Origin of the sequence: Gardnerella vaginalis, assembly GCF_001563665.1 — a bacterium.
Taxonomy (GTDB): Bacteria; Actinomycetota; Actinomycetes; order Actinomycetales; family Bifidobacteriaceae; genus Bifidobacterium; species Bifidobacterium vaginale_A.
In genome coordinates this window covers 1-57,671 of the sequence record NZ_KQ961872.1, presented here as the reverse complement: position 1 = coordinate 57,671, position 57,671 = coordinate 1, and the positions used below count along the sequence as shown (strand labels likewise).

Sequence of the window (57,671 nt, the reverse complement as noted above, 5' to 3'; positions counted from 1 at the left end):
TTAACTTGCGGCAATCCTGGGAAAAGGGATGCCATATGAGCGTCAGGCCCCATGCCTAACACAGCTAAATCAAAAACAGGTTTTTCTCCTAATAAGCCAACAATCTCATCTTCGTATTCTCGTGATGCAGAATCTAAAATAGCGTTATTTTCAGCATCACTTGCATTCGAGATCTCTTCCGCACTACGTTCATCTGAAGGCATCTCGTGAATATGAGATTCCGCTAAAGCTTTGTTAGAAGTAAGCAAGTTAAGAAGCGTTTCGCGAGCTTTGAGCGCGTTTCGATCTTCGCTATCGTAAGCTACAAAGCGTTCATCTGCCCACCAAATATGAACTAAATTCCAATTGATTGCAGGAAGAAGAGGATTGCTTGCTAACATGCGGAACATGCGAATAGTGTCAGTTCCGCCTGTAAGAAGTAAATGGAATAGTTTATTAAGATTTTGCACATTATTTTGTGAATCCATAATAATCGTAACTAATCGTTGTGCTGCAACAGCTGCAAGGATTTCACGATTATCATATCCATATACGATTGCATTATGAGAGAATTTAACATCGTCTGTCATGGTTTGCCTTGTTTACTTTATATTGTTTTTCTTTATGTTTATTGATTTATTTATTTATCTATCGATCGGTTTATCTATCTAGATTTATCTAGATCTATCTATTGCAGTCTGCTTTAACAATTTGAGCATAAATTTCATCTGGGTCGATTCTTCGTAATTCTTCACTTAGGCAATCATCTAAAGTGCGAATAGGAAGAGCAATTGGTTGTGCTGCTTGTCCTGGCAAGCTAATCATTGCTTGATCGCTTCCGTCTGGTCGAATCAGTGACAATACTCCATCTTCCCGCTCTAGTGTTACAGAAATGATTGCTTTTGCGTCTTGTGTTTCTATGCTTTCAACAGGAACATTCAAAGTAATCTTTAGCCACATCTTAAGCAAATGCAAAGGAACATAGTGATTAGGTCCTGTTACGGTTGCTTTCAAAATAGGCAAGTGAGGTGGCTGATCTAGCATAGAAGCCAACATTGCTCGCCATAAAGTAAGGCGTGTCCAAGAAAGATCTACATCGTTTGCTGACCAGTTTTTGCGCAAATTTTGCACAGTTTTAATAGTGTCTTCAGAGTATTGTGCGTCAGTAATTCGACTACTAGCCATAGCTCCAAGTAAATCATGTGCAGGATCTTCTGGCGCATTGGTTGGCCACCAAGCAACAATCGGAGCGTCTGGAACAAGCAAAGGTATAACAAGAGTATCTGGGTGTCTAACTAAACCATTATGAGGGTATAAGATAATTATTTCTCCAGCTCCAGCATCTGCGCCGAAACGTACTTGAGCATCAAGATTTGGTATAATTTCTCCTCGCTCATCAGCGTGTTCACTAGACCAATCGCGAACTATTGCAATAACTCTGCAAGGATGTTCTCTGCTTGCTGCGTTTGCTGCACCTAAAGCGTGTTCTAGTTCTTTAAGTGATGTGTCAATTAGTAAAGTGAGCACACGTCCAGTTGCAGATTCTCCTCGCTCTTCGTGAAGTTCGTCTATTTTAGACGCAATTTTGCTTGTATTTGTATCTGGAAGATCAATAATCATGGCAATCTCCAATGTCGATTATCTCGAGCAAGCATATCATCTGCTTGTTTAGGTCCCCAAGTTCCAGCTCGATATGGTTGAGGCTGTGTTCCAAGAGTGCTCCAGAATTCTTCAATAGGATCGAGAATTTTCCAGCTCAATCCAACTTCTTTAGTTGTTGGGAAAAGCGGTGGTTCTCCAAGAAGTACATCAAGAATTAGGCGTTCATAAGCTTCAGGGGAGCTTTCAGTAAATGAACGACCATAGCTAAAGTCCATAGACACATCGCGTACTTCCATAGCTGTTCCGCCTGGTACCTTTGCTCCAAATCTCATAGTTACGCCTTCGTCTGGCTGAACGCGAATCACAATTGCATTACTTCCAAGTTCACGTACAGCAGTAGATTCAAAAGGCAAATGTGGTGCTCTTTTGAAAATTACAGCAATTTCTGTAACTCTTTTACCTAAGCGTTTGCCTGTGCGCAAGTAGAATGGAACTCCAGCCCATCTGCGAGTGTCAACATCTAATCGCACTGCTGCATATGTTTCAGTAGTGCTTTTAGGATCTATTCCTTGTTCTTCTAAATATCCAACAGCTTTATATGATCCTTGCCATCCTGCAGAGTATTGTCCGCGAGCTGTATTTGTAGCTAAATCTTGTGGAAGTCGAATTGCGGATAATATTTTCGTTTTTTCTGCAGTTAAATCTCCTGCACGGAAACTAACTGGTTCTTCCATAGCTGTTAATGCCATTAGTTGGAGTAAATGATTTTGTATTACATCTCTAGCAGCGCCAATACCATCGTAGTATCCAGCTCTGCCACCTATGCCGATATCTTCAGCCATTGTTATTTGCACGTGATCAACGTAATTTGCATTCCAAATTGGTTCATACATTGAGTTTGCAAAACGAAATGCAAGAAGATTTTGTACAGTTTCTTTTCCTAAATAATGGTCGATTCTGAACACGGAATTAGAATCGAAAACTTCCGATACAACGCGATCTAATTCTTTAGCGCTTGCTAAATCATGCCCGAATGGTTTTTCGATTATCACTCTTCTCCATGCATGATTAGAAGAATGAGAGAGTCCGGAAGCTGCTAGTTGTTTTGCAACTACTGGGAAGCTAGATGGTGGAACAGACATATAGAATGCATGATTTCCGCGAGTTCCACGATCTCTATCTAATTCGCTTACTGTTTTACTTAAACGTTCAAAAGCTTGTGAATCATCAAAAGTTCCGCGTACAAATCGTATTCCCTTCGCAAGATTTGTCCACGTAGATTCGCGGAATGGTGTGCGACAATGTTCTTGAATATTTTCGCGTACAAAATTTACGAAATGTTCATCAGTCCAATCGCGTCTAGCGAAACCAGTAAGTCCGAATCCTGGCGGTAAAAGTCCGCGATTAGCTAAATCGTATACTGCTGGCATAAGTTTTTTGCGCGCTAAATCGCCTGTAATGCCAAAAATTACTAAACTGCATGGGCCTGCGATGCGAGCTAATCGCAAATCTCTAGGATCTCGCAATGGGTTATGCCATGTTAATGCTTTATCTACGGAATCGTTATTAGATTCTGTATTGTTGCATTGTGTCCTCAACTCAGTCATATTCACTATCGTAATGTTGTGATGATATTTTTCACACGCGCTTTAGGATTTTGCTCAAAACTTAGCTTGTAGTTTGTTTGCGCAATCATCCTCCGCATATTGCAAGACGAATCATGCGAGCGTAATGTGGACCTCCAACTGGAGTTAAGTGTACGCCATCATCTGTTAGATATTCTGAATGGCCATTGCTTAACCCATGCCAATCGATAATTCCAACATTAGGATTACGTGAAGCAAAATCACGCAATCTGGAATTCGTAGCGTCTTGCCATGGTTGTGGAACTCTAGTTGTTACAAAGTAGATTGGCTTACCTTTGGCTACGTCTACCATATGCTGGAGCACTGAGTCGTTTCTTGGCAATCCGTTTGTACCAAGAGCGTAAATAACTACATCTCCTTTATGCCCATCTGATGCATCTTTTTCATAAGTGTCTGCGCCGTGATAGATTTGTCGGCTAACTTTTCCATCTATGAATGCGTTAGGCAATTCTTTGAGAAGATAAGGTTTTGCTCCTTCAGTAATTGAATCTCCAACCATTGTTAGCTTTGCAGAGCAAGTTCCTTTTTTCTTATCTATTTCCATATTGGAAGTATTCAGATTTTCTGGCACTTTTTCTGCAATAGGATTAAGGACTTTATGTTTAGCTGGATGAGGTAATCCAGAAATCTTTTTAATATTTTCAATCTTTCCTTTGAAAATTGTGTTGCTATGTCGATTATTCAAATTTTTAGATTGTGAATTGCTTCTCTCTTTGTTTGAATCATTAGATTTTTCGTTATTTTGTATATTGCTTATGTTTGCAGATAGTTCAGGTCTTAATTGCAAAGATCTTTCTTTTGCAATATTTTTCCAATTAAGTGGCAATATAATTAGCGCAACTGTAATTGCTGCGCAAACTACTATGAAAACATCTCGAATAGCGAACGTTACTTTATTTGTGCTCATAGTTGAGTCTATTGAGCCTAATGTATTAGCTTCTTTCAGAGAGAATTTGTGCTTAATTAGCGGCATTTCAAATATGCGATAGAATACTTCGCAAATTGCAATTGCTAATAAGAATTGTAGTATCTGTTCCCACCATGATGCCAAGCTTGTGCGCGTTGCAGGATTAAGAATCTCAAAAAGAGGGAAATGAACTAAATATAGTGCGAAAGAGCGTTTTCCAAGGTATTCAAATGGTTCGAATCCAAGAATTTTGTAACATAAATTATCTTTTTGCAAGCATGCCCACAGCATTATTGCGCATAGCAATGCTACTAGTGTGTATCCTCCGTAAGGAAGCCATGGAGTTGTGCCATCTTCCATAACATATGCGCAAATTAATATAACTACAGCGCATATTCCTATGATTGAACGAATCCACGATGCTAGTGGAGCGTAAGTGTGTATACGCGGTTTTGAACTGAAAACGTTTTTTGGTAACTCTTTAATATCAATATCTGAGTTTTGTTCTTCATGTTGTTCGCAAAGATCTATTTGTAGACCAGCACGTAAATCTTGAGGAATATTGTTTTCTAAGTCGTAATTGTACGTTTTGTAGCTTAATTCGCTATTATCGTCAATTGATTCGTTTGTAAATTTCTCAGTTGATTCGTTTGCGGATTCTCTTTCTAAATCGTTTCCTGATTTAGATGAATATTGACCTTCGTTATAAACACTTTCTTGAGCGTCAATAAGTGCTTTTCTGCGTTCTTTATTTGAGAAAATAAACGTGAAGGAATCTGCAATAAATCCTCTTATAGAGCCTTTAGAGAACCACGTAGAATACATGGCAAATAATGCGCCAATTAAGAATTCAGATCCTCTTGTATCCAAAGAGTAGTAAACGCGTGCAATTGTCATTCCATCGCCATAAATAAAGCTGATAATTGCAGTTGTGACAGTTGAAGCAAGTGTTAAAAGAATTGTTAAATTTATGCGAATAAATGCTGAACGTACAAACTTAATAAGCGCTAGTAATATAACTGGCCATATTACGAATGCTTGCATTACAAGACCAAGATACCATAAATGTTTAATAGGAGAAGGTAATCCAGCTTGATCAAAGTAAGAAACATGACGTAGAACATACATCATATTGCTAAAGAATCCTGCGCCGCCAAGCGCGTCTGATTGCAATTTTGGCAATAAGCTTGGCGAAAATAGCCATAAGAATGGTGCGCTTAATGCAATAATTCCTAAAGTTGAAGGCCAAATTCTCTTAATTCGATTCCATAAATATTTGAAATAATGTATGTGTAAATCTTTGTTATATAAGTGCAATAGCGTTATTGTGCTGAAATATCCTGCAAGCACGAGAAATAGCGTGACTCCTAAGAATCCGCCTTGTAACATTGCTGGTCTTAGGTGGAATGCAACTATTCCTATGATTGCTAAAGCGCGCAATCCATCAATTGCTGGATTTCTTTTTGAAGAATTGTGAGTTTGCGTGTTGTTATCTGAGCTGCTTTTTGACCCATTTTTTGAGTTGATATTCGAGTTACTGTTCAAGTTGTTTGATGTGTTTATTGAATAGTTATGAGCGTCATCAATGGAATTATTAAGTTTATTATTGCGAGCAGTGAATACGTTGGCTTCTGAAAGTCTGCCTTCTTTTTCAGTTGCATTGTTTTGTTTTAAAACGGCGATATCTGTATTAGGAATAACAGGATTCATGCCTGTTTTTTCTTTTGCCATCATGCCTGCAATTCGATTCGTTGTACTTCTTATTAAAGTAGTATTTTTGATAAAATCAGAATGATAATAACTACGTATTAAGACACTGTTGAGAGTTAAGCGTGTCTTAATTTTATGTACGAATATTGTATGTAATAATGCCGAAATTATGCGTTATATTTGTTTATTTTTCGCAAAATTTTTCTATAGTAATTTATGAGATTTTATCTATTTTAGTGCAAGTAATTTTCATATTTATTTTGTGCTCTTTAGCGCGCGGTAAAGTAGGAAGGAAAATATTATTGCCAGCGCTAAAGGAGGAAAAATGGCTGAAACATTTAACGTTGTTGTGGAAATTCCACGTGGCTCTAAGAATAAATATGAAGTAGATCATGAAACTGGTCGCGTATTCTTGGATCGTACTCTTTTCACTTCTATGGGGTATCCAGATGATTACGGTTACATCGATGGAACTTTAGGTGAAGACGGTGACCCACTTGACGCTCTTGTTATGATTCCAAATTCTGTGTTCCCAGGTTGTGTAGTAGAGTGCCGCGCAGTTGGCTTGTATCACATGGTTGATGAAGCTGGCGGAGATGACAAAGTTTTGTGCGTGCCTGCAGACGTTCGTTTTGATGATATTAAAGATATTGATGATGTAAGTGAGTATCATAAAGCTGAAATTAAGCATTTCTTTGAGCAGTACAAGGCTTTGGAGCCAGGTAAGGAAGTACTTCCTGGAGATTTCTGGGCTGGTGTAGAACAGGCTGAAAAAGAAATCGTTGAAGCTCGTAAGCGTCTTGAAGCAAGCGAAAAGTAAGTATATCAAGTATCTTCATTTTAATTTAAGATTATAAGTCAAAGGCTTATAGTCTTAAATTTTTTTTAAGTTGATTTAGTGAGTTGCTTTTATATTTGATTTTATATTTGCTTTTTGTTTCATCACTTATTCTTAATTTGTTTCATCACTTATTCTTATGTTCTTATGCAACTAATAGCATCCCTAATCCTGCTGCGTAAATAAGCATTCCTGAAAGCATGATTGGTAATAAAGCCATACCTACTTCTGGCTTTATGCAATTCGAATTGTATTGTTCGTTTTTGTGCCATATATAAGCCATTGCGGAAAATACTATTATTCCAAAAATGCAAATAGCTGTAACTATGTATCCGCCTATTACATTTCTTAAAGATGGCATGAATCGTATTATTGAAGGTAAGAAAAGCCATCCTGGAAGTGCTGCTGTTGCAACGCATGCTGTAATAGTATGTGAAAGATTTCGTACGAGATTTGTGCGCTTTTTTCTTAGCATTTGTCTAGTGAAACTTACAAAAGTAGCTGTTACAAGTATAAGAGCAAACGATACAGCCCATCTTTCATAAGGGCGCATTGCTGCAATGAATTTGTTCATAATAACAGATGATTCACTGTCTATAACGCTGCTAGGAAGCATTCCACTTAAAGAAAGTGATGCACACCAAATAGATGATATTCCAGCAAAAAGAGCTATTATGCAATCTGTTTTTCCGCCGCGCAAAGGCCACAGTGTAAAGAAAACAAGCAATATAAGTGAGCATACTAATATTGATGCTTTTAACGTTAATGTTGAGAATGGGAGGATTGCAGCTATAAACATGAATGCCACTGTGAGAATTTGAGTGAATGCAATTGTTATATACGCATTCGCTGTTTTCTTCGCGTTTGTGGTTCTACTCATTCTCACTCCTGTGGCTTCGAAGGATGTATATACGTGTAGTTATCTTCTTATGAATCGTGAAATTCTATGCGGAATCTACATATTTATTATATATAGCATATATCTATTGTGATATTTGATGTTATTTTGTTTTTAATTTTATATATTTCTATTTTAATTTCTTTAATTTCCTATGTTTTATGATTTTACTTGTTAAAATACTGTCTGTAATCCTAAAATTATGTAATCTTCGCGCTTATGGGCTACACTTCTAGTAAGTGCGATTTGCGCGTAAGCCTTTTGGTTTTGGAGGTGTGTATGACAGACATCACTTTGATGACTTCTTGTGCCTCGCCTGCCATGGTGCTTCCTTCTCTTACTTTGCTTTCTCATCGCGTCCGAGTACTTCCTCTTGATTCTTCCAGTTTCGTTAGGATTCCTGAGCAAACTGTGCTTCTGATGGACGCTAGAGATGATTTAGCTACTGCGAAGTCTTTATGCAATTTGTTGCATGTTTCTGGCGTTAAAGCTCCAATTATTCTTATTTTGACAGAAGGCGGATTCACTGTAGTTAATGCTACTTGGGGAGTAGCAGATGTAGTTCTTACAGGTGCTTCTCCTGCAGAAGTTGAAGGTCGTTTGCGACTTGTAGCACAGCGTAGTCGTTTTATGGAATCTGCAGCAATAAAAGAAGAATCGTCTTCAGAAGATATTGAAATTTCTGGAGATGGTTGTATATACGCTGGAGAGCTAGTTGTTGATACTCGCGGTTACACAGTGACTTTGCATGGTCAACCTATAGATTTGGCTTATAAAGAGTTTGAACTTCTTAAATATTTTGTACAGCATCCTCGCCGTGTATTTACTCGAGCGCACTTATTGCAAGAGGTTTGGGGGTATGACTATTACGGTGGCACGCGCACTGTTGACGTTCATATTCGCCGTCTTCGTGCAAAGCTAGGCGGCGAGTATGAACACGTGATTGGTACAGTTAGAAACGTTGGTTATAGATTTGATCCGCCTGAAGATGCTGTTGTTGATATTGACGGCAGCGATGAGGATTTAGTTGTATCTAGTTCTCGCATGAGTGATTCTGTAATAGGATCTGCTAGCGGTTCTTCAATTGATTCTTCTGATTCAGATGATTTAGATGACGATACTATAGATGAAGCTGCGATTGCTGAATTAAAAGAAATATCTTCTGCTCATAGAAGATCCACAATGGTTTCTAGGATTGCTGCAAGAGCCGCAAGAGAAAATTAAGTTTGATTTTCTAAGTTTGATTTTCTAAGAAGTTGTTGTGTTGCTTAAATCTGCTGAATCTACTGAGTCTTGTGAATCTCATAAGTCTACTGAGTCTACTGAGTCTTGTGAATCTCATAAGTCTTGTGAGTGTACTGAGTCTACTAACTCTTGTGAATCTTTCGAATCTACTGAGCCTAATGAATCTAATGAATCCAAATTATCTGATGATTATGCAAAAAATTTAACTCTTTATGAACGCGTTCATAAAGAATATGCTTTGCTGTGTGAACAGATCCCGTATCCTAAATGCGCATTGAATTTTAAGAATCCTTTCGAGTTGTTAGTGGCAACTGTTTTAAGTGCTCAAACAACAGATAAACGTGTTAATTTAGTTACAAAAAACTTGTTTTCTGAATTTCCAGATGCTTTTTCTTTATCTAAAGCTTCGATTAGCAAAGTGGAGTATTTGATTCATTCTTTAGGTTTTTATAGAGTAAAAGCTCAACATATTATTACGCTTTCTATGCAATTAGTAGAAAAATATAATGGTGTTGTACCCAATACTATGAAAGAATTAACGTCTTTGTCTGGAGTCGGTAGAAAAACTGCAAATGTTGTTCTAGGTAATGCGTTTGGTATTCCGGGATTTCCAGTAGATACTCACGTTATAAGAGTTACAGGTAGATTGCATTGGCGTAAAGATTGGAATAGTTCTAAAGTAAATCCAGTAAAGATTGAGAGTGAAATAACTTCCTTTTTCTCGCCTGAAGAATGGACTAATGTTTCACATAGATTGATTTTGCATGGAAGAACAGTGTGTACAGCGCGTAATCCTCACTGTTTTGAATGTCCTCTGAGATTTACTTGTCCTAGTGCAAAATGCTGAGTGAGTATTAAAGTCTGATAAATTGCTAAATAATATAAATTTACAACTGAAATATCTTAATATTTTATTGTTTTACATTATTTAATAGTAAATTTTTATAATTTAAATATTAGCTATTCTAAAGTTAGTTTCATTTTTGTATTTGGTATAGAATGTTCTGTATGTCAAAAATGGTTGCTTATTCACGAGTTCGTAGGCATAGACGTAGGCGTATGTGGATTCCGTGGGTTGTTTTTTCTTTAGTTTCTTTGATTTTGCTAGCTCTTATGTGGTTTGGTTGGCAAGTCATGAACGGAAGACCTATTATTCCATCTTCTATAGATTCGTTTATGCCTATTAACGGGAAAGCAGTTACCATAGGTTTGCGTACAGCTCCAAAATCTTTAGATATTCGTAATGATAATAGTGATGAATTACAACAAGCTTTATTAGAGAATGTTTATGAAACATTAGTTAATCGCGATGAAAATAATGAATTAAAACCTGGATTAGCTGAATCTTGGAACGTTTCATCGGATGGCTTAAAATATACGTTTAACTTGCGTCATGGAGTTACTTTTTCTAATGGTGTTGTTTTAGACTCCAAGGCAGTTTTGCAATCATTAAAGCAAGGTATAACTAGCAGATATCCTGGATATGAAGCTTTAGAAAATATTAAACTTATTGATAATACAGATGCATACACTTTGAAAATTGCGTTAAATTCTCCGGATCCATTGCTTTTAAGACGACTAGCTGGACGAGCTGGGATAGTGTATGACACAGGTGCTCTTATAAATTATTCGAATAATGCGCTTGGCAGCGGTCCTTTTGTTGTAAGTAGTTATAAAAAAGATGATTCTCTAGTTTTGCGTTGCAATAATAAGTATTGGGGTACTCGCGCAAAATTAGGTGGAATTATTTTGAAATATTTTAAGGATGATGCTTCTCTAACTAATGCTATGTCTAGCGGAAGTATTCAGATGGCTATTCCTTTAGATGGTGCTGACAATAATCGTCTAGCAACACTTCCTCAAGTTTCGTTAGTAAAAGGTAAGAGCACGCGTGTGCAGATTGTTGCATTTAATAACGATATACATTCTGTTTTTAATGAAAATTGGATTCGTATTGCTGCAAGTTATGCAATTGATTCTAAATGGGCTATTGATGCTGATGCGAATGGCGGAGTTCAAGTCGGAGGTCCTATTGACCCACTTTCTCCTGGTTATGAAGATTTAACTAATGTATTACCATTCGATAAAGTTCAAGCTAGAAAACATTTTAGTTATTTCTATCCTAGATATTACAGAACTATGGTTTTGCTTGTTCCTAAGAATAAAGTTGATCTTGGTAAAAAAATTGCTGATGCTGTGTCTTCTGGTGCTCGTGCAAAAGTAGACTTGCAAATTTTGGATCAGAGTGAAATTGAAAATCGTATTCGCGATCACAAATACGATATGGCGTTATCGTCTATAAACCATACTTTAGATATTGATACGTTTGTGAGGATTGATTCGCCTTATTTGTTCCAAAAGCATGATTCGCAAGAAGCGTACTCTAATGCTATTAGTTCGCCTAATGTTGCGGGATATTTAGCAAATATAAAGAAATATGCTAGAAATCTTAGTGAAAATGCGCCTATTAAGTGGTTGTATGCGAAAAATAGTGTTGTTGCTGTGAAATCAAATATTGAAGGATATCCTAAAAATATGACGGATCAGTTACTTCCTTTGCGCGATTTGAATGAAAAATAGACTTAATTAAATTTTGTTTTTCACGTGTTGTCGCGCTGAGTTTCTAATATTCAGTTCATGAGCGAACAGGTTAATAACGTAGTAAAACATGCACATTTAACGCCTTTGCCTAATAAAGTTGGCGTTGATGGTCTTGAAGATAAGTGGCGTAACAATTGGGAAGAAGCCAAAACTTACGCATTTCATAATTCTCGCGACCGTAAGGCCGTATATTCTATTGATACCCCACCTCCAACTGTAAGCGGTCACTTGCATGTAGGTCACGTGTTTTCATATACGCATACAGACGTGATTGCGCGTTATAAGCGAATGAAAGGCTTTGACGTGTTCTACCCAATGGGTTGGGACGATAACGGTCTTCCAACTGAGCGTAGAGTGCAAAATTATTACGGTGTGCGAGTTGATACATCGTTAAAGTATGACCCAGATTTTAAGCCGCCATTTGAAGGAACTGAAGGCAAGAAGATTGATGCAAAAGATCAAGTGCCTGTAAGTAGACAAAACTTTATTGAGCTTTGTGAACGTTTAACTTCTCAAGATGAAAAGTTATTTGAAGCTTTATGGCGTAGGCTTGGTCTTTCTGTTGATTGGTCTCAAACTTATCACACAATTGGAGAGCATCCTCGCAGAGTTGCACAAAAAGCATTCTTGCGCAATCTTGCTCGTGGAGAAGCGTATCAGAAAGATGCTCCAGGATTGTGGGATGTTACTTTCCAGACTGCAGTTGCACAAGCTGAGCTTGAATCACGAGAGTATCCAGGTTTTTATCATAAGATTGCATTCCGCTTTGAAGATGGCACTCCGATTTATATTGAAACTACGCGTCCAGAATTGCTTGCTGCTTGTACTTCTTTGATTGCAAATCCAGATGACGAGCGATATAAGAAATATTTTGGTCAAGAAGTTTACTCACCATTATTTAAAGTGAAAGTGCCAATTTTGGCGCATTCTGCTGCTCAAATGGACAAGGGTGCTGGCATTGCAATGTGCTGCACTTTTGGTGACGTGACTGACGTTGAGTGGTGGCGTGACTTGGATCTGCCAACTCGTCCTATTATTCAGCGCAATGGTCGCATTGTGATGACGACTCCTGACTGGGTTACAGACGAATCTGGTCGTGAAATGTTCGAGAAGATCGCTGGCAAAACCACATTCTCTGCTCGCAAGGAAGTTGTTGAAGCTTTGCAAGCAGCTGGAGATATGGAAGGCGATCCAAAGCCAACAAAGCGTATGACGAACTTCTATGAAAAGGGCGATAAGCCTTTGGAAATCGTCACTTCTCGTCAGTGGTACTTAAAGAACGGTGGAACAGACGAAAAGCTGAACGCGGAGCTTATTGAGCGCGGTAAGGAACTTAACTTCCATCCAGATTTTATGCGCGTTCGCTACGAGAATTGGGTCCATGGTTTGAACGGCGACTGGCTTATTTCTCGTCAGCGTTTCTTTGGTGTGCCGTTCCCTCTTTGGTATCCAATAAACGAGAATGGGGAAGTGGATTATGCTAATCCTTTAACTCCTTCAGAAGATCGTTTACCAATTGATCCAACTATTGATGTTCCTGAAGGATTTGATGAATCTCAGCGTGATCAGCCGAATGGTTTTACTGCTGAGCAAGACATTATGGATACTTGGGCAACATCTTCATTGACTCCACAAATTGTGACTCATTGGCAGGAGCCAGGCGAAGAAAATCAGGCTTTGTTTAATGCGACTTTCCCAATGGATTTGCGTCCACAAGGTCAAGATATTATTCGTACATGGCTGTTTAGTACTGTTGATCGTGCTCATCTTGAAAATGGCTGCTTGCCTTTCAAGCATGCTGCGCTTTCTGGTTGGATTCTAGATCCTGATCACAAGAAGATGTCTAAATCTAAAGGCAACGTTGTAGTGCCAAATAAGCCAATTGAAGAGTTTGGTGCAGATGCTGTGCGATATTGGGCAACTTCTGCGAAGTTAGGTTTGGATGCAACTTATGACGAAGGTCAAATGAAGATTGGCAGACGCCTGGCGATTAAGCTTTTGAATGCAACTAAGTTTGCGCTCGCGATTGGTCGAGAAGATGATGAGCATCAGGTTCTCGAGTCTGCTAACGCGGACTGGAATTTTGCTGATGTTACTGAAACTTTGGATCGCTCTGTGATGGCAAAGCTTGCTGAAGTTATTCGCACGTCAACTGACGCGCTTGAATCTTATGAGCATTCAAAGGCTTTAGAGGCGATTGAAACCTTCTTCTGGGAGTTCTGTGACGATTATATTGAGCTTGCAAAGAATCGCGCATATGGAACTGCAGAATCTACAGGACGAGTTCCAAGTGAATCTGCTATAAAATCTGCTCGAACAACTCTTGGTCTTGCACTTGACGCTTTGGCTCGCTTGTTTGCTCCTTACTTGCCTTATGCTACTGAGGAAGTGTGGAGCTGGATGCATGACGGCGAAGGCTCAGTACATCGCGCTAGCTGGCCGTGTGCTGATGCTTATGAGAAAGCTGCAAACGGAGTTTCTGCAGACACTTTGGCTTATGCAGGTGAAGCTTTGGCTGCTTTGCGCAAGATTAAGTCCGAAGCAAAAGTTTCTATGAAGACTCCTATTTTGAGAGTAACTTTGAATGTTGCAGAAAATGCTTACAAGGCTGTTGAAGACACTTTGGATGACGTTGCGGAAGCGGGACGCGTTACTGGAGAAGTAAAGCTTGATGCTGTTAAGGCTGCAGTTGCTGCTGATACTGAATCTGCTGAAAATTCTGCAGAATCTGATGCATCTAACGTAAACGTTTCTGTTGCTCAAAGCGAACTTGGTGAACCTCCTGCAAAAAAGAAGTAATCGCAAGTAGTCGCAAATAATCGAAAATAATTAATTGCAAAACAAAAGCGCTGGAAGCTAATCTTCGACTCCAGCGCTTTTTGTGTATTTAAATACTTAAGCATAATCACTTATTTTCTTCCAAATCAAGGCGCTTCACCACATCATCTAGTGGAGATGTTTCTAATTCTCCACGTTTGTATGCTTCAATATCTGCCATTAGTCCATATTCATGTTCAAGTTCATCGATTTGAGCCTCTAGCGCTTGATTCATGTAAAATGAACGAGTGCGGTGAGTGGTTTTAGCGAGCTGATCATAACGATCTAAAACGTTAGAGGGTACTCTTAATCCTGTAATTGTTGCGACCATTTTTAATCTCCATTGTAAAACATGTAAAACATATATTACACTATATGTAGAATAATGCAATCCAATACACTGTAATCACGAAGCATCGCATGGTAACGATAGACTGTAAACCATGAATCCAGAAAGCTTAAGTGAACTTATTGAAAAAATTGCTAAAGATTTAGTAGCAAATGGTGTTGCAGGTAATTTAACACAAGATTTAATTCCTGATGCAAACAGTCTTGCTGTTATGCGTCCAAAAGATCGTGCTCATGGTGATTGGGCTACGAATGTTGCTATGCAACTTGCTAAAAAAGCTGGTATGAAGCCTCGTGATTTGGCTGAGCTTTTTGCGCAGCGTTTAACTAAAGCGCAAGGTATTGCATCCGTAGAAGTTGCAGGTCCAGGATTTATTAACATAACTCTTGATTCAGCTTCCGCTGCAGCAATTGTTGATGAAGTATTAAAGCAAGGTTCTAATTTTGGTAAGAACACTCATTTGAGTGGAAAAACTTTGAATCTTGAGTTTGTTTCTGCAAATCCAACTGGTCCAATTCATATTGGCGGAACTCGTTGGGCGGCTGTGGGTGATTCTATGGCTCGAGTATTGCAAGCGAATGGCGCAAAAGTTGTACGCGAATATTACTTTAACGATCATGGTGAGCAAATAAATAGATTTGCAAAGTCGCTTGTTGCGGCTGCTCACGGTGAAGAAACTCCTGCAGATGGATACAAGGGCGCATATATTAACGAAATTGCTGATGCTGTTATAAAAGAAGCTAACGCAGATGGTGTTGATGTTCTTTCCTTACCTCGAATTGATCTTGGAAAAGACGCGGAAGGTCTGCCACTTGGTGAAGGTGATTCAGAACAAAGAGAAGAATTCCGCAAGCGTGCAGTCCCAATGATGTTTGATGAAATCCGTAAATCTATGCGAGATTTTCGTGTGAAATTCGATGTTTGGTTCCATGAAAATAGCTTGTATGAAGATGGTGAAGTTGAGCGTGCTATTGCAGATTTGCGTGAGCGTGGAGACATTTTTGAAAAAGACGGAGCAACATGGTTTGAATCCACTAAGCATGGTGACGACAAGGATCGTGTGATTATAAAGTCTGATGGAAACTATGCTTATTTTGCTGCAGATATAGCGTACTATCGCAACAAGCGTAATCGCGAAAAGAATCCTGCAGATGTTGCAATTTACATGCTTGGTGCAGATCATCATGGTTACATTGGTCGAATGATGGCTATGTGTGCAGCCTTTGGCGATAAGCCTGGCGAAAATATGCAAATTCTTATTGGTCAGCTTGTAAACGTTATGAAAGACGGCAAGCCTGTTCGCATGAGTAAGCGCGCTGGAAATGTTATTACGATTGACGACTTGGTTGATGCTATTGGTGTTGATGCTTCTCGCTATTCTCTAGCTCGCACGGATTACAACACTAGTGTTGATATTGATTTAGACTTGCTTGCTTCGCATAGTAACGACAATCCTGTGTATTACGTGCAATATGCACATGCTCGTAGTTGTAATGTTGCGCGAAATGCAAAAGATGCGCAAATTTCACAAGATGGCGCTGATTTGAGCTTGCTTAATACTGATGCAGATGGTGAAGTTTTAGCTGCTTTGGCTCAATGGCCTGCATCTCTTGCTCAAGCTGGAGATATGCGTGCCCCTCATAGAGTTGCGCATTATCTTGAGGATTTGGCTGCAAGCTATCACAAGTGGTACAACCTTGAGCGAGTAGTTCCAATGGAATTAACTGATTCAGAAAATCGTTTGCCAGAAGAAGAGCGCGAAGCAGTTCGAATTGCAAAGTGTCCTGAGCCTGCTCGCTCTGCAGCTCGCTTAAAGCTTAATGAAGCAGTTCGTATTGTAATAGCTGAAGGTCTTGATTTGTTAGGAGTTTGTGCTCCAGAAAAGATGTGATTTAGCGTTTTATATTTAGTTTAAGTATATTTGATTAGTTTTTCTCGTACTTTAAGGTGCTAACTTTTATGTTAGCGCCTTTTTTATTTTGAAAATTATATTTTTAATTTGTTGAGTTTAATTTACTGAGTTTAATTTACTGAGTTTAATTTGCTAAGTACATGCGAATGATTAAGATACCTCTAATATTATTTTTTAACGCTGATTTTGTAATTAGCTGTGAATTAAATAATATGTGTCAAAAATTTCACTATTAGGAGGTGTAAGCATGAGCGTCACAACACAAAGTGTCAGCACAGATAGTGCTCCAACAAAGAAGAACTTGACTATTATTGAATCCACGTATGTGGCGGTTATGCTTTTTGGCATGTTCTTCGGCGCAGGAAATTTGATTTTCCCAGCGTTTATCGGTTCGAATGCAGGAACAAATTCTGTTCCAGCTGCTATAGGATTCATTATTACGGGCGTTGGATTGCCGCTACTGGGCGTTACTGCTCTCGCTATGAGTCGAGTTAGTGGATTATTTGAATTATCTAGTAAGCCTGGTAAAAGGTTTGGATTATTCTTCACTTGTCTTCTTTATTTAACTATTGGACCTTTATTCGCAATTCCTAGATGCGCTAGTCTTTCATATACTGTTGGCTTGGAACGCATTGTGCCTAACGACAATAATTCACAGTTATATTTGTTAGCATTTTCTGCTGTATTTTTTGCTTTAGCATTTTTCTTTGCAATGAAACCGAGTGGAATTCTTACGTGGATTGGTAAAGTTCTAACTCCAATTTTTCTTGTTTTCCTTGGAATTTTGGTATTTACTGTATTGCTATCTCCTGTTAGTGGTGCGTCTTTAAATGCGTCACCTACTCAGGATTATTTAAATCAGTCATTTTTCGCTGGTTTCTTAAATGGTTATAACACAATGGATGCCTTGGCAAGCTTAGCTTTCGGCATTGTTGTTGTACAAACTGTGCGTCAATTTGGCGTAAAAGATTCTAAAGATGTTGCTGTAAATACTGCTAGATCTGGTTTATTTAGTTGTATTATTATGGCTGTTATTTATATAGCTATCGTTGCTGTTGGTTTGAAAAGCAGAATTACTTTTAGTCCTTCAAAAAATGGTGGAATAACTTTAGCTCAAGTATCTGAATATTACCTTGGTCAAATTGGATTATATGTGCTTGCTGCAACTGTTACTCTCGCATGTTTGAAAACGGCAGTTGGCTTAATAGCAAGTTTTTCTGAAACTTTCTCGAAGCTTTTTCCTAAAGGCCCTTCTTACTTGGTTTGGGCTATTTTGTCTACTCTTGTATCGTTTGCGCTCGCTAACTTAGGTCTGACTAAAATTATTGATTATGCAGTTCCTGTTGTAATGTTCTTGTATCCATTGGCAATTGTTATTATCGTGCTATCTTTATGTAGTCGATTATTTAATGACAGTAGGATTGTTTTTGCATGGACTATTGGATTTACTTTTATCGGTGCAATTTATGATTTTTGCAATACTTTACAAAAGATACAGACTTCTATAAATCTCAAGCCAGTTCTTAAAATATTTAGCGAATGGTTGCCGTTCTCCGATAAAGGCTTAGCGTGGATTTTCCCTGCTTTACTCGGTTTTGTTATAGGTATAGTGTGCAGCTATCTAAATGATAATAAAGCTATGGCTGAAATTGTGAAATCTTCTGTTGCGCCTGGCGCTCAAGGTAGTGTTGCGAGTGATGACGATTTTGATGAGAACAACGTGAATGTGTAAAATTCGCGTATGTATTAGTATCAGAAATTGCCGCCGTTCCAGCCCCAGTCGCTAGTTGCAGTGTAACGAATGTATGTGCGATCCTGTGGAATTCCAAGTTCGCGATTCAATGCTGCCATAATCTGCTCTGTCAATTTTTCCCAAGCGGATCCTGGTACGCTAGATCCGAAAACGTTTACTTCAATGTAAGCAGCAGGTTTAGCGTTATCTCCTGCGAAGTAAATTGGCATATTATCTTCGAATGGGCACATAAGCCAATGTTCGCTTTTTCCTGGAATTGCGCTGATAGCTTTTCCATAAGCTGCTTTTAATGCTTCGCGTTGTGCTTGAGTTGTGCTTACTGAAACGTGAGTATGAATGACTGGCATAATCTTTCCTTTATCTTTATGAATTTGTAATACAAGATAATTATAGTATTTTGTTAGCCTCCGCGTGTTTAATGGAATACATGAAGAAACTTATTGAACAAGTTGTGAAATTTGGGATTGTTGGCGTTATTGCGCTGATTATTGATGTTGCTTTGCTTAATTTGCTTATGTTTGTAAATGTGAGCAATGTGATTGCTGGAACAATTTCATTTATTATTTCGCTTATTTTTAATTACATTGCTAGTATGAAATATGTTTTTAAGCATCGCGAAGATATGGCTCGTTGGATGGAGCTGTTGATTTTTGTTATTTCTGCAGTTATTGGTTTGCTTATAAACGATGCGATTATTTGGGCAAGTACTTTTGGAATGGCTGCATCTATGTGTAAAACTACGATTTATGTGTTTAGAACCAATATTGGAAAATTTGTTGCAACTGTTGTTGTTGCTGTATGGAATTTTGTGATTCGCAAATGGCTTCTTGATGATACTAAGTCGCAAAAGTCTAAAGATGTCGATTCTGGTGTGGCTGAAGAAGATACAAGTTTTGCTCATAAATTAGGAATGTGGTCTTTGAAGAATACTCCAAAAGGGTGGGAATAATTATTATGACATCTACAACAATTCATTTTGTGCGTCATGGTGAAGTTGAAAATCCGAATCATGTATTGTATGAAAGACTTCCTGGATTCCATCTTTCTGAGCGTGGCTTTAATATGGCTAGAGTTACAGGCAATTATATTGCTAATTCTGTGCAGTTTCGTGGTATTACTAAAATTTATTCTTCTCCTCTAGATCGCACTCGTGAAACAGCGCGTGAAATAGAAAATGCGTTGCTAAATATGCCTGATTGCGCGTATGTTTCAGTTAATAACGTAAAAGATAGCGTGAAATCTTTTCAAAGCAGCATTATATTAGATGATCGTTTAATTGAGGCAGAAAATAATTTTCGTGGTAAGCGAATTGGATTTGGCGAAGGCGCGTTGTGGAAAAATAATAATTGGAAACTTGTTGTGAATTTATGGCGTCCAAGTTGGGGAGAAAGTTATAAAAGTATAGCTAAAAGAGTGTCTGATTTTGCGCGCGAGCAAGTTAAGAATCACCCTGGAGAACAAATTGTTGCAGTGACTCATGAATCTCCAATTTGGTCTTACAGACACATGCTTGAAACAGGTCATCCAGAACATAATATGTTATTGCGTAAAACTGCTTTAGCGTCTATTACTTCAATCACGTATGATTGCGAAACTATGCGTGTGCTTTCAATTTCGTATGTAGATCCTCAAAAGTTTGCGAAATAGAGAAATAAAGCGAATAGCGAAATAGTGAAGTAAAATACGTGAAATAAAAAGCGCTAAAAAGCAGTAAAAAGCGCTAAAAAGAAATAAAAAATAATATAAAAAAGTGCGAAATTTTAGTAATTTAGATTAAAATTTGTATTTGTAATTTAAAGTGATGATGCGAAGGAGCGTTATATTATGCATAATTCTCAAAATCAGGATTGTGAAAAATCAGATTTACTTAAGGACGCATCCCAACGTGCATTAGAATTAAAATCGTTATGGCCGCTTGTAGAAGCTCGTTATTTAGATAATGATGCAAAGTATGCTGAGAATCTCGAAGTTCGAGCTATGCATATGATTTCTAGGATTCTTACAGGTCTTGATGTTACTGTTCCGGATGCTGAATTTGTATATGAGGGTGCAGATGAAATTCCAGGACGACCTCAAGAAATAGTTGATTCGCTGCTATCTGTTGCTGATGCATATGATGGAATGGAATCTTGTTATGAGCCTAATTATGAAAATGCAGATGCAGGAATTCATGAAAGTAATGCAGATGCAGGAATTCGTGAAAATAATAAAAGTAATAGTAGTGAAATAAATTCTATTTTCTTTAATCTTCAATCTCATATTGATGAAGATGTCAATGCTATCAATAGTGTTGCTAATATCTTGCAAGTAAAAGGAAATTGGAATTCTCAAGATTTGCAATATGCTATAGAATATGCAAAACAGCGAGCGCGTGATTATGAAGATTTCGTAGAATCACAAAAAATAATTGTTGTTTTATGTATTCTCAGAACGCTAATAGCGGATACGCAAGATGTTTACTCTACTTTGCCTATTTTCTTATATATTAACGAAGTGTGCGAGTGTGTTGGAATACCTCGAATGATGTTCAAAGATAATCAATGGATTGAGCTTGTTGATTGCGTCCGTAGTAGTGAACATATTTCAACGTTAGTTGATTTTGCTGCTCCTATTCTTATTGATGAGTGGGCTAAGCATAGAGAAGATGTGCTTTGGGATCCAGAAGTTGCTAAAAAACTTGCAAAAGAAGAAGATGATAGAAAATCTCGTGAAGCTCTTGCAGCTAAGTTTGCTCATATAGAAGGGAATAAAGAATCTACTCAAGCTTTAGATTAAATAGATAATATTTTAAGTAGTTTCGAATTTTACGATGCATGCCATTTGTTGAAAGCTGTACTAAGCCTGCGCTTGCGCTATGCACGTCCTCAATGCAGGGCACAATGGAACTTATGACTGATATCGAGGAAACTCAAAACGTTGCAAATAATGCAGCTAAATCCGAAAAGCCACAATTGCCTGAGCATGTGCGTGTTCGTTTCTGCCCTTCTCCAACAGGTACACCTCACGTAGGTATGGTTCGTACTGCACTGTTTAATTGGGCTGAAGCGCGACATACTCATGGTACATTGTTATTCCGTATTGAAGATACTGATAATGAGCGTGATAGTGAAGAAAGCTATCAGCAGATTTTAGATGCTCTCCGTTGGCTTCATATTGATTGGGATGAGGGCATTGATGCAGCTGGTAATGATGGTCCATATCGTCAATCACAGCGTATGGAAATTTATAAAGATGTAGCGCAAAAGCTTTTTGAAGCTGGTTACGCTTACGAATCATTCTCAACTCCTGAAGAAATTAAGGAACGTAATATTGCTGCAGGTCGTCCTGCTGAATTTGGCTATGATGGCTATGATCGTAATCTTAGTGAAGAGCAGAAGCAAGCTTTCCGAGCAGAAGGTCGTAAGCCTGCTCTTCGTTTAAAGATGCCGAATGAAGACATTACTTTTAACGATTTAATTCGTGGTGAAATCACTTTTAAGGCTGGATCTGTTCCTGATTATGTTATTGTGCGCCCGAATGGTGATCCGCTTTATACTCTTACGAATCCTGTTGATGATGCGTTAATGGATATAAACGTGATTTTGCGCGGAGAAGATATTTTAAGTTCTACTCCTCGCCAAATTGTGCTTTACCGTTATCTTATGGAAATGGGTATAGCTAAGGAAATGCCGCTTTATGGTCATATGCCTTATGTTATGGGTGAAGGTAAGAAGAAGCTTTCTAAGCGAGATCCTGAATCTAACTTGTTCTTGCATAGAGATAATGGTTTTATTCCAGAAGGATTGCTTAATTATTTGGCTTTGCTTGGATGGTCGATTGCTCCAGATCGTGACGTATTTACTATGGACGAAATGGTTGAGAAGTTTGACGTTAGAGATGTGAAAGCAAATCCTGCACACTTCGATTTGGATAAAGCTATTTCCATTAACGCTGAGCATATTCGTATGCTTGATTCTCAAGATTTCTTGAATCGATCTGTGCCATATTTATACAAAGATGGTGTAGTTAGTGCAGATAATTGGGATGCTTTAACTGATCGCGAACGTGAAGTGTTAAGCGCTGCTGCTCCTCTTGTGCAGCCTCGCGTTCGTTTGCTTGGTGAGGTTGCTGGTATGGTTTCAAGCTTGCTAAGTGAAGATGGTTACATTGAGCCAGATGATGACGCTCGTAAGCAGCTTAAGGAATCTGCTGGCGAGGTCCTTGATGCGGCTCTCGCTTCCTTGAAGTGTGTTGATTCTTCCGATTGGCATACTGATTCTTTGCATGAGTTGCTAAATAAAAAGCTTGTTGAGGAAGCTGGTTATAAGCCACGTCTTGCATTTGGACCTGTGCGAGTAGCGCTTTCTGGTCGCAGGGTTTCTCCACCACTTTTTGAGTCTATGGAAATCGTTGGCAAGGATGTGACTTTAGCTCGTTTAGCTGGTTTGCGTGAGCATTTGTAAATAAGCTGTAAGAGTATTTGTAAAGAGTTTATTTTGAAATAAAGTTTATTTTGAAATAAAGTAAGATTTATTTCTTTACTTATTTCTTTTATTTATTTCTAAGATTTATTGCTCTTTGCATTGCGCACGTATTTATTTTATTTCAGTGCTTTGTTTCACTGTGTTTCAGTGGATTCAAAGCACTGTTTTATTTTTTTATTTTTGCTTTTTCGACACGCCGCTGTTGCGTAGTGTTGCGTTATGTTGTAGACTCGTCATTTGTTGCGTCAAGAGGCGTAGCTTATATAAATGAAAGCCCCCGTCGTCTAGCGGCCTAGGACTACGCCCTCTCACGGCGCCAACACCGGTTCAAATCCGGTCGGGGGTACGAAGACGGAACGGTCTTAATAGCCGCGAAGCCTGCCAATTGGGGTATGGTGTAATTGGCAACACAGGTGATTCTGGTTCATCCATTCTTGGTTCGAGTCCAGGTACCCCAGCGAATAGCTCTCTTAGTCGAGAGCTTTTATATTATTTATTACAATTGAGCCAGCAATTGAGTTGATAATTGGGCTATCAGTTGAAATAAAATCATAGAATATTGTAAATAAAGCAATTGTGCTATTTGCAACTTTGCTATTTGCAACTAGTTTTGCAACTTTCATACAAGGAGTTAGTATGAAGAAAGCCCTTATTAACATTGATTACACAAATGATTTCGTAGCTAGCGATGGCTCGCTTACTGTTGGAGAGCCTGCTCAAAAGCTAGAAAAGCGTATTACTCAAATTTCGAAAGAATTTTCTGATTCGGGCGAGTTTGTTGTTTTTGCAATTGATACACATCATTTGAACGATCCATATCATCCTGAAACCAAGCTTTTCCCACCTCATAACATCGCTGGAACGCACGGTCAAGAGTTATATGGTTCGCTTGGTGATTTTTATGAGGAGAATAAAGATAAAAGTAACGTGTATTATATTCATAAAACTCGCTATTCTGCGTTTAATGGCACTGATTTGTTCATTAAATTGCGCGAACGTCATATTGAAGAGTTGCATTTGGTAGGTGTTTGCACAGATATTTGCGTGTTGCATACTGCTGTGGATGCTTATAATCTTGGATTCAAAATCGTTGTTCATAAAGATGCTGTTGCTAGTTTCGATGCAACGGGCCACGAGTGGGCTTTACGTCATTTTAAGACTTGCCTTAATGCTGACATTGTGGAAGGTTAGTTTTTATTTATTTATAATTTAACAATAGCTTAATTAACGTCTGTAGTCTTATTCTGCAGACGTTTTTGTTTTGTTTGTTTTTGTTTTTGTTTTTGTGTGTGGAGCTGGTAACCCGAAATAACCCTGTTTTTGTATTTTATTATTTTTATTTTTCTATGTGTTTTTTTATTCGTTTTCCTTTTTGTGCGACACGCCATGTGAATCAACTTGACTACTAATGAGAATCATTATTATTATGGATAAACGTTATAAAAATCTTTGCTTTATTCGTAATAAATTGCGTATATAAAAGCTAAGAATATTAAGTGTAGAGAGTGAAATAATAATTATGGCTCATGTAGTGAAAGCTGCGTTAAAGCGCGCGTTTGCTTTTTCAAGCGTAGTCATTCTTGCATTTGCGATGCTCGTATCTGGATTAGGCTCATCAGTATTAGCATATGCTGATGTTGATGATACTCAGAATGTTTGGGTTGGTAATGATGATGTTAGGGGCGATCAGTATCTTCCTGAAGAAAAAGCAGCAATTCAATCGGGTCATGTTGACGCTTTTTATTCATTTCAAACTAGCGCAAATAGTGATCTGTTAATGGGTCTTAGCTATGGGAATGTAATTTATTCTCCTAAAAATGTGACGATGACTATTTCTGATTCGTCATTTTATACTTCAAATCTTCCTTACAAAAATGCTGGAGATATACCTTTTAATACGTCAGATGGCTATTGGCGTTTGAACGGTTCGGGAAATAAGCAGAGTAGCGAAGTATTTCCTGGCTGGGATTCATCTAATTCTCGTTTTTCTGTAGGAGCTAAAGATACTAGCGATGCCTGTGCAGATATAGTAATTGATAAAGTTATTGGCCCTGAAGGTGGACGCGTTCTTGCTTGGACTCAAAAAACAAATGATAATAATGAAACTTTTGCGTCATCTTTAGAAGCGCATGATAAAGATGACGAAAGTGTAGCTGGAAGTCGATTCGTAATGCCTGGCATTATACATCAGTCAATGGTTGGTCATGAACATGCTGATTGGGTTTTTACAAAGCCGGGAACTTATAAAATTAGCGCTTACACAATAGTAAAAAATAAGAAAACTGGCAAAACTGTTACTTCAAAGCATGCTACGTATACTTTCGAAGTAAAAGCTAATAAAACACATGCAGTTTCAAGTAAAACAGAAACTTTGCAGATGGATCCTAATCGCGTTCCTCCAACAAAAGATCCTAAATTTGTTGAAGAATCGTTGTCTGGCAGTACTCATTGCAAGGATGATGACAGCAATATTTGCATTGTTGGCGTGAGAAATACTGGTTCACATCCGCATTACCATTCGTATGAGCCGGGTGGAGAAGTTACTCTTTCTGTGTATTTGCCAAAATCAATACGCGGTAAAAAAGATACGATGCCATCTTGGACGTATATTCGAGAAGACGAAAAAGGTCCTGATTTTTCATATGATTTTAAGAGCAATCTTCCAGTAGGGGATAGAGATCCAGATCTTAAAGAAACATTTAGTATTCCAGCAGAGCCTGCATTAAATGGAATGCTTGTTAATGCAACGATAAGTGGCGGACTTGAGTTGGGATTAGGTTTTGGAGATGATAGAGATACTGTAAAAATTGTAGTAGATGATCATGGTGCTGATGGAAGGCCTGTAGTTGCTGCAATTGGTAAGATGAAGCCTCTTGAAGTTGGAGATACTTTAAAACTTAAATCTGTGCTTTATAGCCCTAGAGTATCTGTTCTTAAAGATAAAAAACAAGATCCAGATGTTCAAGTTACTTCTATAGTAAAAAGGCATGTTTGGCTTATTAAAAAAGACGGAGAAACAAAATTTAAGTACATACCTAAAGAAGAAGGTAAAACCTTAAATTTGAAAATTGATAAAAGCATGGATGGAGCTATTATCAGATCTTCACTTGTTCTAGAAAATGGCGAATTGTACAGAAATGAAGAATTCAATGATTTTACAGATTATCAAATTTTTTTGAAGAATTCTGAAAAAGAAAATAATCATGAAGATAATCATGAAAATCAACAGGAAAATCCTGATGAGCATTCTCATAATAAGAAACGCAATCGTAAAAAATATAATAAAAAGAACAATAGGAATCGTAAAAATAATAAGAGAAAGCACAAAGGCGATAATAATTTAGATGAATTAGATTATGAGGATGAAGATTTTGATAATGACTTTAATTTAAATAATCAGAATAACCGGAATTCTCAAAATAAGTCGAATCATTTTAGTAATAATCCTGTGCAACTTATTTCTTCGAATAATGGCAATAATTCCAATCGTTTCTTTAAAGGTTTTGGAAAAAATCTTAAAGGTAAGAAGACTCTTGCAAGCCTTGTGAATCGAAGTTATAAAAAATCGCATAAGAATAAGAAAAAGAAAGTAGTTTCTTTGGAATCTTATAAACATTCAAAGCACAAGAATAGTAAATCTCATAAGCGCTCAGGTGATGATTTTGCTGATAGTGACGAAAGTCAATCTGGTAGTAATAATTCATCTGACTCAGACGAGTATGAGTCAAGCTCGGAAGATAGTGATTCATATGGTTCTAATGGTGATACAGAAAGTCACGCAACTAAATTTATAGCTGTTGCTACTGGTACAGCTTCAGTTGGGTTGTGCACAATAACAGGATTGGGAATGTATCTTATAAGGACAAAGATGAAGGTTTTATAGGAATTGCAATCTTGGCTGTAAGCGCCCTAAAAAGTTAAATTGAAGCGCCGATGACGCGTTCAAAAATGTAAAGCGCGATGTAAGAAACTAAAGAAAAGCAATTAAATAGCAAAACAAAGAATTAACAAAAATTAACAAGTTAATCAAAATAATCAAAAATTAACAAGTTGTAAAGCGTAAAGACGGTGATAATTATGAATACTAAAAAGCATTATGTTATGACATCAATCATGGCAGCTATTTCAATTCTTTTTATGATTATTTCGATGTCCGTGTTGCCATCGCCTCTTTTCCAAGAAGCTCATGCTGTTACTAGTAATCAGCCAGTTATGATGCAAGCTGGGCACGCTGATTTTGGTCCAACTCTTTCGGGTGGAAAGTGGAAAATTCAGATTCGTGACGATACAGGCGATGACCCTGTGTGGAGAGATCCTGAAAACGTAGTATTTCGTTTAGGAAATAGCTCAATTGTGCCTATGCCGGATGATTCTACTTATGCGTTTATTGGTGAGAAGCCTGGAACTAAGCTTTATGTGATCCCTCAAACGCAAAATCAAGATGTTGTTTGGCTTGGTTGGAATACTCAGGAAGGTGGAGTGTTAAACGAGCTTGATCGAGGAGCTAATCTTTCGCTTGACGGCGTTAGTGGTCCTGGTAAATTGCATGTTTATCTTGAAAACGGGAATAATAATCCTCAACAATTGTGGGATAGCACTAAAGGATATCCTCAAAATACTTGGATTGAAACTAATGCTCATACGCATGTTAATTGGGTGTTTTCTAAGCCTGGTGTGTATCATGTAAAGCTTACTTTCTCAGGAAAATTAAAGAATGGTCGTAAGGTAAGTGATACTCGTTTGCTTAATTTTGCAGTTGGTGAAAACACTAATCCGCAAGACGCTTTAGCTGCATCTAGCGCGTCTGGAAAATCTTCTTCACAAAATAACAATGAAAGTGAAGAGGATTCAGATGAGAATGAATCTGAAGATGATTCTGACGATAGAATAAATGAGCCAGATGAAGCTTATTCAAAAGATAATAAAAATAATAGTAGTAAGCGTAATCGTAAACATAAGAAAAAAGACGATACTTCTTTAGTAATTGCTCAAATGGTGACTGTTACTTTTGTTCTTTTGCTAATTATTGTAATTATTTTCCTTGTTATTGCTGTAGTTAAAACTAAAAAAGCTAAAAAGCTTGCTATTGAGCAGCGCTTGATGGCTCGTGCGAATAATTCTGGTGAAACTGTGGATTCAAGCAGTTCTGTGGATTCTTCTAGTTCTTCTGAAGTTTCTTCTGACTCTTCTATAGATGAGCAAATTCAAGAAACGTCAATATTGCCGAGATGATTGAAGGATGCTAAATCATGTTTAAAAAAGTTCTTAGTATTCTTAAAAAAGTATCTAGTGTAGTTCTTAGTGGAATTATAGTTTCTAGTTTTGCAGCATCTATTTGCGTTATTCCCGCAGCAGTTGCTGATCAGAATGATTCTGAAAATTTGCAGTCGTCTAATGAGAAAGCTTGTGTTGCTGCACAGCTTAAAAATTCTGATTTGAAGCCAAGTGCGAATAATAGTGCAAAAATTTGCAGAGTAAATAAAGGGCATACTGACGTTTTTGCAACTTATAAAGATGTCAACGGAAATCTTGTGCTTGGAACAAGAGGTGATTCTTTTCCTGGTAGTGATGCAAATGGCATTCGATATAATTCCTCGTTAGTTCGATTTGTTGTTGGCAAGAAAAGTCGCGAAAGAAAAAATAAAGTATTTTCTTTCGTAAAGCAGAATGTGAAATACGTGTATCATCTTCCTTCTCAAATGAAAGAAGGTAAATTATATGCAGGTGTTTCTACTGAAACTTTGGGTGAAAATTCTAAGATTAAAAGTGTGACTTTCAGTTTTGTTAAAGCCAATATGCCTAAAAATGGCGCAGTTTATATGGCTGGCAAAGATGATGACAAAACACTAAAACATCTTGGAACTGATGGCACTGATTTTCCAAGCGAATACAGTGTGAATGGCAATGCTCACGTGCATATGGATTGGATTTTTACAGCACCTGGAGTGTATGTTTTAACAGTTAAAGCTGTAGCTTTTACTTCTGATGGTAATACTCTTGAAGATACGCAAGATTACACGTTTGAAGTGGATCTCAAGCGCGCTAAAGAAAATTCAGAATATGATTTTGAATCTTCCGATAATTCTGATTCTGGCGATTCTGGTGATTCTAGCGATTCTAACGCGAACGCGAGTGAAAATAATAACGATGAGAATAATAATTCTGAGTCTGAAACCGAAGACGAAGGTTCGCAAGATGATAGCGAAGATGAACAGGGTTCTCAAGACGAGAGTGAAGACGGGAGTGAAGACGATTCAGAATCTGAAGATGAATCGATTGACGATGAAAGCGGCTATTTCAACAATAATGAAGATAGAGAAAATCGGCCTGTTAAAGCTAAATGCTTAACTTTTAAAGATATAAAGCATAAGCTTAATGCTCTTGTTATTAGTAATGGTCATGCGGATATAGCTTCTTATACTTCAAACAGTGGGCTTTCTCTTGCTGTTCAAGAAGATGTCACTGGACAGCATGTTATACGACATCCTCGTACAGTAGTTTTTTATGCTGGACAATCATCTAAAAGAAATAACGTTTGGAGATTGCCGCAAACGCAGAAAAATGGAGTTCCTTGGGTTGGATTTAACAATCAAAATCTAAGTCCTCATACTTCTACAACTATGTATTTAGCTGCTATAAAAGGTCCTGGAAGTGTGCGCGTATGGTTGCAAGGTAGTTTAGGTGAACGTCCTAGTGAAATGTTTTCTAGTAAAAGAGGTGCCAAGAAGTGGTATAAAATCCCTGCTAATACGCATATGCATGCTAATTGGGATTTTTCTAAAGCTGGTTATTATACTTTGACTTTCGCTGTTAAAGCAAATGGTTCAATTTCTAAAGAAAAATTCCATTTTGCTATTGGTGTTAATCCTAATAAAATGCCAATTTCATGTTCTGTAAAAGGTAGTCTTGAAGAAGATGAAGGTGAAGAGGAACTTGTAAAGCCACTTATAGCTAATCATGAACCTGAAAATATAGTAGACGATATAAGACCTGTTGCTACTTTCGCTAATAGTGCTAGAAATGAGCATAGAGTTATCAATGCTAGAAGTGGAAGGTCTTTAGGTATTTCTTCTGGAAGACGTTTAGATAAATCTTTGCGTTCATCTTCAGATAAGTCAAAAGGGTTAATGCCTACTGTTTCTTTGAGAAAATCAGATAATAAAAATGCTTATAATGCAAAGTTTGAAGATGAATCGATTGATGATGCTTCAAATAGTGGAATTATTGGTTTCTTTAAGCATAAGACTTTACTCGCTTATTCTATTTTAAGTGGCAGTGTTATTGCTCTTTGCGCAGTAGTCTATTTAGGCGTATATGTATTGCGCAAGTACAAGATTATTAGTCTTAATAGCGGCTTTATTAGTATGATCTTTGGTAATTAGTTTGGTGGTATTGGAAGTGGCAATTAAGAAGTTGTTTTATGTGGATCTATTTAAAGCTATGATTTCTTTAAAAGCACGCGTGTTTTTTGTGATTATAGCTATGATTATGCCACTTTCAGCATGCAGTAATGTGAGTAATTATTCAAAATCTGGTCATAGAGATGGTCGAATAAATGTTGTAACAACTACTGGCGTATTGAGAGATATGGTTGCAAATGTTGCCGGAGATGCTGCAAATGTAAGTTCTATAGTTCCAGATAATGCAGATCCGCACTCGTATGAGCCTCGCTTGCGTTCTATACGAGATGTTGTTTATGCGGATGTTGCTTTTAGTAATTACATGATGCTTGAGGAGCATGGCGTGATTACTGCTTTAGATGCGAATTTGCGTAAAGGTGTGCCTAATGTGCAGCTTGCAGAAGAAAGCGTTAAGCATGCTGCAGATATTATTCCTATGGTAGAAGATGTGTCGTTGGATACTATTTGGCTAGGTCTTGCTACGGAGCGTATGGCTGTTCAAAGTTCTAATGTATTGCAAAGTTCTAAAGTTTCGGATAATAACAGTGGTGCTGGCTCAAGTGGAAATAGCTCAAGTGTATCTAGCTCAAGTGGATCAGTAAAGCAGCTTAAAAGTTTGAATAAGAGTGAAAAGTTTTCTCAATCTTCTCAATCTTCTCAGTCTTATCAGTCTTCTCAATCAAATGCGCCTTCTACTGTAACAAAACAGGGTCGTGCAACTGTGCTGAAACCAAATGCATATACTATGAGAAGATCAGATAGAATCCGTTTAACAGCTACTAAAGTAAAAGGTCCTGGATCACTTTTTGCTTATCTTACTGGAACTTTTGGTAGCGTTGAAACTTACATTAACTCAGCAAATGGAATTAACGATGAGGATCATGTGGATTTGCCTGCAGATGCTCACACGCATTTAAGTTGGGCTTTTAGTAAGCCTGGTGAGTATTTGCTCGATTTTCATGCAGACATGTTGAATGCTCAAAATGAGAGAGTTGCTAGTTTAGGAAATACCACTATGCGATTTGCTGTTGGTATTAACGCTCAAAAATTGGCGAAAACACGCTCAGCTCGAGTAGTTTTGAATAAAGGTCATGCTGATTTAGCTTATGATTTAGCAAAACGTGGGTTTCTTTACAGAGTTGATACTTTGCAAGAGAAGCGGTCTGCTGCACCTAAGCGTGTTTATTATGAACCTAAAGATGTAGTTGTGGAAGTTCCAACTAATGCACTTAAAGAAATTCCAGCAGAACAAGGTTATAGATTCCTTGGAAGCGCAAGACAGAAAATTTATCAACTTCCGCAAGCAGTTTTAGGTAAACATGTTCATGGAGATATTGATCCACATTTGTGGCAATCAGTAAAAAACGGTATTGCATATGTGCGAACTATTGCTGACAGATTGTGTGAAGTAGATCCTAAAAATGCAAATAAATATCGTGCTAATGCAGATCGCTATATTAACAGGCTTCTTGATGTTGATGCCTATATGCGTAAAAAAGTTGCGTCAATACCTAAAGAACGCCGCAACTTAGTCACAACTCACGATGCTTTTGCTTACTTAGGTAAGGCTTATGGTGTAAATATTGCTGGATTTGTAACAATAAATCCTTCTAGCGAGCCGAGTGTGCAAGATAGGCGTAGGCTTTCGCAAATTTTACGCGATTTACAAATTCCTGCAGTATTTCTAGAGCCAAATCTTATATCTCGCTCATCTGTGTTAAAAGAATTAGCTTCTGAAGCGCGAGTTAAAGTATGCCCAATTTATGGCGATGCTTTTGATTCGCATGTTCGAAGTTATGAAGATATGATGCGTGCGAATGCGGATTCTTTAGCAAATTGTTTGAAGTGAATTTAATTACTAATTTTTGAAATGGTAGGGAAGTTTATGAAAAATAGTGAAAACATTGTGATTAGCGCGCAAAATCTAAGCGTATCTTATGCAAGTAGAGAAGTTGTAAAAGACGTTTCGTTTAATATTAAAAGCGGTGAATTCGTGGGATTGCTTGGTGCGAATGGTGCTGGTAAAACTACGCTTTTTCGCGCGATTATGGGATTGATTCCTCATGCAGGTAATCTTGAAGTTCGTTCGCATGAACTTAGTAATGATGATAATTTTATCAAACGAAATATTAAGCGAGTATCAAATATTGGATATGTTCCTCAACGTCACGATATTGCGTGGGATTTTCCTCTTTCGGCTTTTGATGTAGTAATGATGGGACGAATTAGGCATATTGGATACGCTCGAAGAGCTAGAAAAGAAGATTATATTGCAGCTCTTAATGCATTAGATCGTACGGGAATGGCAGATTTTCGAGATCGTACTATTGGAGAACTTTCTGGAGGTCAGCGTCAGCGTGTTCTAGTTGCTAGAGCTTTAGCATCACAACCGCGTTTGTTATTGCTTGATGAGCCTTTTACTGGTCTTGATATGCCAACTCAAGAATTACTTACAAAGTTGTTTTCAGATTTATGCGCTTGTGGCGAGTCGATTTTGATGAGTTCACACGACATTATTGGTTCTATGAATTCTTGCTCAAGAATCATACTTTTTGACGGAAGTATTGTGGGAGATGGAGTTGCGAAATCATTAAGTGTAGATCAGTGGGTTAAAACATTTCATGTGTCTAAAGATAATCCGCTTATTCAAGCAGTACAGCGCGTTAAAAGCCAAGAAAATACTAGTGAGATGTGTGATGGTAGTTGCGTGCACGAAAATAGTAAGACTTTTAATGGATTGGAGAAGTAAATGCTTACGCCTATTGAATTTATTCAAGATTTAACGAATCCAGACTTATGGTTTTTACTAAAAGCACTTATAGTAGCTTGCCTTTCAAGCGTAATTTGCGGTGCTGTTGGATGTTATGTAGTTCTTCGCGGAATGGCTTTTATTGGAGATGCTGTAGCGCATTCTGTTTTTCCTGGTCTTGCAATAGCCTTCGTTTTGCAAGGTAATTTGCTTTTAGGCGGTGCAATTGCAGGAGTTGCAACAGCGTTAATAGTGTCAATCTTCAGTCAAAATCGTCGGTTGCGCGAGGACTCTTTTATTGGCGTATTCTTTGTTTCAGCATTTGCTCTCGGAATTGTGATTATTTCTAAAGCATCTGGATACGCTGGATCTTTGGAATCATTCTTATTTGGCTCTATAACTGGTATTCCAGATTCAGATATTGTGGTCGTTTTTATTACAGGTTTGATAATTCTTACATTGCTGTTTATATTCCATAAAGAACTTGTATGCGTGTCAATGGATCGCGAAACTTCACGCGCAATGGGTTTGCCTGTTTCTATGCTCGATGGGATGCTTTATGTGATCGTTGCAGTTGCTGTTGTTGTTTCTGTGCAAATAATAGGTAATGTTCTTGTGCTTGCTCTTCTTATTACTCCTGCAGCAACGGCTCGTCTTCTCACAGATAGATTGTCTATAATGATGATTCTTGCTCCTGTAATCGGTTGTGTTTCATCTATTCTAGGAATGTATATTTCGTGGAGTTTTGATACTGCTACTGGTGGAACGATTGTGCTTGTTGCAACAGTCTTCTTTGTGCTCGCCTGGATTGCGTCACCTAAACACGGTCTAATTTCAAAAGTTTTTTCTAACAGAATACGAAATAAATAAGTCGAAATTTTAGTTTGTTTACTACGCTATTAAATGAGTTTATTTTACTACGCTATTAAATGAGCGCATGTTTATGTAATAAAAGTAAAATACATAATAAGAAATTTTATTATATTTTTATTGTATTTCGTAAATATGCTTTTAATTCATAGTGTCATAGTGTCATAGTGTCATAGTGTGTTTATAGCATGCTGCACAATAGTTGTATGGTATCAAAAGGAAAACCTTCACCGAGAAGTGCAGTTAAGCCACTCAGTGATGAGCAGGTAGAGTATCTTTCGAAAAAGCATAATTTAGTTGATCCAACTTACTATTATCCAACTGGCGAGCGCAAAGTAGCATACGCAGAAATAAACGCTCAAAATCCAAAAGCAACTGAACGATTACTTGAAGGAACATCTCGCGTACTTCGTTCTAGATGCAAAGTAAAAGCGTGGGGGTTAGAGAACGTACCAGAAGATGGCGTATTTATAACTGCTTGCACGCACGTTACTATGTTTGACGTTTTTATACCAATGACAGCGCTATTCCACCAAGGACGCAGACCTCGATATATGGCTAAAGCGGAGCTTGCGAGTTGGCCGATCTTAGGCAAATGGTTTCAACTTGTTGGCATGCAACCTGTGCCAAGAAGAAGCGGAAAAGCGCGCGAAATTGAAGAAGAATCAATCAAAATTCTAACGAATGGAAGACCTTTAAGTATTTGGCCAGAAGGCACTTTAACAAGAGATCCTCAAAAATGGCCAATGAGCATGAAGCCGGGAATTGGTATTATTGCTCTTGAAGCATCTAGAAGGCTTGGACATCAAATTCCTCTATTTTGTGCTGTAGTTTGGGGAGCTGCAAGTATAAACCATTGGTGGCCTTGGCCTAAGAAAAACGTTGTAATGTGTTATGATACTCAGCTTGATTATTCTGATCTTCTTAACGATATGGATAATTGGGGTCAAATGCCTCCAATGGATGCAGCTGAAGAGCTTGCAAGACGCGTGCGAGTGCGTATGACGCAAATTATGGAAGAGATTCGCGGAGAAAAAGCGCCAGCTGGATACTTTGATTACAAGCTTATGAAAAGAGTTGAAGAAGATTAGTTTCTCGTTTTTAATTCGTGATTCGCGTTTTTATGCATGGTTATTGTGAATTTTGATGCGTGCTTTTGTATGAAGCTTAATGCGCGTTTTAGTTCGTGTTTTAATGCGTAAAGTGTCGTGTGTAGAATTATGAAATAGTGCGTTAAAAAGCCAAGAATACAAATATTTGCCGAAGATTTACAACCGAAAGGTGAGGCGTAAATAATGAACGTTACGGTGTTGGGTGCTGGTGCATGGGGTACTGCGTTTGGACAAGTACTTGCAGACGCAGGTAATCGTGTAACGATGTGGGCAATAGAGCCAGAAATCGTTGAAGGTATTCGTGATCATCATCATAACGCGGTGCGCTTGCCAAGCGTTGAAAAGTTGCCAGAAAATATGACTGCAACTGGGGATCGTGTTGAGGCAGTTAAAAATGCAGATATTGTAGTAGTTGCAATTGCAGCACAGTTTGCGAGAGTAGCGTTGGTTGATTTTGCAGGCAAGATTCCACAAAATGCGATCGTTGTTTCTCTTATGAAAGGAATTGAGCGCACAACCGGAAAACGTATGGATGAAGTTGTGTGCGAAGCGTTGAATTTGCCGCGTAATCGTTTTGCTGCACTTTCTGGTCCAAACTTGAGTAAGGAAGTAGCATCTCGTCATCCTGCTGCAGCAGTAGTTGCGTGTGAAGAAAAGTCGCAAGCGCAAATAGTCGCAAAGGCTTGTTCAAATGATTACTTCAAAGCGTTTGTGTCAACAGATGTAATCGGCGTAGAAATGTGCGGATCACTTAAAAACGTTGTTGCGCTCGCAGTTGGTATGGCTCGCGGTGCAGGTTACGGCGAAAATACGGCTGCTATGATTGAAACGCGCGGTCTTGCAGAGTTGACGGCATTGGGCGTTGCGGAAGGCGCAGATTCTCGCACTTTTGCAGGACTTGCAGGCTTTGGTGATTTAGTTGCAACTTGTGGTTCTCCTCTAAGCCGCAATTACACTTTTGGATCAAATCTTGGTAAGGGAATGAGCGTTGAAGAGGCAACTGCTGTTAGTAATGGCGTTGCGGAAGGCGTGCCAACTACAAGCGCAGTTGTGGCAATGGGTAAGCGTTTGGGCGTTGCAACTCCACTCGCAAGTGCAATGGCTCGCGTGCTGGAAGAAGGAATCTCTTGCCAAGAAATGCTTTCAATGCTTTTTGATGACGATGTTTGCGAAGAGTAGTGTACTTTTAGAAAAATTAACTCACTAATCTTAAATAAAAAGAGTGGCTTAATAAACTTAAATAATATATGCTTAAAACAATTTGGACTAAATAATTTATGGTTGAAAAGTTAAGCTTAAATAATTTAAAAAGTCTGATTTTCAAAGGAAAAAAATGGCGAAAAAGCGTGTAATGTTTTTGTACGGCGGTAAAGCAGACGAGCATTCGATCTCATGTATATCAGCTGCTGGCGTGTTAAGTGCAGTTGATGAAAGTCGATTCGAGATTGTCCGTGTTGCTATAACAAAACAAGGTGAGTGGATTGTAGGCGGTCAAGATCCTCGCAACTTCCGCATGGAAGAAGGAGAGCTCCCTCTGATTACAAAAACTGATAGCACGCGTGATGTTGTGCTTGACCCTGCAAAAGGTGCAGACGGATTTTTAGTGCGCGAGGCGGACGGCACGTTGACAAGTTTAGGTCATATTGATGTTGTTTTCCCTGTGCTTCATGGTCCTAATGGCGAAGATGGTACTTTGCAGGGTTTGCTTGAGATGATGCGAGTTCCATACGTTGGTTGTGGAGTTTTGGCTTCTGCTTCTTGCATGGATAAGTACTATGCAAAGCAGCTTTTTAAGGCTGCTGGAATTGATGTAGCTCCAGGTATTGCACTGGATACGCGAAAATTTGTAAATGACGCAGAAAATCATTTTGAGAATTATGCTCAAGAAATAATATCTCAAGTTAATGTAGCAAAGCTTGAATATCCTCTTTTTGTAAAGCCAAGTCGTGCAGGCTCAAGTTTTGGTGTAACAAAAGTCGAATCCATTGATGATGCTAATGCATTAGCTGATGCTGTTTATGAAGCATCTAAGCATGATTGGCGAGTATTGGTAGAACAAGGAATTGATGCGCGAGAAATTGAGTGTGCTGTTCTTGCAGCGCGCGATGGCGAAGAGCCAAAAGCAAGTTTGCCTGGAGAAGTTGTTTTAGATAAACGCGAGTCTGGTGAAGACCAGTTCTATGATTTTGACAGCAAATACATGGATTCTGCAGCTTCGCACGTGGAAGTTCCGGCGAATTTGCCTGCTGAAACGCTGGAGCGTGTTCGCAAAACTGCACTTGCAGCATTCAAAGCAGCAGACGGTCGCGGGCTAAGTCGCGTGGATTCTTTCGTAACTAAAGACGGGCGCGTAATCCTTAACGAAATCAACACGATGCCTGGATTTACGCCAATCTCCATGTATCCCAAAGCTTGGGAAGCAACCGGAATAAGCTACAGTAATTTGATTACGAAACTTATCGAAGGTGTGATTGAATAATAGTTAATCAATCTCAATGTAATTACTTAAATATATGCAAAATAACAGTAAAAGGAACATGTATGCAAGATATGCAAGAAATGCAAGATATGCAAAGAAGTGACGTGTATTTGACGGCGCGCAAACGTCAAGGGATGCTTGGTGTATCGTTATGCTTATTCCTCATAGTTTGGATTTCGGTTGCATATGCGTTAGGCATGCTTTGTTCTCGCGTAATTCCTAAAGGATTAATAAGTAATTCGCTTGAAACGATAATTGTTTCAGACGTTGCTCAATATCTAGTTGCTCTTCCAGTAGCTTTGCTTATTATGCGTAAAATTCCTAAAGTTACAACTTATAAATTCTCTATGAGTTTTACGCAATTTTGCGGATTTTTTGCTGTGAGTATCCCAATTATGTACATTGGGAATTTTGCTGGTATAGCTTTTGCAGAACTTTTAAGTGGTGGAAAAGCAGAAAATCATGTTTCAGATACAATAGCTTCTGGGGATATCCTAGAAACTTTTGTGTTTGTTGTTGTTCTTGCACCAATAGTAGAAGAATGGCTTTTTAGAAAGCAAATATTAGATCGTTTAAGAGTTTATGGAGAAAAAAGAGCTATAGTATTTTCTGCTCTCGCATTCGCTTTATTCCATATGAACGTATTCCAGTTCTTCTATGCTTTTGGACTTGGCTTAGTTTTCGGATACATGTATGTTCGCACTTCTAAGTTGCAATACAATATATTTCTTCACATGATTGTGAATCTGCAAGGTAGCGTAATTGCAATGTGGTTGCAAAAACAGCTGGTTGATAAAAATGGCAATATGATTGACATAAATCAAATGAAAGAAAGTGAATTGTCGCAATTGCCACCAGGTTTAATTTTGGCTGGTATGTATAGCATGTTTATGATTGCAATGTTGGTTATTGGCGTAATTTTGCTAATTCGCAGACGTAAATATCTTGTATTTTTTGACGCTCCTTTGGAGATGCCTAAGAAGATTGGTAGAAAATCTCTTTATGGAACAGTTGGAGTAATTTCGTTTTTGACTGTTTCTATAATTTTTAATTTGTTAATGCTGTTTTCATAGGGATTTTGCTTTTAGAGAATAATTTGTTAATTTGCATGATTAGAGAACAGTCAGTTAATTAGGATAATTAGAAAATGACTTGTTAATTGGCAAATAATTCTGTATATAACATGGGATTAGCATTTAGCAAAGGATTAAAACTCGCAAAGGATTAAAACTCGCAAAAATAAACTACTATTGGAGAGAGATATGCTAAGCAATAAGTCATCTAATAAAACTATTCGCGTTGCATTATTAGGCGCTGGGACTGTTGGTTCACAAACAGCAAGAATGATTGTTGAAAATAGTGATGAGCTTACTGCGAGAACCGGAGCTGTGATTGAACTGGCAGGAGTAGCATGTTTACATCCGGAAGATGTTGATGTTCCTTGGATTAAGCGAGATTTGCTAACTACAGATACAGCAGCATTGTGTGTAAAAGACGATGTTGACGTTGTGCTTGAGCTTATTGGCGGACTTGAACCTGCTCATACTTTTGTAAAAAGTGCTCTTGAACACGGAAAATCTGTTGTGACTGCTAATAAAGCTATGTTGGCTGCTTTTGGACCTGAATTATATGAATGCGCTGCATCTCATGGCGTTGATTTGTATTTTGAGGCAGCAGTTGCTGGAGCTATCCCTATTGTTCGTCCTTTACGAGAATCTCTTATGGGGGATCGTATTTCGAAAATCTTTGGAATTGTAAACGGTACTACAAACTATATTCTTGATGAAATGACTGTAAAAGGTCTTGATTTTGAAACAGCTTTACGTGACGCTCAAGAAAAAGGTTATGCTGAGGCAGATCCTACAGGAGATATTGAAGGATTAGACGCTGCAAATAAGGCTGCTATTTTAGCTACTTTAGCTTTTCAAACTCCCGTTAGCATTGATAACGTTGAAGTTGAGGGAATTAGTTCTATTACCTATAACGACATAAAAGCTGCTAAGTTTGAAAATCGTGTTATTAAACTTCTTGCAGCTGTTGAGCGTTGCAATAATGCTGTCAGTGCCAAAGTGTATCCGGCTTTGGTTAGTTTAGAACATCCTCTTGCGTCTGTTCATGGAAGTTTTAATGCTGTATTTGTAAAAGCAGATGGTGCAGATGATTTGATGTTTTATGGTCGTGGTGCTGGTGGATCTCCAACTGCTTCTGCTGTTTTAGGAGATTTAGTGTGTGCTGTTACGAATATTGTTCGAAGGTGTTCTGGTGCTCCTGTTGCTTTATATAATTTGTATATTCCGTCAACAGATGCGCAAAATCGTGCGAATTTTGTTATTCGTTGCAATATGGAAGATACTTCATTGGCGCTTTGCGATGAAGTTATGGATGTGTTTAGAAAGTATAGAGTCATTTCTGAGCGTTTGGCTTCTTCGTGTGAAGCACAATATGACGGTGAAAAAGATTGCCCTCAATGCGGAATCGGCGGTCCTGGCGATTTAAGAATTCTTGTAAAAGATTGTTCTGAAGCTGATTTACATTCAATTGTTTTTGATTTGCAAAAGTTAGATGTTGTTTGTTCAAAGCCTTTTGTTTTACGAGTAATTGAGTAACGCTAGAGTAGTTGAGTAACGCTAGAGTAATTGAGTGAAACAATCGCAAAAACGTGTGAAACAATCGCAATAAGTGAAAACCAATCGTAAAAACGTGTAAACCAATCGTAAAAACGTGTAAAACTAGAGTAAAAACGTGGAGGAGAAAGATGAAGCCAATTTGTAAAAGTGTATCTATTCGAGTTCCTGCTACTAGTGCGAATTTGGGGTCTGGGTTTGATACTGCAGGAATCGCGCTTGATTACGCGGATTCATTAGTTTTTACTCTGGATGATTCTTCTAATTTGCGTGTGATAATTCATGGAGAAGGTGAAGATACTTTACCAAGAGATGAAACGCATTTAGTAGTATCAACTTTTTACAAAGCTTGCGAAATTTTTAATCTTCCGCGCTTAAGCTTGACTCTTGAAGCATATAATAAAATTCCTCAAGCGAGAGGAATGGGATCTTCTGCTAGCGCAATTGTTTCAGGAGTAGCTGCAGCGTGGAGTTTTTCACATGAAGGAGAGCTTGATCGTGAAAAGATTTTTGAAATCGCTTCTAAGATTGAAGGACATCCAGATAATGTAGCTCCTGCAGTTTTTGGCGGTTTGACTATGAGTTGGAAGAATTGCGAAGAATTTCACACTGTTCGATATGACGTTTCAAGTGATATTCGCTCAACTATTTTTGTTCCAAACTTTACTCTTTCAACTGAAGAAGCTAGACGAGCGCTTCCAGAAAAAGTTCCATATGGTGACGCTATTTTTAATGTTTCACGCGCTTCTTTGCTCCCAGTTGCTTTTGGAGATTTGAGTGATTCTTTTGCAAAAACAACTCTTTCTAGAAGTGATTTGCTTTTTGAGTCAACTCAAGATGCATTGCATCAGAAATATCGTGCAAGTCTTATGCAACCAACTTGGGATTTAGTAAAAGCGTTGCGTGATGCTGGTTTTGCAGCTACGATTTCTGGAGCAGGTTCTTGTGCAATAGTGTTTTATGTTGGAAGTAGTGCGAGTGAAGACATGCAAATCGAAAAAATCGCGCAGCCATGGCTTTTGCGCGATGATTGGCGTGTGCTTCACGTACCGGTCGATCCTACTGGTGTTGCAATAACTCGCGAATGATTTATGTGAAAGATAAAAGGAAGAGTAAGTATGGCAGTTGCGTTGATTTTGGCTTCAAAGTCGCCTGCACGTAGGTCTGTTTTGGCTTCTTCTGGCGTGATTCCTGTGATTCATGTTAGTGAAGTAGATGAACCAGCAGTTTTGCGTGATGCTGCGGATGCTCGTTGCGTTAAAGTTGAGCAGTTGAGTGTAGAGCAGCGAGTTTCGATTTTAGCGAAAGCAAAAGCTCAAGCTGTGTATCAATCATATAAACGTGTGTCGGATGCAGCTGCAAGTGCTACTGGCGATTTGGTTGTGGGATATCCGCTTGAAGCGGAATGTGAGTCTAAAGATTCAGAATCTGCTGAATCTTATGCTAATAACTCTTTAGAAAGTGACGAGAAATCAGACGTAACGCATAATGTTAAAACATCGCAAACTCGTGATTTTTCAGGTGTTAGAGTTCCTACAAAGTCGTTCGATATTCATGATTTTGAGCATCTAAATAAATCTTCTAACGATTGCAACAGTGTTCTGATTGTTGGTTGCGATTCAATGTTCTTACTCGATGGAAAGTGTTACGGAAAGCCGCATGCTCCAGAGGTAGCATTTGAGAGAATCAAACAAATGAGTGGCAAAACAGGGCAATTGTGGACTGGTCATTGTTTGATTGACGCTAAAAATGGAAGAATGGTGTGCAAAACTAGTTGTGCAAGCGTGACTTTTTCTTCTATGAGTGATGATGAAATTCGCGCGTATGTTGCAACAGGTGAGCCTTTAGAAGTTGCAGGATCTTTTACTTTAGAAGGATTTGGTGGTGCTTTTATTGAAAGTATTAAAGGCGATCCTCACGGAGTGCTTGGAATAAGTTTGCCACTTCTTCGTGAAATGGTGAAAGAACTTGGTTATGCGTTCAATGATTTATGGAATAAGGAAACTCTTGAAGAGGTTGGCATGAAAAGTAATCCTACGTCTACTAAAGTCCCTAAAGAAAATGTTCATCAGCCAGGCGATGGCTGGGTGCAATGCGATTGTGGTCGCAGACATTGGGGTTATAATGGTGCCGCTGGAGTGTTGCTTGCTAGAAGAGATCATGAAACTGGTCGTGTGACGCATGTTGTGATGCAGCATCGCGCTCTTTGGAGTGCTGAAGGTGGTACTTGGGGTATCCCTGGTGGAGCAATTTGCGATGGTGAAAGTGCAATAGAAGGCGCTCTTCGTGAATCCTTTGAAGAAGCAAATATTACTTCGGAAGATATTGATGTTGTTGGAGCTTATTGCGAAGACCACGGAAATTGGCGTTATACGACTGTTTTCGCGTTTGAAAAGCCAGGTCATCGAGTTGAGCCTTGTGCACACGATGACGAGAGTATGGAAATCAAATGGGTTCCTATTGACGATGTTTCTAAGTTAAAGTTGCTTACAGCGATGCGCACTGATTGGCCGTCTTTCCGCGCGCGTCTTGATGAGCTTGCTGCGCGAAGGTAGCTTCAATTTGGAAGTAGACTTCCAACTTTTGTTGTTTTGCACTGAACTTGGAAGTAGACTTCCAACTTGCGAAAGTATTGCTGCTTTCGTTTTGTTGTTTTTTATCTGTGGAATCTTATAAAATCATATTTATGCGCTGATGCATGCTAGTTTTCTGCTAGTTTTTAGATGTTTTATGGCTTGTGATTGATTTTGTATTGCTTGTGATTTAGTGGGATTGTGTTAAGCGCATAGAAATAAAGTAAACAAATCAAAGAAAGCAACTAATTGCGTAAATTTGCGTAAAAATTAGGGGGAAATTTATGTCTAATATGTCAAATATTAAAAAAGATACTATTAATGCAAAAGGCTTTACAATTCAGGTTTATACGGAAGATTTTAGGAATGATTACGTTAGTTTAACCGATATTGCGAGATATAAAAACAAAGAAGAGCCTAAAGATGTTGTTAAAAACTGGCTGAGAGTGAAGAATACTATTGAGTTCTTGGGATTGTGGGAGAGCATTAACAATCCAAATTTTAAAGGGGTCGAATTCGACTCCTTTAAGAACGAGGCTGGTTCTAATTCTTTTACTTTATCGCCTCAAAGATGGGTAGAATCAACAAATGCTATTGGCATAGTTTCCAAATCTGGTAAGTGTGGTGGAACTTACGCTCATAAAGATATAGCATTTAAGTTTGCAGCCTGGATTTCGGCAGAATTTGAGCTATATATTATCAAAGACTATCAAAGGCTTAAATCCGATGAAAATTCAAGGCTTTCGCTGAACTGGAATTTGAACCGCGAGATTTCGAAGATTAATTACAAGATTCATACAGATGCTATTAAAGAGTATTTGTTGAAAGATTTGACTCCTGAGCAGTTGATGTATAAGTATGCAAGTGAGGCGGATTTGTTGAATGTTGCTCTGTTTAACAAGACTGCTAAGCAGTGGCGAGATGCAAATCCTAAGTCAAAAGGCAACATTCGAGATGAAGCGAGTATTAATGAGCTTTTGGTGTTGTCGAACATGGAAAGTTACAACGCTGTTTTAATTTCTAAGGGTTTGCAGCAGGCTGATCGCATGGTTGAGCTTAGAAATTTGGCGCGAACGCAGATTTTGTCGCTTGAAAAGTTAAATAACGTTGGAATAAAGAGTTTGGATGCCGTGCTAAAAAATTGAGTTTAATCACTTCAATTCTGTACTTAATGCTTATATTTACAGCATTTGCGAGCGCTCTCGCTACGGCTTCAGTGCGCGTCTTGATGAGCTTGCTGCGCGAAGGTAGCTTCAATTTGGAAGTAGACTTCCAACTTGTGAAAGGTAAATTTCTTGTTGCAAATGCTACGAATGCGCGAGAATTAGTTACCCCAAAACGGCTGCAATCACGGCTATACAAATCGGGCTTGTGACTGTTGATAACAGTATTCCGTCACGCGCAAAACTTAAGCCAACATTGTATCTAGCTGCATAATTGTAGACGTTTTGTCCTGTTGGAAGAGCTGCAAGCACAACGCACGCGTATAAAGTCGCACCGCGGAATCCCATTACAAAGTATGCGAGAATAAAAGCAATAATAGGCATAATAATGTTTTTAAGTATTGCAACGGCTGCTATTGCAATTCTGTTGGAATTTTTTTGTAATGGTTTACTTCCGTAAAGAGACATTCCAAATGCCATAAGAATCATAGGAACTGCAGAATCGCCAATCATCTTAATTGGATCGTAAAGGAAATTTGGTACAGGAAAATATCCGATTTTAGCGCTAATTGCAGAAATAATAATTCCGCCAAGTGAGCCAATTAAAAGTGGTTGTTTTAAAGGCTGCTGAGCAATACGCTTAAGAGAGCATTTGCCAGTAGTTGTAATGTCGAGAACTGTTAAGCCAATAGGCGTAAACACTGATTGTTGCATGACTAGAATTGGTGCTACAAGTGCAGGATTTCCAAGAATATATGTGGCGATTGGTAGGCCGATATTATTTGAATTAAGGTAAAGAGAATTTAGTGCTCCGATTGTGCAATCTGATGCATGAAGATGGAAGAATATGCTATTTAATGCAACAAAAATCATTCCAACAATCATTGCAGAAAAGAATGCAACAAAAATTGACGAGTGAAAAATCTCAAAGATTGGCTGTTTTGCTAGAATTGCAAACATTAGGCAAGGGCTGGAAATGAAAAAGCTCACGCGATTTAGGACCATTTGAGCTTGAGATCCGCCAATGTGCATACGAGCGGTTATGTATCCTGCTGCAATTACGATTCCTATGACGCAAAATCCTTGCATAGCGCTAATTAAGCCCATAGTCATGATTCTATCTCTGGTGTGAGATGCTATTTAATGAGCTGTTTAATATAAGGGTTGAAACAGAACATTATTTTAATTTGACTGTGCGCTATGGCATACTAGATACCGGCAGAACTGCAATCTGCCAGAGCGTGAAATGGCGTCGATCCCCTCACATGCGTATTGGTGAGGCTTGGTGTCCGCTGTTGCGCAACTAGACTTTGTTGAAAGCTTGAGAATGATGGCGTAAGTATGCCGCATCTCTGCCAGGAATACGAAACGATTGCAGCGTTTCGTTAGGAGCGTTGTGCCCGAGATAACAGAAGAAAGCTTCAATATCAATGAAGCTGAAAATAGTAAAGCGTATGCAGAATCCAATTCTGCAGAGCGCTCAGTTGAACATGTTGTAAATGTAGTTTCGTCAACTAATGATGGTTCATCGTCAGTGAGAAGACGTCGTACTGGCCGTAGAGTAGTTAGAGTTGCTGGAGAAGCTGGAAAGTCAATGGCTTTGCGTGTTGAAGGCGATAATGTAGATAAATCGCATTCTGATATTTCTTCTAGCAAAAATGATTCTGATATTAAGTCTGATACTAAGTCTGATTCTAAGTCTGATTCTAAAGAGAATGTTGAATCCACTTCTAAGCGTGTTTCTAAGACTGTTTCTAAGCGTGAAAGAAATAAACATAAGCATTCTGAAAATAGTGCTGTAGATGATTCTGATTTTGAAATTAAAGCTTCAGATAATAAGGATTCTAAGCCTGTTTCTAAGTCTGATTCTTCTTCTGCTCCTTCTTCTGAAACTATGTCTGCTTCTGAAACTGACTCTGACTCTTCTACTTCTGCGCGCTATGTTACTTCTTTACTTTTCAGAGAGCCTGTTTTACCTCAAAGAAGTCTTGATGAGAGAAATGATGAGCGCAGTGAGCGTGATGATTCTGATAATTTAGGCACGAAGCATCGCAAAAAGGTTGATAAGCGTCATAAAAATAATGCTTCCGATGCTAATGAAGACAGCCGTGAAACTCCTCGTGAAAAAGGTTCGCGAGTTCGTTCATCTAAAGGAAAGTCTTCTTCAAGAAATCGCTATGAAGTAAAAAATACTTCTCGTACTCGTTCAAATGATTTCAGCGATGAAATTGTTGATGATTACTTTAACTACGGCAGTGATAATAATCGCGATGATAACAATATTGATGATACGCAATCAATTCGCGTGCGCTCGCGTGGAAGACGTAAAAATGATGATTATGCGTATGATGACAGTGTTGAAGACTCGTATTACGCGCGCAATGATGTAAATTATGGCGTCCTTAAGCGGAATGCGTCTAAATCTAGAGTTAAAAGTATCGATGATTTTAGTGATAATAAAACTGGTCGAGAAAATAGAGATAATTTAGATGATTTAGATAGTCGCGATATTTATGATGAGCGTACTGTGCGCCGCCGTAGGCGAAGAGGGCGTTTCGATTCTCAAATAGATAACAGCGATTATAACAGCACAGATAACAGTGCTGATAATGAAGTTTCATTTGGAAGAAAGTCTGTTGACGATTCTAATCGCGGGTATGTCCGCAATGCTAATCGTAAGTCTTCAAAATATTCTGATTCAGATTATGAATCTTCAGATGGCGTTATTTTTGACGATTTATCTTTAGATGGATCTTTTGATATATCTTCTAAAGAATCTTCTAAAGAATCTTCTAAGGAATATTCTAAGGAATCTTCCAAGAAGTCTGATCTTCCAGTAAAACGCTCTCGTAAGAATCGCCGTTTGAATGCTTCTGAGCGAAGAGCTGCTGCTGAAGTTGAGCAGATTGAAGAGGATCTAGAATATGACGATATTGTTTATAGTCCTATAGATTCTAAAGTAGAAGATACGATCGATCTTAGTGATTTGATGAATAAATCTGAGCGCTCGAGTTCTTCTCGCCGTCATTCTGATAGGAATGATGATTCTGATTATTCTGGTTCAGATGAAGATTCAGATTCACAGGATGATGTTGATTCGTATGAAAATAGTGACGATGATGCTGTTTACACTCGCCGTAGGCGTAGACGTCGTCCTTCTAGATTAGATCGCAATAATAATAGTGGTAATCGTAGCAACAGTAGCAACAGTGAAAATGATTCGGAATCCGGTTTTATTGATTCAGATAATGACAATATTGATATCGATGCCGTTCAAGTTTCTCAAGAGGATCGTGATTTAATCCCTGATCCTGAAGAATTGCGTGCTCAAGATGATGAAGAGGCTGTTTACACTCGGCGTAGGCGTAGACGTCGTCCTTCTAGATCTTCAGATGATTCGTCCTCTAGTTCTTCAAATTCTGATGGATCAGATAATTTACCTTCTGATGATGCGAATGCGCTTTCATCTTCTGGTGATTCTGGGAATAGTATTCGCCGTTCTCGTAAGCAGCAGTATATTGATGAGATTACGGATATTGAAGGTTCAACTCGATTAGAAGCAAAAAGACAGCGCCGCCGTGATAATCGTCGTGAGCGTAGTCGTCAAAATCTTCTTATGGAACAGGATTTTCTTGCTCGCCGTGAGAATGTAGATCGTTTGATGGTTGTGCGTGAGCGAGATCGTCATACGCAAATTTCAGTTATTGAAGACAATATTCTTGTTGAACACTATGTTTCTGATATTCAAGAAGTTGCTACTGTTGGCAATATTTACCTTGGTCGTGTGCAAAATGTACTTCCGAGTATGGAAGCTGCGTTCGTAGATATTGGCCAATCTAGGAATGGCGTATTATATGCCGGCGAAGTTAATTGGGATATGACTCGTCTTGAAGGTCAGCCTCGACTAATTGAGTTGGCGTTCAAGTCTGGTGATCCTGTTCTTGTTCAAGTTACTAAAGATCCTATTGGTCATAAAGGTGCGCGTTTAACTTCGCAAGTAACTCTTGCAGGAAGGTTCTTAGTCTTAGTTCCTTCTGGTGGTATGACTGGCGTGAGCCGTAAGCTTTCAGATCGCGAACGTTCTCGTTTGCGTTCAATTGTGTCTAAGATTGCTCCAAAAGATATGGGAGTAATTATTCGCACAGCTGCAGATGGCGCAAGTGAGGAAGCGATTTCTAAGGATTTGGAGTCTTTGATTCGTCAATGGCAGCGTATTAGTGAAAAGCGTGAGGAATTCTTGCATGGTAAGCGTCCTAAATTATTGCAAGGTGAGCCTGATGTTGCGATTCGTGTTGTGCGAGATATTTTTAACGATGATTTCAATAAGTTGATTGTTGAAGGTGAAGGTGTCTATCACAGAATTGATGAATATTTGGAGATGATGGCTCCGGATTTGAGAAGCAAGGTTGAATATTGGGATCCTGCTGACCATGAAGGCAAGGATGTTTTCGATAAATGGCAGATTGATAGTCAGCTACGTAAAGGTATGGAGCGTCAAGTTTATTTGCCATCTGGTGGGTCTATTGTTATAGATCGCACGGAAGCTATGACAACTATTGATGTTAATACCGGTAGATTTATTGGTCGCGGTAAGTCTTTGGAAGAAACAGTTACTCGCTGCAATTTGGAAGCGTCTGAAGAAATTGCTCGACAGTTGCGTTTGCGTGATATTGGTGGCATGGTCATGATTGATTATGTTGATATGGTTATGCCAGCTAATCGCGATCTTGTTTTGCGCCGTCTTGTTGAGTGTTTGGCTCGAGATCGAACTAAGCATCAAGTTGCTGAAGTTACTTCTCTTGGTCTTGTACAAATGACTCGTAAGCGTGTGGGACAGGGATTGGTTGAAGCTTTCTCGGAGGAATGTCCGACTTGTAAAGGTCGTGGATTCATATTACATGATGAGCCAACGGTTTCTTCGGAATATGCTGATCCTTATGCGCTTAAAGGCGGAGATCCTTTTATTAAGACGAATAAATATGGTCATGGCACTGTTACTGAGACCTCGTCTGTAGTAGTTAAGCCTAAAGGTTCTAGTGCAGATGTTAGAGCTAAGCTTGCGCGTATTGCTGCAGCTGCTGCGAGTATGTCTGCTGACTCTAGTGGAATGAGTGATTCGGATTCTGTTGTTTCTTCTGATTCTGTTATTTCTCAGGATTCTGTTGAGGATGAAAATGTTTCTATTGAGAATTTAGATCATTCTGAAGGTGAATCGGTCAATGAAGTTGAGGGTGAATCTGAAGTTGAACCTGTAACTGAAGTTGAAGATAAATCTGAAGTTGAACCTGTGATTGAAATAGAAGATAAATCTGAAGTTGAAAGTGGAACGGAATTAGATAACGGATCGGAAACTCATGAAATTGAGTCTGCAGATTCTACTGAGTCTTCAGAGCATGCGTTAGACAATTCAAATTATATAGAATCTTCAGATTCTGTGGAGTCTAATGAAAATCTTGAGTCTAATGAAAATCTTGAGTCTAATGAAACTGTAGAATATTCAGACTCTACTGATTTTACTGATTCAACAGATTCTACTGACTCTACAGATTCTACTGACTCTACAGACTAGAAGTTAATTATGTAATATTCTTATTTGTATTTTTGCAAATACTTAAAATTAAATAGATAAAGTATATGCCATGAGTACAATAGTGAATATTGTCTAATTCGACTTATAAAAACACCTGCTTGACGTTAGTACATAGGTTGGTGTATTTTTGATAGTCGGTGTCTGGCCGCAGGCTTAATGCTGTGTGCTGGGCAATAGTAAGCTTTCCAGATAGCAAGGAACAGATTATGTACGCGATTGTGAAGGCCGGTGGCCATCAGGAGAAGGTTGAGGTTGGAGATGCCATCCTCGTCAACCGTCTCGATGCAAAGAAGGGCGATACCGTGGAATTCCCGGTCGCGCTCGTTGTTGACGGTGCTAAGGTAACTCTTAGCTCAAAGGATCTTGCAAAGATTTCGGTTAAGGCAGAAGTCATTAATGACGAAGCCAAAGGTCCGAAGATCAGCATTATGAAATATAAGAATAAGACTGGCGTGGCTCGCCGTAAGGGTCATCGTCAGAAGTTGACTCTCGTCAAGATCACGGCCATTGCCTGATTGACTGACGGTGTTATAAACCTGAAAGGACAGCAAGATGGCACATAAGAAGGGTGCGTCTAGCTCGCGCAACGGTCGCGATTCGCAGGCGCAATATCTTGGCGTTAAGAAGTTCGGCGGTGAAGCTGTTGTGGCTGGCAATATTATCGTTCGCCAGCGCGGCACTAAGTTCCACGCAGGTCAGAACGTTGCTTTGGGCAAGGATCACACGCTTTACGCTTTGGCGGACGGCAATGTGAAGTTTGGTGTTCGTCGCGATCGTAAGGTTGTTGACGTAGTAACTGCCTGAGTAATATTCAAGCCTAAGCAGATTCGACAATAAGTCGACATAAAATGTTTAAGCCGCACCCAGTTCGGTGCGGCTTTTTACTTTCTTGTTTTGTTGTTTGTATAAGTAGTTGTCTTGTTAATAAAACAGTGAAGATTTTAAGTGTTAAGCATCGAGTAAGGTAGCGAGTATGAGTGACTTTGTAGATCGTGTGACTGTGCATGTTAAAGGCGGCGATGGTGGCAATGGCTCTGCAGGTGTACGCCGTGAAAAATATAAGCCACTAGCTGGTCCTAACGGTGGCAACGGTGGCAACGGAGGATCTGTTATTTTTGTTGCAGATCGTAATGCTAATAGTCTGCTTGATTACCGTTTTATGCCTCATCGAAATGCAGAAAATGGCACTATGGGATTGGGGGACACAAAAGATGGTTCTCAAGGAGCAGATTTGATATTACCTGTTCCGGTTGGGACTGTTGTATTTGCTGCTCGTTCTGGCGCTGGACCTAAGCGTACTGGTGAAGTTTTAGCAGATCTTAATAAGGCAGGAGAGCGATTTGTGGCTGCTGCAGGTGGTGCTGGCGGCCTTGGTAATGCTGCTCTTGCTAATAAAACTCGTAGAGCTCCAGGATTTGCTCTTCTTGGAGAGCCAGGCGAAGAGCGCGATTTAATTTTAGAATTAAAGTCAATTGCTGATGTTGCTTTAGTTGGATTCCCTTCGGCTGGAAAATCAAGTTTAGTTGCTTCAATTAGTGCAGCTAAGCCAAAAATTGCAGATTATCCGTTTACTACTTTAGTTCCAAATCTTGGTGTTGTAAGTTTTGGAAATTACAGATATACGATTGCGGACGTTCCAGGTTTAATTCCAGGTGCTTGCGAAGGTAAGGGATTAGGTCTTGAATTCTTGCGTCATATTGAGCGAACAGAAATAATTGCGCATGTAATAGATTGTGCTACTTTAGAGCCTGATCGCGATCCAATTTCAGATTATCATGCTTTAGAACGTGAGCTTTCTAAATATTCTGATAAGCTCGATCTGCCCCTTGGAGCTATACCTATACCTGATCGTGTTCGAATCATAGTTTTGAATAAGATTGATGTTCCTGAAGCTAAAGAATTAGCTGAATTTGTTCGTAGTGAATTTGAGTCAATGGGTTTGCAAGTATTCGAGATTTCAACTGCATCGCATGAAGGTTTGAAAGAATTAGGATTTGCGCTTGGAAAATTAGTTGCTCAAACGCGTGAAAAGCTTGCTAATGAGCAAGCAGAGCGTGAAGAAGAAAGAGTTCTGATTCAGCCTCTTATGGAACCTGCATTACGCAGGCGTCGTGATGATGGTCGAGGAACTAATGCTGATTTTTCTATTGAGCGCGAGGAAGACAATCATGGCAATTTCTGGTTTAGTGTTACAGGCACAAAACCAGAGCGTTGGGTTGTGCAAACTAATTTTGATAACGATGAAGCTGTTGGATATCTGGCAGATCGTTTAGCAAAACTTGGTGTTGAAGATGAATTGCGTAAGATTGGCGCTCGTCCTGGAGATGAGATTCGCATAGGTCGTGGAGCGCGATCTGTTAGTTTTGATTGGGATCCAAGTATTGCTGCTGGCGCAGAAGGGCTTGATGGAGCTAATTTGGGCGCTCGCGGAAAAGATTTGCGACTTGAAGCTAACGATCCTCGAGGAGCTAGACGCACAAATGCTGAGCGTAGGCGTGATTATCACAACATGATGGACGCTAAGACTGCAGTTCGAAACGCTATGATGGCTGAGCGCAAGTCCGGGCATTGGGCAGATCCATCTGTTGACGATGATAAACACGATGAGAACAGTTTATTTGGCAGGGGTGAAGATTAGGCAGCATTTGGCATGATAATTTGTTCAATAGCATAATATAAGGGGTAATTATTATGGTTAGTAACAATTCCGACATTGGGCTTACCGAAGAAGGGGTTCGGCGTTCAATTCGTGAAGCTAGAACTATTGTAGTGAAAGTTGGTTCCAGTTCTCTTACGGATGAAACCGGTCATCTAGATGTATCTCGTTTGCGCAATCTCGTTTGCGCAATCAGTCATACTCAGATGATGGGTGCTAGAGTAGTGCTAGTATCTTCTGGAGCGATTGCAGCAGGATTTGGTTTGCTTGGTTTTAGCGAACGTCCTAAGGATGTGCCGACTCAGCAGGCAACAGCTTCTGTTGGACAAGGTTTGTTGATGGCTCAATATGAGTCTGCTTTTTCTCAATTCGGTATTCGTGTAGGGCAGATGTTACTTACTGCAGACGTTACGATTTCGCCGTCTAGATATCGTAATGCTCAAAGGACTATGTTGCGTTTACTAGAGCTTGGAATCGTACCTATTGTCAACGAGAACGATGCTCTTTCAAGTAATGAGATTCGTTTTGGAGATAATGATAGGTTAGCATCTTTAGTTGCAAATATTGTTAGAGCGGATGCTCTAGTTTTACTAACTGATGTAGATGCTTTATATACTGCTCCTCCAAGTGAGCCTAGTGCTAAGCGTATAAGTTTTGTGCAAGATGTTAATCACGCGCTTGAAAAAGTAAAAGTTGGTTCAAGTGTTTCAGGTGTTGGAACTGGCGGGATGATTACAAAGCTTGAAGCTGCTCATATAGCGGCTGTTTCGGGAATTCCGACTATTCTTACGCGTGCGTGTGACGCTGGTCCTGCATTATCAGGTGATTGCGTTGGTACTGCTTTTGCTCCAATTCATTCGCGTTCGTCTACTCGTAGATTGTGGATCGGATTTGCTTCTAATCCTAATGGGACTTTAATAGTTGATTCTGGAGCTGCTAAAGCATTAAGAGGCGGACGAGCAAGTCTTTTAGCTGCCGGTATTGTTGGAGTACGTGGTGAATTTTCAGCAACAGATCCTGTTTGGATTGACGATGAGCAAGGTAATCATTTAGCCAAAGGATTAGTTGCGTTTGATTCAGAAGAAATGCCAGATATTATTGGACTAACCACTGATGAGTTGACTTCTTCGCTTGGACGTCAATATGCTCATCCTGTAGTGCATCGCGACAATCTAGTTCTTGTATAATCGTGAGCTAATCGCCGGTTTTAGTATTAAATAGTTTTTAGTATTGCTTTTTTCTTATTAGTTTTTTCTTACTTGCTTTTTGCTTATTAGCTTTTCGCTTATCGATTATTATTTATCTTTTATCGTTTATCTTCTATCGTTTCGCGCCTTACGGTTACACTGTAAACTATGGTAGAAGAAAATTGGCGCATATTAAGCGATCGAATAAATAAAGTAGCTCCTAGCGCAACGTTAGCAGTAGATGGTAAAGCAAAAGCAATGAAGGCTGCAGGTATTGATGTTGTAAGTTTTGGAGCAGGTGAGCCAGATTTTCCTACTCCTTCTTACATTGTTGAGGCTGCTGCAAACGCGTGTAGAGATCCTAGAAATTATCGTTATACTGCTACTGCAGGTCTACTTGAATTACGTGAAGCGATTGCTAAAAAAGTAAAGCGAGATTCTGGATACGATGTTTCTCCAGATCAAATTGTTGTCACTAATGGAGGTAAGCAAGCTGTTTATGAAGCTTGCCAAATTCTTCTTAATGATGGCGATGAAGTTATTATTCCTTCTCCATATTGGACTAGTTATCCTGAAGCAGTTAAGCTTGCAGGAGGAGTTCCAGTAGCTGTGATGTCTGGAGCAGATAGAGGTTTTGAGCCAGATATTGATGCGCTTGAAGCAGCTCGCACACCTCGCACTAAAGCTATTATTGTTACATCTCCTTCAAATCCTACTGGCGCTATTTGGAGTGCTGAAACTATTCGCGCGATTGGAAAGTGGGCGCTTAAAAATCATATTTGGGTTTTATCTGACGAAATTTATGAACATTTACATTATGATGGCGTAAAAACGTCTTATATTGGCGTTGAAGTTCCAGAAATCCGTGAACAATTATTGATTTTGAATGGTGTTGCTAAAACTTACGCAATGCCAGGGTGGCGAGTAGGTTGGATGGTTGCTCCTCTAGATGTTGCTGCTTGCGCTGTGAAATTACAAAGTCACATGACTTCCAATGTTTCTAATATTTCACAACGCGCTGCTATTGCAGCAGTAGGTGGATCTTTAGACGTAGTTTCAACTATGCGCGAATCTTTTAGCAATCGCAGAAAAGCTATTGTTGAAGCATTAAACAATATTGATGGTGTAACATGCCCACTTCCGCATGGAGCTTTTTATGCTTTTGCAAATGTTGAATCATTGCTTGAACGTAAGTTGGGTAAAAATCACGAAGTTCCACACACCTCTTCGAACCTTGCTCAAATGCTTCTTGATGAAGCACATGTAGCTGCCGTTCCAGGTGAAGCATTTGGAGCTCCTGGGTATTTGCGATTTTCTTGTGCGTTATCTGATGAGCAGTTAGCTGAAGGCATGCACCGTATGAAGCAATGGATAGAAGAGTAGTTTATATTTATTTAAGCGACACTCTGCTAAATGTCTTAATACTGTTGGAATTGCGCGAAATCGTGCCCCTACGCTAACATAACTATTTGGTGGTTTTGCCAAGTCGTATGTTTTAGTGTATGATAAGGCGAGTTCCCCTAGGGATGTGGCGCAATTGGTAGCGCAACGGTCTCCAAAACCGTAGGTTGTGGGTTCGAGTCCCGCCGTCCCTGCCACTTTTCATTATTATCAGTTACAAACGAAGGATTCAGCATGGCTCAAGCAAACGGTGATAACAAGACAGTTAAGCCAAATTTGTTCATGCGCATTGGCATGTTCGTCAAGCAAACTATTGACGAAACGCGCAAAGTTGTAGCGCCACACGGTAAAGAGTTGTTTGCTTGGTCAATTTCAGTGTTTGTTTTTGTGATTTTCTTAATGCTATTTGTTACATGCATGGACTTCTGGTTAGGCAAGTCTGTTATGTGGCTATTCGGCTGATTTAGATTTTGAGGGTGTGCAAATATGACTGACGAGTTAAATCTCGAAACTTCTAACGACGTTGATGAATCTGCAGCTGATGCAGGTGATGTTAATACTCAAAGCGTTGTTGATACTCCAACAAGTGATACTTCTAAGGAAGATGCACCTGTTGAGCATGTTGATTCAGATGCTGCTACTTCAGAGTCTGAAGCAACAGAGTCTGAGGAAGAGTCTGTAGAATATGCTCATAGTGTAGAAGATGTTGAAGATCCTACAGATGCTGGCGCTCGTGCTGTTGCAGAATTTTCCAAGTCCTTGCGCACTTTGGAAGGTAAATGGTACGTTCTTCACACGTATTCAGGTTACGAAAAGCGCGTAAAAGCTAATGTTGAATCGCGTGTACAGAATTTTGGTTTGGAAGATAAAATTTTCCAGATTGAAGTTCCTATGGAAGAAGTTGAAAAGCATACAGATAAGGGCAAGAAAGTTATTACTCGCGTTCGTGTGCCTGGATATGTGTTAATTCGTATGTGGCCTGATGAGAACGCTCGCCGTATTGTGCGTGAAACTGAAGGTGTTACTGGATTTGTTGGTCCATCTAAAGATCCTGCTTGCCTTACTCGCAAAGAGGTAGTTGCAATGATGGCTCCTATGATTGCTTCTGAAGCTTTGAAGAATGCTGGAGATAAGCCTGCTGCAGCTCGTAAGCGTACTCTTGAAGTTGCTTATAAGGTTGGAGATCAAGTAACAGTAACTGAAGGACCATTCGCAACTATGGCTGCTGTTGTTTCAGAAGTAGAGCCTACTACACAAAAGCTTACTGTTTTGGTTTCAATCTTTGGACGTGATACTCCTGTGGAACTTGGTTTCCATCAAGTCGAGCCGATTGTTTGAGTCAAAAGCTTAAGTCAAAAGCTTAAGTAAAAATCTCGAGCCTATAGCATTAAGTTTTTATAACACAAACCGGGGTGCGTTAATTTGCACTCCGGTTTTGTTTATTTGATTGAAGTGCTGCGTTATTCGTACCTCAGTTTTGTTTATTTACTGCGCTATGGCGTATGTTGTAAATACTAAGATACAGCTTCACTATAAGTATGTATGCGAAAATATGTTGTTGCTAAATCATTAAGCATAGCAACTTTCTTAAGTTTGTGTCCAACTTGGAAGTAGACTTCCAACTTTTGCCATTTTGCACTAAACTTGGAAGTAGACTTCCAACTTTTGTTGGTTGAGCAAAAATAGTTGTAGCTGTAGTAATGCAGCTGTCGTAATGCAGCGTGTCGCGAAGATGTGGCATAATAGTGAAGCTTGTGTCTGGAGGAGTAATCCGCTAGCACAGCACAGCAATATAAGTTGCGGGAGGATACCTTAAAACTGCTTAAATAGTGTTAAGGTGCCGTTTGAACCGCTAGAAGAAAGAAGAACCATATTATGGCTCCTAAAAAGAAAGTTTCTGCTCTTATTAAGCTTGAGATTCAAGCTGGTAAGGCAAATCCTGCGCCGCCACTGGGTCCTGCTTTAGGCTCTCACGGCGTGAACATCATGGACTTCTGCAAGGCCTATAATGACCAGACGAAGGACAAGATGGGTCAAATCGTTCCAGTTGAAATCACTGTTTACGAAGATCGTTCCTTCACATTTATTCTGAAGACTCCTCCAGCTTCTGCTTTATTGCTTAAGGCTGCCGGCATTCAGAAGGGCACTGAGAATCCTTTGACTCACAAGGTTGGTTCTGTGACCAAGGCTCAGGTGCGCGAAATCGCCGAAATCAAGATGCCTGATCTCTCAGCTCGTGACGTTGAGGCTGGCATGAAGATTATCGCGGGCACTGCTCGCTCGATGGGTATTACCGTTACCGACTGAAAGTGAGTGGAGAAAATGGTGAAGCGTTCTAAGAAGTATCGTGAAGCGGCTGAGAAAATCGACCGTAATAATCTTTATACTCCAGCTGAGGCTATTGCTTTGTTAAAGAGCATGCCATCTCGTGCTTTCGATGAATCCGTTGAGGCTGTTATGCGTCTTAACGTTGATCCTCGTAAAGCAGATCAGTTGGTTCGTGGTGTTGTAAACTTACCAAACGGCACTGGTAAGACTGCTAAGGTCTTAGTATTTGCTCGTGGTCCAAAGGCTACTGAAGCTCAAGAAGCTGGTGCAGATATCGTTGGTGATGACGAGCTTATCGAAAAGGTTGCCGCAGGCTTCCTTGATTTCGATGCTGTTGTTGCAACTCCAGACATGATGGGTAAGGTTGGCCGCTTGGGTCGTGTTCTCGGTCCTCGTAGCTTAATGCCAAATCCTAAGACTGGTACTGTGACTATGGATGTTGCAAAGGCTGTTGCAGATATTAAGGGTGGAAAGATTGAGTTCCGCGTTGATCGCCAAGGCAATCTTTCGTTCCTCTTTGGTAAGCGTTCGTTTGATGCTAAGGCTCTTGAAGAAAACTTCAAGGTTGTTGCTGATGAAGTTCGTCGTTTGAAGCCAAGCACCATCAAGGGTCGTTATATCACTAAGGTTACAATCACATCTACAATGGCTCCTGGTGTTCCAGTCGACATTGCAAGTATTGCTGCCTGATTTTAAAGCTTAGGTTTTAAGACTTATAAAGCTTTTATGCGCATTGATTTTCATATGTACTTTAAGTACGTTAGGGAAATCAGTGCGCATTTTATTTTCCAAAATCTAATAAAATCTGGGATATTTTGG

Annotated in this window: 43 protein-coding genes, 3 tRNA genes and 1 pseudogene (1 of these 47 running past the window's edge); 39 read left to right on the top strand and 8 right to left on the bottom strand. The window is 39.1% G+C overall.

What is annotated here, in order from left to right:
• From pgl to HMPREF3230_RS04975, 4 genes are all read right to left on the bottom strand, one after another.
• Positions 1–569, bottom strand: partial view of a 6-phosphogluconolactonase gene (gene pgl, locus HMPREF3230_RS04990; protein ID WP_075523837.1) — the 5' portion only. The gene continues 253 nt to the left of window position 1, outside the view; the window shows 569 of its 822 coding nt (coding positions 1–569); its start codon is at positions 567–569; the stop codon falls past the left edge of the window.
• A gap of 94 nt (positions 570–663) precedes the next feature.
• Entirely contained in the window at positions 664–1,599 is a 936-nt protein-coding gene (locus HMPREF3230_RS04985; protein WP_075523836.1) for a glucose-6-phosphate dehydrogenase assembly protein OpcA, read from the bottom strand.
• The gene (gene zwf, locus HMPREF3230_RS04980; protein ID WP_075523835.1) at positions 1,596–3,188 is read right to left on the bottom strand and encodes a glucose-6-phosphate dehydrogenase; all 1,593 of its coding nucleotides are present in this window, start codon (positions 3,186–3,188) and stop codon (positions 1,596–1,598) included. The genes HMPREF3230_RS04985 and zwf overlap by 4 nt, the downstream gene beginning before the upstream one ends.
• 85 nt (positions 3,189–3,273) lie before the next feature.
• Positions 3,274–5,868, bottom strand: a complete 2,595-nt coding sequence (locus HMPREF3230_RS04975) for an acyltransferase family protein (RefSeq protein ID WP_230955930.1) — start codon at positions 5,866–5,868, stop codon at positions 3,274–3,276.
• 301 nt (positions 5,869–6,169) lie between these two features.
• Between HMPREF3230_RS04975 and HMPREF3230_RS04970 the strand changes: the two genes are divergently transcribed.
• Positions 6,170–6,664 (top strand): inorganic diphosphatase, encoded by a 495-nt coding sequence (locus tag HMPREF3230_RS04970; RefSeq protein WP_075523834.1) that lies wholly within the window; start codon positions 6,170–6,172, stop codon positions 6,662–6,664.
• A 163-nt stretch (positions 6,665–6,827) separates the two neighbouring features.
• On the opposite strand, the gene HMPREF3230_RS04965 is transcribed toward HMPREF3230_RS04970, so the two are convergent.
• Entirely contained in the window at positions 6,828–7,562 is a 735-nt protein-coding gene (locus tag HMPREF3230_RS04965; RefSeq protein ID WP_075523833.1) for a beta-carotene 15,15'-monooxygenase, read from the bottom strand.
• Positions 7,563–7,859: 297 nt separating this feature from the next.
• On the opposite strand from HMPREF3230_RS04965, the pseudogene HMPREF3230_RS04960 reads away from it, so the two are divergent.
• The 4 genes and pseudogenes from HMPREF3230_RS04960 to valS form a co-directional block, all read left to right on the top strand.
• Positions 7,860–8,567 (top strand): annotated as a pseudogene (locus tag HMPREF3230_RS04960) (winged helix-turn-helix transcriptional regulator); the annotation flags it as partial.
• A 496-nt stretch (positions 8,568–9,063) separates the two neighbouring features.
• Positions 9,064–9,672 carry an endonuclease III gene (gene nth / locus HMPREF3230_RS04955; RefSeq protein ID WP_075523928.1) on the top strand — a complete coding sequence of 203 codons (609 nt, stop codon included), beginning with the start codon at positions 9,064–9,066 and terminating at the stop codon, positions 9,670–9,672.
• A 170-nt stretch (positions 9,673–9,842) separates the two neighbouring features.
• The gene (locus HMPREF3230_RS04950; RefSeq protein WP_155642924.1) at positions 9,843–11,405 is read left to right on the top strand and encodes an ABC transporter substrate-binding protein; all 1,563 of its coding nucleotides are present in this window, start codon (positions 9,843–9,845) and stop codon (positions 11,403–11,405) included.
• A 57-nt stretch (positions 11,406–11,462) separates the two neighbouring features.
• On the top strand, positions 11,463–14,225 hold the full coding sequence (gene valS, locus HMPREF3230_RS04945) for a valine--tRNA ligase (RefSeq protein WP_075523831.1): 2,763 nt from the start codon (positions 11,463–11,465) through the stop codon (positions 14,223–14,225).
• 106 nt (positions 14,226–14,331) lie between these two features.
• Here valS and HMPREF3230_RS04940 read toward each other — a convergent pair whose 3' ends face one another.
• Entirely contained in the window at positions 14,332–14,574 is a 243-nt protein-coding gene (locus HMPREF3230_RS04940; RefSeq protein ID WP_075523830.1) for a type II toxin-antitoxin system RelB family antitoxin, read from the bottom strand.
• Positions 14,575–14,686: 112 nt separating this feature from the next.
• On the opposite strand from HMPREF3230_RS04940, the gene argS reads away from it, so the two are divergent.
• Both argS and brnQ read left to right on the top strand, forming a co-directional pair.
• Entirely contained in the window at positions 14,687–16,483 is a 1,797-nt protein-coding gene (argS, locus tag HMPREF3230_RS04935) for an arginine--tRNA ligase (RefSeq protein ID WP_075523829.1), read from the top strand.
• A gap of 268 nt (positions 16,484–16,751) precedes the next feature.
• On the top strand, positions 16,752–18,236 hold the full coding sequence (brnQ, locus tag HMPREF3230_RS04930) for a branched-chain amino acid transport system II carrier protein (protein WP_075523828.1): 1,485 nt from the start codon (positions 16,752–16,754) through the stop codon (positions 18,234–18,236).
• Positions 18,237–18,256: 20 nt separating this feature from the next.
• On the opposite strand, the gene HMPREF3230_RS04925 is transcribed toward brnQ, so the two are convergent.
• The gene (locus tag HMPREF3230_RS04925; protein WP_075523827.1) at positions 18,257–18,604 is read right to left on the bottom strand and encodes a phenylpyruvate tautomerase MIF-related protein; all 348 of its coding nucleotides are present in this window, start codon (positions 18,602–18,604) and stop codon (positions 18,257–18,259) included.
• 80 nt (positions 18,605–18,684) lie between these two features.
• Between HMPREF3230_RS04925 and HMPREF3230_RS04920 the strand changes: the two genes are divergently transcribed.
• From HMPREF3230_RS04920 to HMPREF3230_RS04820, 21 genes are all read left to right on the top strand, one after another.
• Positions 18,685–19,206 (top strand): GtrA family protein, encoded by a 522-nt coding sequence (locus tag HMPREF3230_RS04920; protein WP_075523826.1) that lies wholly within the window; start codon positions 18,685–18,687, stop codon positions 19,204–19,206.
• A 5-nt stretch (positions 19,207–19,211) separates the two neighbouring features.
• Complete coding sequence (locus HMPREF3230_RS04915; protein ID WP_075523927.1) at positions 19,212–19,904, top strand: histidine phosphatase family protein; 693 nt, start codon at positions 19,212–19,214, stop codon at positions 19,902–19,904.
• A 177-nt stretch (positions 19,905–20,081) separates the two neighbouring features.
• Positions 20,082–21,032: a hypothetical protein gene (locus tag HMPREF3230_RS04910; RefSeq protein WP_075523825.1), complete on the top strand. Its 951-nt coding sequence runs from the start codon at positions 20,082–20,084 to the stop codon at positions 21,030–21,032.
• A gap of 104 nt (positions 21,033–21,136) precedes the next feature.
• Complete coding sequence (gene gltX, locus HMPREF3230_RS04905) at positions 21,137–22,699, top strand: glutamate--tRNA ligase (protein WP_075523926.1); 1,563 nt, start codon at positions 21,137–21,139, stop codon at positions 22,697–22,699.
• Positions 22,700–22,993: 294 nt separating this feature from the next.
• Positions 22,994–23,066 (top strand) — tRNA-Glu (locus tag HMPREF3230_RS04900).
• Between the two features lie 40 nt (positions 23,067–23,106).
• A tRNA-Gln gene (locus HMPREF3230_RS04895) sits at positions 23,107–23,178 on the top strand.
• Positions 23,179–23,356: 178 nt separating this feature from the next.
• On the top strand, positions 23,357–23,911 hold the full coding sequence (locus HMPREF3230_RS04890) for a cysteine hydrolase family protein (RefSeq protein ID WP_075523824.1): 555 nt from the start codon (positions 23,357–23,359) through the stop codon (positions 23,909–23,911).
• Positions 23,912–24,239: 328 nt separating this feature from the next.
• Complete coding sequence (locus tag HMPREF3230_RS04885) at positions 24,240–26,603, top strand: choice-of-anchor M domain-containing protein (RefSeq protein ID WP_075523823.1); 2,364 nt, start codon at positions 24,240–24,242, stop codon at positions 26,601–26,603.
• A gap of 194 nt (positions 26,604–26,797) precedes the next feature.
• A complete protein-coding gene (locus tag HMPREF3230_RS04880; protein WP_082266295.1) occupies positions 26,798–27,952 on the top strand; it encodes a choice-of-anchor M domain-containing protein in 1,155 nt (384 codons plus the stop codon).
• Positions 27,953–27,969: 17 nt separating this feature from the next.
• Complete coding sequence (locus HMPREF3230_RS04875) at positions 27,970–30,102, top strand: choice-of-anchor M domain-containing protein (RefSeq protein WP_075523822.1); 2,133 nt, start codon at positions 27,970–27,972, stop codon at positions 30,100–30,102.
• Positions 30,103–30,208: 106 nt separating this feature from the next.
• A complete protein-coding gene (locus tag HMPREF3230_RS04870) occupies positions 30,209–31,969 on the top strand; it encodes an anchored repeat ABC transporter, substrate-binding protein (RefSeq protein WP_230955937.1) in 1,761 nt (586 codons plus the stop codon).
• Positions 31,970–32,005: 36 nt separating this feature from the next.
• Positions 32,006–32,869, top strand: a complete 864-nt coding sequence (locus HMPREF3230_RS04865; protein WP_230955929.1) for an anchored repeat-type ABC transporter ATP-binding subunit — start codon at positions 32,006–32,008, stop codon at positions 32,867–32,869.
• A complete protein-coding gene (locus HMPREF3230_RS04860; protein ID WP_075523820.1) occupies positions 32,870–33,739 on the top strand; it encodes an anchored repeat-type ABC transporter permease subunit in 870 nt (289 codons plus the stop codon). It begins immediately after the preceding gene.
• A 206-nt stretch (positions 33,740–33,945) separates the two neighbouring features.
• On the top strand, positions 33,946–34,830 hold the full coding sequence (locus HMPREF3230_RS04855; protein ID WP_075523819.1) for a lysophospholipid acyltransferase family protein: 885 nt from the start codon (positions 33,946–33,948) through the stop codon (positions 34,828–34,830).
• 204 nt (positions 34,831–35,034) lie between these two features.
• Positions 35,035–36,030: an NAD(P)H-dependent glycerol-3-phosphate dehydrogenase gene (locus HMPREF3230_RS04850; RefSeq protein WP_075523818.1), complete on the top strand. Its 996-nt coding sequence runs from the start codon at positions 35,035–35,037 to the stop codon at positions 36,028–36,030.
• Between the two features lie 154 nt (positions 36,031–36,184).
• Positions 36,185–37,330, top strand: coding sequence for a D-alanine--D-alanine ligase family protein (locus tag HMPREF3230_RS04845; protein ID WP_075523817.1), 1,146 nt, complete (start codon positions 36,185–36,187; stop codon positions 37,328–37,330).
• Positions 37,331–37,401: 71 nt separating this feature from the next.
• Positions 37,402–38,403 carry a CPBP family intramembrane glutamic endopeptidase gene (locus HMPREF3230_RS04840; protein ID WP_082266313.1) on the top strand — a complete coding sequence of 334 codons (1,002 nt, stop codon included), beginning with the start codon at positions 37,402–37,404 and terminating at the stop codon, positions 38,401–38,403.
• A 189-nt stretch (positions 38,404–38,592) separates the two neighbouring features.
• The gene (locus tag HMPREF3230_RS04835) at positions 38,593–39,936 is read left to right on the top strand and encodes a homoserine dehydrogenase (RefSeq protein ID WP_075523816.1); all 1,344 of its coding nucleotides are present in this window, start codon (positions 38,593–38,595) and stop codon (positions 39,934–39,936) included.
• A 149-nt stretch (positions 39,937–40,085) separates the two neighbouring features.
• Positions 40,086–41,042 carry a homoserine kinase gene (thrB, locus tag HMPREF3230_RS04830; protein WP_075523815.1) on the top strand — a complete coding sequence of 319 codons (957 nt, stop codon included), beginning with the start codon at positions 40,086–40,088 and terminating at the stop codon, positions 41,040–41,042.
• Between the two features lie 30 nt (positions 41,043–41,072).
• A complete protein-coding gene (locus tag HMPREF3230_RS04825; RefSeq protein WP_075523814.1) occupies positions 41,073–42,509 on the top strand; it encodes a Maf family nucleotide pyrophosphatase in 1,437 nt (478 codons plus the stop codon).
• Positions 42,510–42,811: 302 nt separating this feature from the next.
• Positions 42,812–43,672 (top strand): KilA-N domain-containing protein, encoded by an 861-nt coding sequence (locus tag HMPREF3230_RS04820; RefSeq protein WP_196489655.1) that lies wholly within the window; start codon positions 42,812–42,814, stop codon positions 43,670–43,672.
• 183 nt (positions 43,673–43,855) lie between these two features.
• Here the strand turns inward: HMPREF3230_RS04820 and HMPREF3230_RS04815 are convergent, their stop codons facing one another.
• On the bottom strand, positions 43,856–44,797 hold the full coding sequence (locus tag HMPREF3230_RS04815; RefSeq protein ID WP_075523813.1) for an AEC family transporter: 942 nt from the start codon (positions 44,795–44,797) through the stop codon (positions 43,856–43,858).
• A gap of 289 nt (positions 44,798–45,086) precedes the next feature.
• Here HMPREF3230_RS04815 and HMPREF3230_RS04810 point away from each other — a divergent pair, with 289 nt between their 5' ends.
• The 11 genes from HMPREF3230_RS04810 (at position 45,087) to rplA (ending at position 57,542) form a co-directional block, all read left to right on the top strand.
• Positions 45,087–49,259 carry an Rne/Rng family ribonuclease gene (locus HMPREF3230_RS04810; RefSeq protein ID WP_075523812.1) on the top strand — a complete coding sequence of 1,391 codons (4,173 nt, stop codon included), beginning with the start codon at positions 45,087–45,089 and terminating at the stop codon, positions 49,257–49,259.
• A 227-nt stretch (positions 49,260–49,486) separates the two neighbouring features.
• The gene (gene rplU, locus HMPREF3230_RS04805; RefSeq protein ID WP_075523811.1) at positions 49,487–49,795 is read left to right on the top strand and encodes a 50S ribosomal protein L21; all 309 of its coding nucleotides are present in this window, start codon (positions 49,487–49,489) and stop codon (positions 49,793–49,795) included.
• 37 nt (positions 49,796–49,832) lie between these two features.
• Entirely contained in the window at positions 49,833–50,084 is a 252-nt protein-coding gene (gene rpmA / locus HMPREF3230_RS04800; RefSeq protein ID WP_075523810.1) for a 50S ribosomal protein L27, read from the top strand.
• A 169-nt stretch (positions 50,085–50,253) separates the two neighbouring features.
• On the top strand, positions 50,254–51,918 hold the full coding sequence (gene obgE, locus HMPREF3230_RS04795; protein ID WP_075523809.1) for a GTPase ObgE: 1,665 nt from the start codon (positions 50,254–50,256) through the stop codon (positions 51,916–51,918).
• A 53-nt stretch (positions 51,919–51,971) separates the two neighbouring features.
• Positions 51,972–53,123 (top strand): glutamate 5-kinase, encoded by a 1,152-nt coding sequence (gene proB / locus HMPREF3230_RS04790; protein ID WP_075523808.1) that lies wholly within the window; start codon positions 51,972–51,974, stop codon positions 53,121–53,123.
• 168 nt (positions 53,124–53,291) lie between these two features.
• Positions 53,292–54,506 (top strand): pyridoxal phosphate-dependent aminotransferase, encoded by a 1,215-nt coding sequence (locus HMPREF3230_RS04785; RefSeq protein ID WP_075523807.1) that lies wholly within the window; start codon positions 53,292–53,294, stop codon positions 54,504–54,506.
• Between the two features lie 139 nt (positions 54,507–54,645).
• Positions 54,646–54,721: transfer RNA gene (locus HMPREF3230_RS04780), tRNA-Trp, on the top strand.
• 37 nt (positions 54,722–54,758) lie between these two features.
• Entirely contained in the window at positions 54,759–54,986 is a 228-nt protein-coding gene (secE, locus tag HMPREF3230_RS04775) for a preprotein translocase subunit SecE (RefSeq protein WP_075523806.1), read from the top strand.
• Positions 54,987–55,010: 24 nt separating this feature from the next.
• Entirely contained in the window at positions 55,011–55,862 is an 852-nt protein-coding gene (nusG, locus tag HMPREF3230_RS04770; protein WP_075523805.1) for a transcription termination/antitermination protein NusG, read from the top strand.
• A gap of 537 nt (positions 55,863–56,399) precedes the next feature.
• A complete protein-coding gene (rplK, locus tag HMPREF3230_RS04765) occupies positions 56,400–56,831 on the top strand; it encodes a 50S ribosomal protein L11 (protein WP_075523804.1) in 432 nt (143 codons plus the stop codon).
• Between the two features lie 15 nt (positions 56,832–56,846).
• On the top strand, positions 56,847–57,542 hold the full coding sequence (gene rplA / locus HMPREF3230_RS04760; protein ID WP_075523803.1) for a 50S ribosomal protein L1: 696 nt from the start codon (positions 56,847–56,849) through the stop codon (positions 57,540–57,542).
• The last annotated feature ends 129 nt before the right edge of the window (positions 57,543–57,671 follow it).

Coding starts and splice junctions, on each gene's coding strand:
- HMPREF3230_RS04985 (WP_075523836.1), bottom strand. CDS start 1,599: ATGATTATTGATCTTCCAGATACAAATACAAGCAAAATTGCGTCTAAA.
- zwf (WP_075523835.1), bottom strand. CDS start 3,188: ATGACTGAGTTGAGGACACAATGCAACAATACAGAATCTAATAACGAT.
- HMPREF3230_RS04975 (WP_230955930.1), bottom strand. CDS start 5,868: ATGATGGCAAAAGAAAAAACAGGCATGAATCCTGTTATTCCTAATACA.
- HMPREF3230_RS04970 (WP_075523834.1), top strand. CDS start 6,170: ATGGCTGAAACATTTAACGTTGTTGTGGAAATTCCACGTGGCTCTAAG.
- HMPREF3230_RS04965 (WP_075523833.1), bottom strand. CDS start 7,562: ATGAGTAGAACCACAAACGCGAAGAAAACAGCGAATGCGTATATAACA.
- HMPREF3230_RS04950 (WP_155642924.1), top strand. CDS start 9,843: ATGGTTGCTTATTCACGAGTTCGTAGGCATAGACGTAGGCGTATGTGG.
- valS (WP_075523831.1), top strand. CDS start 11,463: ATGAGCGAACAGGTTAATAACGTAGTAAAACATGCACATTTAACGCCT.
- HMPREF3230_RS04940 (WP_075523830.1), bottom strand. CDS start 14,574: ATGGTCGCAACAATTACAGGATTAAGAGTACCCTCTAACGTTTTAGAT.
- argS (WP_075523829.1), top strand. CDS start 14,687: ATGAATCCAGAAAGCTTAAGTGAACTTATTGAAAAAATTGCTAAAGAT.
- brnQ (WP_075523828.1), top strand. CDS start 16,752: ATGAGCGTCACAACACAAAGTGTCAGCACAGATAGTGCTCCAACAAAG.
- HMPREF3230_RS04925 (WP_075523827.1), bottom strand. CDS start 18,604: ATGCCAGTCATTCATACTCACGTTTCAGTAAGCACAACTCAAGCACAA.
- HMPREF3230_RS04920 (WP_075523826.1), top strand. CDS start 18,685: ATGAAGAAACTTATTGAACAAGTTGTGAAATTTGGGATTGTTGGCGTT.
- HMPREF3230_RS04915 (WP_075523927.1), top strand. CDS start 19,212: ATGACATCTACAACAATTCATTTTGTGCGTCATGGTGAAGTTGAAAAT.
- HMPREF3230_RS04910 (WP_075523825.1), top strand. CDS start 20,082: ATGCATAATTCTCAAAATCAGGATTGTGAAAAATCAGATTTACTTAAG.
- gltX (WP_075523926.1), top strand. CDS start 21,137: ATGGAACTTATGACTGATATCGAGGAAACTCAAAACGTTGCAAATAAT.
- HMPREF3230_RS04890 (WP_075523824.1), top strand. CDS start 23,357: ATGAAGAAAGCCCTTATTAACATTGATTACACAAATGATTTCGTAGCT.
- HMPREF3230_RS04885 (WP_075523823.1), top strand. CDS start 24,240: ATGGCTCATGTAGTGAAAGCTGCGTTAAAGCGCGCGTTTGCTTTTTCA.
- HMPREF3230_RS04880 (WP_082266295.1), top strand. CDS start 26,798: ATGAATACTAAAAAGCATTATGTTATGACATCAATCATGGCAGCTATT.
- HMPREF3230_RS04875 (WP_075523822.1), top strand. CDS start 27,970: ATGTTTAAAAAAGTTCTTAGTATTCTTAAAAAAGTATCTAGTGTAGTT.
- HMPREF3230_RS04870 (WP_230955937.1), top strand. CDS start 30,209: ATGCCACTTTCAGCATGCAGTAATGTGAGTAATTATTCAAAATCTGGT.
- HMPREF3230_RS04865 (WP_230955929.1), top strand. CDS start 32,006: ATGAAAAATAGTGAAAACATTGTGATTAGCGCGCAAAATCTAAGCGTA.
- HMPREF3230_RS04860 (WP_075523820.1), top strand. CDS start 32,870: ATGCTTACGCCTATTGAATTTATTCAAGATTTAACGAATCCAGACTTA.
- HMPREF3230_RS04855 (WP_075523819.1), top strand. CDS start 33,946: ATGGTATCAAAAGGAAAACCTTCACCGAGAAGTGCAGTTAAGCCACTC.
- HMPREF3230_RS04850 (WP_075523818.1), top strand. CDS start 35,035: ATGAACGTTACGGTGTTGGGTGCTGGTGCATGGGGTACTGCGTTTGGA.
- HMPREF3230_RS04845 (WP_075523817.1), top strand. CDS start 36,185: ATGGCGAAAAAGCGTGTAATGTTTTTGTACGGCGGTAAAGCAGACGAG.
- HMPREF3230_RS04840 (WP_082266313.1), top strand. CDS start 37,402: ATGCAAGAAATGCAAGATATGCAAAGAAGTGACGTGTATTTGACGGCG.
- HMPREF3230_RS04835 (WP_075523816.1), top strand. CDS start 38,593: ATGCTAAGCAATAAGTCATCTAATAAAACTATTCGCGTTGCATTATTA.
- thrB (WP_075523815.1), top strand. CDS start 40,086: ATGAAGCCAATTTGTAAAAGTGTATCTATTCGAGTTCCTGCTACTAGT.
- HMPREF3230_RS04825 (WP_075523814.1), top strand. CDS start 41,073: ATGGCAGTTGCGTTGATTTTGGCTTCAAAGTCGCCTGCACGTAGGTCT.
- HMPREF3230_RS04820 (WP_196489655.1), top strand. CDS start 42,812: ATGTCTAATATGTCAAATATTAAAAAAGATACTATTAATGCAAAAGGC.
- HMPREF3230_RS04815 (WP_075523813.1), bottom strand. CDS start 44,797: ATGGGCTTAATTAGCGCTATGCAAGGATTTTGCGTCATAGGAATCGTA.
- rplU (WP_075523811.1), top strand. CDS start 49,487: ATGTACGCGATTGTGAAGGCCGGTGGCCATCAGGAGAAGGTTGAGGTT.
- rpmA (WP_075523810.1), top strand. CDS start 49,833: ATGGCACATAAGAAGGGTGCGTCTAGCTCGCGCAACGGTCGCGATTCG.
- obgE (WP_075523809.1), top strand. CDS start 50,254: ATGAGTGACTTTGTAGATCGTGTGACTGTGCATGTTAAAGGCGGCGAT.
- proB (WP_075523808.1), top strand. CDS start 51,972: ATGGTTAGTAACAATTCCGACATTGGGCTTACCGAAGAAGGGGTTCGG.
- HMPREF3230_RS04785 (WP_075523807.1), top strand. CDS start 53,292: ATGGTAGAAGAAAATTGGCGCATATTAAGCGATCGAATAAATAAAGTA.
- secE (WP_075523806.1), top strand. CDS start 54,759: ATGGCTCAAGCAAACGGTGATAACAAGACAGTTAAGCCAAATTTGTTC.
- nusG (WP_075523805.1), top strand. CDS start 55,011: ATGACTGACGAGTTAAATCTCGAAACTTCTAACGACGTTGATGAATCT.
- rplK (WP_075523804.1), top strand. CDS start 56,400: ATGGCTCCTAAAAAGAAAGTTTCTGCTCTTATTAAGCTTGAGATTCAA.
- rplA (WP_075523803.1), top strand. CDS start 56,847: ATGGTGAAGCGTTCTAAGAAGTATCGTGAAGCGGCTGAGAAAATCGAC.